The sequence below is a fragment of the Ochrobactrum soli genome (assembly GCF_003664555.1).
In the GTDB taxonomy this organism is placed as follows: Bacteria; Pseudomonadota; Alphaproteobacteria; order Rhizobiales; family Rhizobiaceae; genus Brucella; species Brucella teleogrylli.
This window is the reverse complement of record NZ_RCHH01000019.1, coordinates 1-57437: the sequence shown is the minus strand read 5'-3', so window position 1 is coordinate 57437 and position 57437 is coordinate 1. Positions and strand designations below refer to the sequence as shown.

Below are 57437 nucleotides of genomic sequence, written 5' to 3'. Positions count from 1 at the left end.
ATATCCATCATCGCTTGGGCTTGACTATCGTCTTTGTTACACACGATCAGACTGAAGCTTTGACGATGTCCGATCGCATAGCGATCTTCAATCATGGCAAGATTGAGCAGATCGGCGAACCCTCGGAAATTTACGACCGGCCAAAAACTCAATTCGTTGCCGAGTTTATTGGCGAAACTAACCTAGTGAGCGGCACAGTCGCTTCATCGTCCAATGGCATCGTGGACGTCACTTTGGATGATGGTCAAACAATCAAAGTAGCATCTACCGCAGGCTTGGAACCTCGAAGCACTATCAATGTGTCTGTGCGCCCGGAACGTATAGAGCTCGGACAGCCTGGAGCGGCAAAAAATCAGCTAAAGGTAACGGTAGCGGATATTGTGTATCACGGTGACCATCTTCAGGTACAAGTGGACGCCGGAAACGGATCCTTCGTGGTCAAGGCTACTAGAACCGCGATCACGCCAAAAATAGGGCAAGAGGTCATAGCCTCTTTCGCTCCGGAACAATGCTGGGTCGTTTCATGAACCGTCCATCTCGGCTCCAAAATCAAATCAAGTCGATAGCGCTAATTGCACCACTGGCTCTCTTCCTGGCATTTTTCTTCGTCGCACCACTTGCAACAATGATGAAGTCGGCGGTTTCCGATCCTATCGCGTCAAGAGCACTACCCACCGTATCCGAGTCCCTGCAGGATTGGGACAGAGCAACTGTCGCGTCGGCGGCAGCTCAGCTAGCACTCGCCAACGACATCCGAAATGTCAGCGACGATGAGCTTTTCGGCGACTTGGTCCGTCGATTGAACAGCGCAAAGTCCGGCTTTCGCACTTTGATGACCAAGACACGTACCGCTGTTGCGGAGAACCAGTCAATCTCCGATCTGGTGTCGGTGGACCCGCGATGGAGCGATCCGGTATTCTGGATTGCAATCCAGGAAGCGGCTGGCACCACGATTACCGACAGAAACCTGCTGTCGGCTGTCGATCTACAGCGAGACGCCAACGGCAGTATCATCAATGTGCCCGAAGATAAATCCGCCAATCGGACCACGCTCTTTCGAACGCTGATCATGGCCGGAGTGGTGACGATATGTTGTGTTGCTATAGGACTACCCTTTGCGATGGTTGCCGCATCGACTAATGGTTGGAGACGTCAATTGCTACTGGGAGCTGTGCTTCTTCCTCTCTGGACTTCGCTCCTTGTGCGAACTGCAGCCTGGTACATCATTCTTCAGGACAATGGCCTCATCAATATGACGCTTCAAACCCTTGGTTTGACAAGCGGGCCCGTACCACTCATCTTCAACCGGTTGGGCGTCGTGATTGCAATGACCCACGTCCTTCTACCCTTCATGGTACTGCCGATCTTCAGCGTTCTCATCGGGATTCCGAAAAACCTGATGCCTGCTGCTGCATCGTTAGGCGCGTCACCCTTTCGCGCTTTTTTGTTGGTACTGCTGCCCCTTAGCCTTCGGGGTGTCGTGTCCGGTGGGCTTGTCGTCTTTATGAGTGCACTTGGTTACTACATCACACCAGCACTGATCGGGGGGGCTAAGGATCAGATGATTAGCTCTGTCATCGCCTATTACGCGACTGGGGCGGCCAATTGGGGTATGGCCGGCGCGCTTGGAATTGTGCTTCTGGCTGCAACAATGATCCTCTACGTCGTCTATCTTCGTCTATCTTCGGAGGAAGCGCGCGCATGAGAACGCTCATCGTCAGCAAGGCAATATTCGGGTCTGGGGTTATCATCTTTTTGATGGCTCCGTTATTTGCCATCCTTCCTCTGGCTTTTACAGACAGCATTTTCTTGAATTACCCGATTCCTGGTTATTCTTTTCGTTGGTTTCATGAGTTGTTCATGGCCGACGCTTGGCGTCGATCCATCGTCAATAGTTTAATTATTGGAATTGGAACGACGATCCTTGCGAGCATTCTTGGTACGGTTGCTGCACTCGGATTACGTGGAAAGTCTGTATCTTTGTTATTCAGCTTCTTTCGAACAGTATTTCTGCTGCCAATGGTCGTTCCAGCAGTCGTGCTTGGCGTCGGCATGCAGTTGATGTTCGCACAGTATGGCCTCGCAAATACGTATATGGGTGTTATCCTTGCTCATACGGTCATTGCAATTCCGTTTGTTGTTGTTAACGTGACCGCTGCGCTTCAGGGCATTGACCGCCGCCTGGAAAATGCCGCAGCTAGCCTTGGCGCATCACCTTGGATGGTTTTGCGTCAGGTAACTCTACCATTGGCAACACCGGGCATCGTGACAGGGGCGGTGTTTGCTTTTGCAACGTCCTTGGATGAAGTCGTGCTAACCTTGTTTGTTGCAGGTCCGAACCAACGCACGGTTGCTCGTCAGATGTTCTCGACAATCAGAGAGAATATAAGTCCAGCCATCGCTGCTGCGGCGTTTCTGTTCATTATTGGAACGATCATCATCGCCTCGCTCTTACTGCTTTCAAAGCGAAACCCCCGAGCTAATATATAGCAGGTCGGAAGCAAGCAAATTGGGATGCGCAGTCGTCAGAACTTTGTCCGAACAAAAGTGGCAAAGTGAGGATACTGGTCGGCGAGGGTCAATTTTTATGCAAATCAGTTTTTGACTGGCAATCTGGAGTATACATGGCCCGCTCGGAAGAGCGGGCCATGTCTTCAATAATTAAAAGTCCATACCTGCGCCAGCAGGGGCGGGTTGGATTTCCTTCTTGGGTTTTTCGGCGATCATGGCTTCGGTTGTAACTAGAAGGCCGGCAACGGACGCCGCGTCCTGAAGCGCAGTGCGCACCACTTTGGCGGGATCAATGACGCCCTGGGCGTAGAGATCGCCATATTCGCCCGTCTGTGCGTTCCAGCCGTAAGAGTGGTCAGTCCGCTCGCGAAGCTTCCCAACGACAACAGAGCTTTCCGCCCCGGCATTTTCGGCAATTTGCCGAACCGGCGCTTCGATCGCGCGACGCACGATATCGATACCGACCTTTTGATCTTGATTGGTTGCCGACAGATCATCCAGCGCCTTGACCGCCCGGAGAAGGGCCACTCCGCCGCCCGGCAGAATGCCTTCCTCAACAGCGGCGCGGGTCGCATGCAGCGCGTCGTCGACCCGGTCTTTTTTCTCCTTTACTTCCACTTCTGTCGAGCCGCCGACACGGATCACAGCGACACCGCCGGCAAGCTTGGCGAGGCGCTCCTGCAACTTCTCCCGGTCGTAATCTGACGTGGTTTCTTCGATCTGCGTTCGGATCTGTGCAGCCCGAGCGTCGATTTCGGTTTTAGAGCCTACGCCGTCAATGATTGTTGTACTCTCCTTCTCGATTGCCACTTTCCTAGCTCTGCCAAGCATGTTTAACGTAACGTTCTCGAGCTTGATGCCGAGATCATCCGAGATAACAGAGCCACCAGTCAGTACGGCAATGTCTTCGAGCATGGCCTTGCGTCGATCACCAAAGCCCGGTGCCTTTACGGCTGCAATCTTCAAACCACCGCGCAGCTTGTTAACGACAAGCGTCGCCAGAGCTTCTCCCTCGACGTCCTCAGCGATGATCAGAAGTGGCTTGCCCGACTGGACCACAGCCTCAAGCAGTGGCAGCATAGCCTGCAAATTCGACAGCTTCTTTTCGTGGATCAGAATGTATGGATCTTCGAGTTCGACCCTCATCTTGTCCTGATTGGTAACGAAGTAGGGCGATAGATAGCCTCGGTCGAATTGCATGCCTTCAACGACTTCAAGTTCCGTTTCGGCAGTTTTGGCTTCTTCGACGGTGATGACGCCGTCGTTACCTACCTTCTCCATCGCTTCCGCAAGATAGCGCCCGATCTCTTCGTCGCCATTTGCAGAAATCGTACCGACCTGCGCGATCTCAGAATTGCTGGTAATCTTGCGCGCATTTGCCTTCAATTCCCTGACGACGGCATCGACCGCAAGGTCAATACCGCGCTTTAGGTCCATTGGATTCATACCTGAAGCAACCGCCTTTGCGCCTTCCTTAACAATCGCCTGGGCAAGAACGGTGGCAGTGGTAGTACCGTCACCGGCAAGATCATTGGTCTTCGAAGCCACTTCGCGCAGCATTTGCGCGCCCATGTTTTCGAACTTGTCTTCCAGTTCAATTTCCTTGGCGACAGAAACGCCGTCTTTGGTAATGCGCGGGGCACCGAAGGATTTGTCGATCACGACATTACGTCCCTTTGGGCCAAGGGTTACTTTAACGGCATTGGCAAGTGTGTCGACCCCACGCAGCATGCGTTCCCGGGCGTCAGTGTGAAACTTGACTTCTTTCGCAGCCATTTTTTAACTCCTCAATAGGCAGCTATCTGACTGATGGATTGAATTAATAAATTTTCGCGTTAGGCAGCTTTTTTCTGCTCGGTCGCATGCTCGATAATGCCAAAGACATCGCTTTCCTTCATGATCAAGAGTTCCTCACCATTGATCTTTATTTCCGTGCCCGACCATTTGCCAAACAGGATGCGATCGCCAGCATTAACGTCAAGCGCCTGAATTTGGCCAACCTCGTTTCGGGTGCCGGCGCCTACCGCGACTACTTCGCCTTCTTGGGGCTTTTCCTTCGCCGTGTCAGGAATGATTATCCCACCTTGGGTCTTTTCCTGCGAATTAACCCGGCGGACAAGAATTCGATCATGAAGCGGTCGAAACGACATGTTTTCCTCCGTTGAGCAAAAAAGATGACGTAGCTCCCCGCCCGGACCGGATCACCAGTCCGGGCGGGTGCAAAACCTCCTTGGAGCATCTTGCGCGTGATGATCTGGTTTAGCGATTTCCTGATTTCAAGAGGGAGACGAGAAAAATTAGCATTCATCGCAGAATGCTGCCAACGCACTGGTAACGAACGATAAAATCATTTTTTCTGTTGAATTTTTCAGGAAGCGGAGCAACATTTATTCTCAGTCTTTGGCTATCTTGAAACGGAGATGAATCGTGCGATTTTCATCGGATCTGGAACGTCAGATGCACGGCTATGGCCTCACCACCGCCCACATACTCTATCGAATTCCCGATTTCGAATGCGTTTTGCAATCTTATATCTGGCAAGACTATGATCTGGCGCCGGATTTTCCGGAAATGCACCGCTTTCTGGATTTTTGGCAGGCCAAACTTGATGGCCCGTTACATTCCGTCCGCTACACACATCAGCGACTGATTGGGCCAAACGAATGGCGCCGCGTTGAGGGCGAGTTCAAATTGCACTGAGTAATGAGACTGGATTTCATGGCTTCCGCTTCCCGGGAATACAAAGGTAGCTCAGATGAAAATCAAAGAGATAACCGCTATTTTGGGACCCACCGACGAGGCGCTAGCCGCAGCAATTAACGCGACTGGAGCATCATCAGCAGAGCTTGCCCAAGCTTGGGCGTGGATCAATGCTGACGAAGCACTCGTTAATGACGGACGTTCACTACCGTCGGGAATAATCGCCGATCTCATTGATATTCTGGAGGCGGCTAACGTAGGCGACGACGATTAATGAAAGTACGTTTCTCGCTGTAGTTCTCTGGAGCGTGCATTTAACTCGCCCAATACCCATTTTGCACCGTCACGTCTGGGTTACCAGTCATCCACTGACGGCTAACGGCAAACCAAAACCTTACGGCTAGAAAGGAGAGTACGATGAGAACCGATTTGTTTGAAAAGCCAGTTTCCATTCTTGTTGGCCTTGGCCTTCCGGTCGAGGTTCGCAATGCGACTGAGGCCTACCGGTTTCTTTCAGAACAGCCCGCTTCACTTCGAAACCCAGCCCATAACATTGCACTAAAGGCCTGCGCGGCCGCGCTGCGCGGAGAAATTGACTTCGAAACGGCCCGCGGACTGTTTGTTGCTTTCGCTAAAAGGCATGATTTTCTGGTTTCCGCAGGTATCGACCCCGCGATTTCTCAGCACCGAAACGAAACAGACCGTCACGTGCGTTGAATTGGTTCATCGTCACCAAAACAGATGAGAGATGACCAGCTGTGTCCAGACCAGGGGATTGACTAAGGGTGAAGGACCGCAGTTCATATGCTTCAAATAAAAGCCCCGGCCTGCGGGGGGGCGATAGCCGGGGCTCGCGCAAGTTGGGTTGCCATCGGTCTGGAAAGCCTGCGCAAAGGTGTTTGATAGGGGAACAAGGACAGCGGTCAAGGGTAAAAAATGAACTGCCTGGTATAATCGGCTAGCGCCCCGCGTGCCAAATCATGGCAAGTGCAACCAGTGCCAGCACAGAGGTAAGAACAGCTTCCGCTAAAATGATCCAACTCATTTGCGTCTCCCCAATGCACAACTACGATCCGATGGCTCAATCATGCAGGCGAAGCGTGCCACGTTTTCCTCAGAGCCAAATGCCGCGGTGGTTGTAAAGAAGCCTTAAAAAAGTGTAAACCCCGGCGGCGTTTCTAAACGCCGCTGGGGCCGCGCGCCGCATTCGTACATTCAGATCCACGCTTTGCGCTGGCATCCGAGAAACAGCGTCTCGGATGATGGGGAGGATGAGGTCGGTGAAGATGATTGAAGGGGCATCGAAGTGGTTTCGGATTTTTAGCGCTTCGCGGCGTCGCTCTCGGCAAAAGTCCTCTCCAGAAACTGGGTAGTTGTCGCATCCAGATTGGACCGAAGCCAGTCCGCCATAGCGATTTCCTCTTGCAGGCTCTGCTCACATGCCCTTGCAATTTCTTCCTCATTCAATCGGCGGGCAGCAGCGATGAGGATCGTGTAGGAGGCAATTTCCATATTCTCGAATGCGAAGCTCGCAAGGGAGCCTTTCAAAACCTCGTCGCCCGCGAAAAAGCCACTAAACGACTGACCCATGGCCATCAGTTTACCGCCAGCATCCTTTAAAGTGGATGCATCTTCACCGAGTTGATCCAGACAACGCTCAAGCCGCTCAGCTTGGGTCTTGGTTTCTTCAAGGTGGCCACGGATGCGTTCGGCCAAGTTCGGATAGTTTTCCAGACGCCCAAGGAGTCCGTTCAGCATCGTTTCGGCTTGCTCTTCCATTGCATGAGCATCACGAAGCCATTGAATGAGCCAGTGTCGAGTATCAGACATTTTCCACTCCCTTAATTGTCTTTCCTTTGATTGTCGCGCTGTCTAACCGATCGAAAAGCAGTTTGTTCCCCTTGGGACTACGGAACGAACCCGCCTGTCGGGTGTTAGGCGGTTCACACAAAAAGGATAGGCGCAATGCGAACCGTAAGTGCGTTGTTTTCAAACACACTCCAAGCAAAACTCACTATTGCCGCTTTGGTGGCTTCAGGAATCCATGCCGAAGAAATTGCCATCATATCCAGCGGGAGCGAAGGAGAATTGACGGAGAATGCAGCCGGTGTCGCAGCAGGCACCGGGGCCCTTGTGGGCGGGACCGCAGGATTGCTCACAGGTCTTGGATTGATGGCAATCCCCGGACTTGGGCGGATCGTCGCTGCAGGCTGGCTCGCGAGCACCCTGACGGGTGCTGTTAGTGGGCTGCAATCGGCGGCATCGCCGGGAATGTTTATCGTTCTCTCGTCGAAGCGGGCCTTAGTGAACGGATGCGAACATATACTCAGCCGGGATAGAGCAGGGCGGAACGTTCCTCGCAGTCAGGGTATCCGACGAACAGTACGAGGCTGCGGAGCGGATTCTGGAAAAAGCCCGCAGCTTTACAGAAACGGATATCAACACGCCTCCAGCGCCAGGTTAACACATTTTAAGACAGTGTAGCTCGAACGTCTTGTTAGACAGCAGGTAGCCGGAGTGCTTCTCCTGATTGGCTGTGGCACATCGGCTTTGGCTCTCTTAGGCAAGCGATCACAGACCCGAAACGAGTTTGGGAAAAAACTCTCTCGCTCAGGCAAACGTTCCAAAGAGGTTGTTGGAATTTGCCCGATCCATCTGATGGCGTCTGCTGTATCTAAGATGTGCCAGGTTTGCAGCAAGTTCGCTGATATAACTTTGATCGCGTAGTCCACGTTCGTACAGCAAAATTATGCACGATGCGAGTTCATGAGCCGAATAATTCTGGTCACTTTCTTCGAGAATGATGGCTGCATTAGTATAGCAGCTACGCAAAAAGGTGACTTCGATAGTATTATATACTCGGCTCGCTTCGTTAAAAAACGGCATGTCAGCCTCCTATTTCGGAATATTAACCATACGCTGTCTAGAAATATTAGGTATCGCAATATTATCACTTAATGTTAATGCGCCGGCTGAGCATTAAAACTGAAGCTTAACAATGAATTAGACGGCAGGCGCCATTCGGCCTAGTCCTGTTGGTAGCTTGCCGTTTACAGGACCGGAACTCGGTATTCCACACCAAACAGTCGGTGGCTTGCCTTGTGCGGCTGGGAACTTTGGAGGTTCGGATTGCTTAGGAAGACTTCGTTAAAAAGGAGACTTTCGATGTCAACACGGATTATTCGTCCGAACCGTCGCGGGTTTGTCGGACTTGCAGGGTCGGCTGCGGCTTTCCTAAGGTAACCGGTGTTCCGCTCCCACGTTGTCCTTACGGACCTGATCTGTGATCGCCTATCCATGGACGAGCAACGGGAGTTTCTCCATGGAGAGTACATTGGAGGTTCTCACGACCAGGAAGTCTGGACGTGAGTTTCACCGGCACTGGCCGGATGACGTTAAAGCACAGATCGTTTCGGAAAGTCTTCGGCCCGGAGCGCTGGTAAATGAAGTCGCAGAGCGACATGGCCTGAAGCCGAACCACCTCTCCACCTGGCGAACGATGGCGCGGCAGGGCAAGTTGGTTTTGCCTGCACCTGGGGATGCGGTGGAGTTCGCAGCGGTCATAGTTGCTGCACCTGTTTCGGAACCGCCGATCAAAAAGACCAGCCGTCCCGAGATCATCGTCGGGTCCGTCATCATTCGGCTGGAAGAAGGTGCGTCTGCCGAGCGCATCGCCGCTGTCGCGCGTGCCTGCGCGGTCCCGTCATGATCTTTCCATCGAACCGCGTCCGGATCATGGTGGCGACAAAGCCGGTAGATTTCCGCAAGGGCCATAATGGTCTGGCGGCGCTGGTCAAGAACGAACTGCACAAGGACCCGTTCACAGGGACGGTCTTCGTGTTTCGGTCCCGGAAAGCGGATCGATTGAAGCTGATCTACTGGGATGGCAGCGGTCTGGTGATGGCCTACAAGCGGCTGGAGGAACACACCTTCACCTGGCCGGGTATCAAGGACGGCTTGATGACGCTGGGCCATGCCCAATTCGAAGCGTTGTTTGCAGGCCTTGATTGGCGTCGCGTCCGTTCCGTAGAGGCGAGACCGCCGGACACCATCGAATAGATGCGGCACTATGACTCGGGCGGTAAATTCCAACGGCGAAGCGACGCTGATTTTGATAGACTTCGATCATGTTAGACGCCGCCGATCTTCCCGATGATGTTGCTGCGCTGAAGGCGATGCTGATCGCGGCGCAAGCGCGTGAACTTCGCAAGGATGACCGGATCGAGCGGCTGGAGAAGCTGGTTGCCGCATTCAAGCTGGCCGCCTTCGGCCGCAAATCCGAGAAGGCCAATCCCGAGCAATTCGACCTCGCATTGGAGGACCTGGAAACCGCTATTGCGGCCATCCATGCCGAAGATGAAGCCGATAGCGCCTCTGGGAAGCCGCAGCCTAAACTCCGTGCCGCCAATCGCGGCTCTCTGCCCGCCCATCTTCTTCGCGTTGAGGAGATCATCGAACCGGAAAGCCTGATCTGCGCCTGCGGCGGCGGTCTGCATTGCATCGGCGAGGACGCCTCCGAGCGGCTGGATGTCATCCCGGCGCAGTTCCGCGTCATCGTTACTCGTCGTCCCAAGTATGCGTGCCGTACCTGCACCGACGGCGTTGCCCAGGCTCCAGCGCCTGCAAGATTGATCCACGCCGGGTTGCCAACGGAGGCGACCATCGCGCATGTGCTGGTCTCCAAATATGCCGATCACATGCCGCTTTACCGACAGGCCCAGATCATGAGTCGCCAGGGCGTTGATCTCGACCGCTCCACGCTCGCCGACTGGGTCGGCCGGGCAGCATTCGAGCTTCGCCCGGTCTTCGACGCTCTGATCACCGACCTGAAGCGGTCCACCAAGCTGTTCATGGACGAGACCCGTGCGCCGGTCCTCGATCCCGGCTCTCGCAAAACCAAAACCGGATACTTCTGGGCGCTGGCTCGCGATGACCGACCGTGGGGTGGAGGTGCTCCGCCAGGCGTCGCCTTCACCTATGCTCCGGGTCGCAGTGGCCAGCATGCCGAACGGATATTGCAAGGGTTTACAGGCGTCCTTCAGGTGGATGGTTACGCGGGTTATAACCGCTTGCTCGCACCGGGACGCGCCGGGCCCGACATCCAGCTCGCCTATTGTTGGGCTCACGCACGGCGCAGGCTGGTCGAGATCACCCGCACCGGCTCGGCACCAATTGCCGAGGAAGGCGTGAAGCGGATCGGCGACCTCTATCGCATCGAAGCAGCGTTGCGCGGTCGCGACGCCGACGCCCGCTTGGCCGGAAGGCAGGCACGGTCAGCGCCATTGGTCGCCGACATGCGGACCTGGCTGACGCATCATCGTGCCCGCGTCTCTGGCAAGTCGCCGCTCGGCGAAGCACTCGCTTATATCGCCAAATACTGGGATGGGCTTTGTGTTTTCCTGACCGATGGTCGCGTCGAGATCGACAACAACAGCATCGAGCGAACCATCCGCCCGATAGCTCTGAACCGTAAGAATTCTCTCTTTGCCGGACATGACGCGGGAGCGGAGAACTGGGCGACCATCGCCTCCCTCATCGAGACCTGCAAACTCAATTCGGTTGATCCGTTTGCCTATCTGACTGCTACGCTGACCGCCATCGTCAGCGGCCACAAGCAGAGCCGAATCGATGTGCTGATGCCGTGGAGTTACTCATGACGGAGCAGACCCGAAGCGAGCTGACAGCCGATAAGCTGTCAGCTCACTTTGGAATCAAAAGGCGTAGGACATAGTTGGTTCGATCAGGTCCCACGGGTTGCCGTATAAGTCCTCGAATACGGCAACCTTACCGTAAGCCTCCACTCTTGGCTGTTCGCGGAAAGTGACACCCGCCTCCAAGTAGCGAGCATGATCACGGGCAAAGTCATCCGTTTCCAGGAAAAGGAACACCCTGCCGCCCGCCTGTCGCCCGATAGCGTCGGTCTGTTCGCCAACGGCCTTGGCGAGGAGCAGGGATGCCTGACCGCCTCCAGGGCCGACGACGACCCACCGCTTTTCACTTGATAACCTCGTGTCCTCCAGAAGTCGAAAGCCGAGCTTGCCGACATAGTAGGAGATCGCCTCGTCGTAGTCGCGCACCAGGAGTGACACGAGAGACAAACGTCGAGGCGTGCCCGTCGCTGCCTGGGTCATCGGGTGCGAACCTCGCCGGTGGAGCTTACCTTATCGATAAAGTCGCGCAGCAGTTTAGGCATTGCTTCTGTCGGCAGTGACGGCGGGTCATCGGCTCTCAGGTCCATATATATGGCAATGCATGCCTCTATCGCTCTTTTCACGGAGGCAGCGTCATTCGTGGCCACGGTTGCGGCAAGCATTCCCTGTTCGTCCAATGCCAGCGTCTCGAGGCGTCTGACACCCCGCTGGTTTTTGCCTGCACGGCGGTAAAGTAGCGGACCGAGAACCTGTTCCCGGTAGAATGCAAGCATCCCTATTGCCTCGTAGAGTTCGCCACGGGCAAGCTTGGTGGCCGCATAATGCAGCCATATCCAGGCCCGTGCTTCAAACCAGTCCGATGAATGGTTGGGCCACTCGACCTCTCCGGCTTGAACACGGGCCGCCATCTCGGCCGGCTTCCGGGCGAACAAAATCGCCCGTCGCTCGATTTGGCGGTCGAGATCAGATGCCAGGATAAATTTCAGATCGACATGCAGGAGCGGGGGACCATAGAGGCAGATCAGAAGACGCGGCTCCCCGACATGCTCGCCGGTGAAAGCGCTGACAAGACCAGGAAGGGTCTTCGCGAAAGCCAAGCGCGTGGCCATGACGTCCTCATAATCTTCGTCATTGACGACGATGACGAAGTCCAGGTCGGAATTCTCGTCGAACCCGCCGTGAATGTACGACCCGCCGATCAGAAGTGCGTTAAGCCGTTCGTCGACTGCGACCGCGTCGCAGACCTGATTCAGGAAACTCTCATGTGTTTTAGGAAGGTTGCTGGGCATATGATTCTCCTTGCCAGCACCTCAGGATAAAACAGGCGGCGCGCACACCGCAACCTTTTTTCGGGATAGCGTGACCTGTCTAACCAAGGTGGAGATGTATAGAGAAGCCTGAAGTCCACTATCGGTGCATTGTTGCCACCACGTCCAAGTGGAAAGGCATCGTTACGCCCCACTGCGCTTGGTCAACGTGCGAATAGAACAGCGCTTACTTCCTAAGCTGTGGCTGCGTTTCTGCTTTTGCAGAGCAATCGACCGAAAAAGGCGATCCAATCGCGGGCGACAAAAAATCTCTGAAAAGTCACGCGCTGGAGTTGGGTGCTGATCTCCTGCAGGATGATAGTCCGATCAGCGCGATTAATATGTATCTGAACGGCTTCCATTTTTATGCTGATGATATGGGCAGACAGGTCGAAGCGCATCATTATTGCACGCATATCAACGAGGACTTCTTCCAGTGTGTGATCTACGACGGAAATAAGGCCGGCTCGCGTCTAATCGGAATTGAATATATCGTCTCCGAGCGATTGTTTAAAACCCTGCCGGAAAAAGAGAAGCTGCTATGGCACAGTCATCGCCATGAAACGACTTCAGGCGAACTTATTATGCCCGGTATCCCTGAAACGGTTGAGCATACGGCGATTGCCGGGCTCGTATCTACCTATCGCAAAACATGGCACACATGGCAGATAGATGAAAATTCCTCTATTCCGCTCGGTATTCCGCAATTGATGATGGGTTTTACTGCCGATGGGCAACTTGATGCAGGCATGCTACGTAAACGGGACACGCAACTGGAAACCAACACGGCCTCTTTGAAGCGGACCAGGGTTGACCTTGCTCAAGCAGCACCGCCACCCGATCCATCGGCCGACGGTTGGAAAGACGGCACGTCCTATCGGCTTGCTCTTGAGGAAGTTCCGTTGAAAAACAAGCGGTAAGTTGGCATTAGGGTCTTTTAGCCTATGGCACCACGGATTGCCTGTTACGTTTGGAAAAGCACGTCAGTTTCATCGCTTGGGCTCTTTAATGTTCGATGGCATCGAGCCGAGAAAGCAGATCCGATAGCAAAACCGAATCTTCTACTGACGCCTCGGTCAGGCGGGCCTTAATCGCGTCCACAATAGCTTCAGAAGGATGCAGCGCACGATTTCTCGCGCCACGTTCCTCCAAGGATAACCAGATACTGACTGGCAATCAGATGGCTACGCCGTCCTTTAGTAAAAACATGACTTTTTTTGTGCACGTGGTTGAACCGGATACTGCATACTCGGCTAAGCCGGATTGCTAAGACTGAAATACGGCTACAATTCCAATTGTAAAAGACAAACAAGTTTTGCGTAGGCGCGAAACCTTGTAACCAGCCTTTCCATAATTGAAGCCCGTTGGCGAAAGTCATGACGTGGGTCTTAAGGCCATGATCGGCATCGTTGTTCCTATCGGCTAAGCATAGTGGCCATAGAGGTTCCATACTCCGACTCTCCCACAAATTAATTCGCGTTGTTCCATATATATTTTAAGATAACCGAGACGTGGTTTTGCTATCAACTCACGGGTTTGGCTGGTCGCAGCGTAGATCTATGAATGATTTATCAAAATGCTAGCGTACACGAACAATCCGTGGCGGTTCAGTAGGAAACAAGTTCAAAAACGTCTGTCCGGTCCGACCAAGCCGTCATGTTTGCAAACCGATAAATTACTGTCACATCAAATCGTGTTGCGGTTGTTTACACAATCTTCTCTCACACTGGTAACAGCGGAAAACTGGCTGGCCTATCTCGGTGTCTATGATCAGAGCGCATGTTTTATGCCGATGGGTAATAGGCACTCAACTGATCTGCTCCGAAAATTGGCTCGCCATCTTGACGAAACCGTTAATTCCGTGTTCGATATTGATATTCAAGACTGCTTATCGAAAATCGAGAAAAAGGGAACGACGATGGCAGAACTAAACCAAGTGAACACCTATGTCGGGTTTTCTGGAATATCGAAAACTTATGATGGGAAAAATTTCGTTGTTAAAAACCTGGATTTATCGATCAGGAAGGGCGAATTTCTGACCCTCCTCGGACCTTCCGGTTCAGGAAAAACGACCACGCTCATGATGCTGGCGGGCTTTGAATTTCCGACCACAGGAGAGATTGCGGTGGATGGACGTCCGATCCAAACCATGGCTCCCGAGAAACGCAACATCGGCATGGTTTTCCAAAACTATGCGCTTTTTCCTCATATGACCGTCGCAGAGAACGTGGGGTACTCACTCAAGGTGAGAGGTGTGGCCAAAACTGAAATTGTGCGTCGCGTATTCGAGGCGCTGTCGATGGTGCGTCTTTCGGAATACGCAGATAGGAGGCCCACGGCTCTGTCAGGTGGTCAGCAGCAGCGCGTGGCGCTTGCCCGTGCGCTCGTGTTTGAGCCAAGCTTGGTCCTTATGGATGAGCCGTTAGGCGCATTGGACAAAAAACTGCGCGAAGACCTGCAGCTTGAAATTCGCCAAATAGCTGACCGGCTTGGTTTGACGGTTGTTTATGTCACACACGACCAATATGAAGCGCTTACGATGTCCGACCGGATCGCCATCTTTAACGATGGGAGAATCCAGCAGATAGGCTGCGCGGAGGAGATATACTCTCGACCAAACAATCGGTTTGTCGCGGAATTTGTCGGAGACAACAACTGTCTCGACGCAACGATCACCGAGATCGAGGGAGGAACAGCTGTTGCAACACTGGCGGGAGGGCACACTGTTAGAGCACGGTCCACCTCCCACGCTCGACCTGGCGCGCAATGCACCATCGCCATCCGTCCAGAAAGTATTTCTCTACAGTTGGAGCCCACCCCAAACCACGTGCTGGGGACCATAGCTGACATCATCTACTGCGGTGATCAGTTGCGAATCCACATCGAACTGGATGGGGGATCGCGCCTTATCGTGAAGAGCAATGCGCCACAAACATCGCATCGGGTGGCGGTGGGAAATGAGGTCTACCTTTATTGGGAACCGGAGTGCGCTTGGGCGCTCGACGGCCGGAGTGTGAATTGACTTTTCAACATCAATAAAAGGGGAATTCCATGAAAACGCACGTATTTGCCGGTCTTATCGTTCTTGGAGTAGCGTCGCCAGCCTTGGGCCAAGAATTGACCATCGTTTCTTGGGGAGGAGCACTGCAAGAAGCGCAGACAAAAGCATTTATCGAGCCGTTTGCGAAAGACAAGGGTGTTTCCGTCACACAGGATAGTTGGAGTGGCGAACTGGCGAAGCTGCGAGCTATGGTCGACGGCCAGAGTGTCGTTTGGGACGTGATTGACATGGATCCGGTGACCGCCGCGACCGCATGCGAATCCGGCTTGTTGGAGCGTATCGGGGACGAGGAGGCGTTCAAGAACGCTGGTCTGGTTCCGGGTGGTGTGAGCGACTGCGCAGTGGCGACGAGCATATATGCGACGGTGCTGGCTTATGACAAGAAAGCTTTCAGCACGCCGCCCAAAAGCACCGTGGACATTTTTGATCTCAAAAAATTCCCCGGCAAACGCGCTGTTCGAAAGAGCCCTGTCGACGTTCTCGAAATTGCTCTCCTCGCTGATGGGGTGCCGGCCGCGGATGTTTACCCAACGCTCTCGACGCCGGAAGGGATCGACCGCGCGTTCAAGAAACTGGACACTATCAAATCGGAAATCATTTGGTGGGATGCAGGTGCCCAGCCCGCACAGATGCTCAAATCCGGCGAAGTCAAGCTCGCGCTCGCATGGAACGGCCGAATTGCCGATGCGAACGCAAAAGAAAAGGCGGATCTCGGCATCGCTTGGGCGGATCAGTTGCGCGGATTCGATATGTGGACCATTCCAGCCGGGGCCAAGAATGCAGACCTCGCGCGTGAGTTCATTTCCTTCAGTGTGAAGCCGGAAACAAACGCCGAAATTAGCAAGTACATAGCCTACGGTCCTTCCGTTGAAGCGGCAAACGATAAGGTCCCAGCGCAGACGGCGGCCAACTTGCCGTCCGCCCCCGAAAACAGCGCTGGAGCGCTCGCTCAAGACGGCTCATTCTGGGGCGCGAACAGTGAGACGCTGAACGCACGCTTTTCCAGCTGGGTTTCGCAATAATATCTCCATGCTTGAAAGAGTAAAAAACATGACCGGCAGCGGCACCTTGGCCAAGATTGATGCTAACGTCTCTCAATCAGGAGTGGGCGGCGTTAGCTTGCCTAACACCAAGACGAAAGAACGTTTTCAGAAATTAAAGGCCACGTTGCCGGTCTCGCCGCTTCTCCTCTTTATGGTGCTTTTCCTGCTTATGCCGATGCTTTTCATCGTTCGGACGGCCATTTCAGATGGAGAAATTTCAAGATCCCTCCCGGGCACCCTTTTCATGCTATCAAACGAGAAGGAGTTCCCGCCATCTGATGAAGTCTACAAAACCCTTGGGCAGGAGCTAAAAGCGGCGGTCAAATCGGGCGAACTGAGGCCATTGGGACGACGCATCGGTTATGAATTGCCACGCGGCCTCAACATCTTGCTTGATGCGTCCCGGTCGGTCAGTAAACTCACTGACGCCGTTCCTGCAAGTGATTGGAAAGCCGCGATCGTGGCTTCCAACGACGCTTGGGCGAAGGTTGGTGTTTGGTCAGTGATTGCTGCGCGTGGGGCGTCTTACAGCACATTCTATCTAGAATGGGCTCTGGGCTTTGATGTTGTCCGTGACGTCAATGGCGATGCGGCTGTTGACCAAGGTTATGATTTCCGCTCGATCTATGCTCGCACAATCATCATTGCGTTAGTTGTGACCGTCTTAACCGTGCTGATCGGTTATCCACTCGCCTATGTTATCTCGATGTCCACCGGACGCATGGCGGGTTTTCTTCTCTTCCTGATCCTGCTTCCATTCTGGACGTCTCTTTTGGTCAGGACCATGTCATGGATCGTGATGCTTCAGACAAACGGGGTATTGAACAATGCCCTCTTTGGGATGGGTTTGACCGCTGAGCCGCTGAAGCTTCTTTACACGCGTGCAGCCACGGTCCTCGCCATGATCCAAATCCAGTTACCCTTTACTGTTCTTCCAATGATTAGTGTCATGAAGGCCATTCCACCGAGCCATGTCAGGGCGGCGCGCAGTCTCGGGGCGGGGCCAATTCGTGCTCACGTTTCAGTCTTCATGCCGCAAGCGGCGCCGGGCGTCGCTGCGGGTGGCCTCCTTACTTTCGTTTTGTGCCTAGGTTTCTACCTGACCCCAGCTTTGGTTGGCGGACCTGCAGATCAAATGGTGAGTTTCTTTATCGCCCGGTTCACGAACGACGAACTGAACTGGGGATTGGCTTCAGCGCTAAGCCTCGTCCTGGTCGTTGGCGCAAGTCTGATCGCATTTCCACTTGCTCGCCATGTAGCAACGCACGCCTCGGATCGGATTTGAACATGAAGCAGCGACAATATTCTGACCTTCCCCCGTCAATTCGCGTGCCGCTATACCTGTTTACAGCCGCGATACTGGCCCTTCTCATTGTTCCGCTCGCGGCGGCATTGCCGATTTCGCTGAATTCAGATCCGTGGTTTTCCTATCCTTTGGGAGGCGTTTCGCTTCGGTGGTTTGACCAGCTTGCGTCCTCGCCAATTTGGCGAACTGCAATTATAAACAGCATACTAATCGCCGTTGTTACGACATTGCTTGCCACATCCTTGGGAACATTGGCTGCGATAGGTTTGGTCAATCCACGATTTCCAGCAAGAAATCTGGTAATGGCCATTGCTATTTCTCCTATGGTCGTTCCGGTGGTCGTTCTTGGCCTTGGCCTGTTTATCTTTTTCACTGCACTTGGATTGAATTACACCTTTGCTGGGCTGGTTATTGCACACACTTTGATTGCAATGCCTTTTGTGGTCATAACCGTGACGGCCACGCTCACGCGCTTTGACTTTCGCCTGATGCGTGCGGCGGCGAGCCTCGGAGCCGGCCGAATTACGGCTTTTCGCACCGTCATGCTTCCCATCATCGCGCCGGGGGTCGCGGCGGGAGCAGTGTTTGCATTCGCCGCATCCTTTGACGAGGTGGTGATGGTTCTGTTTGTAGCTGGACCGCAGCAGCGAACCCTCCCGAAACAGATGTTTACGGGTCTCAGAGAACAGTTGGATCCAACGATCATCGCGGCGGCGGTGCTCATGATTGTGCTTACAGCGCTTCTCATGTTGGCGACGCGTCGTCTCAATAAAAGATAGGAACGACATGACGTATCAACGCGTGACCTCAATGACGACGCGAGGCAGTGAAATTTTCGCGAAAGACTTTCGTGAACAGCCCTATTGGTGGAGGGCCGCTACGCCGATCTCGGACGTCTTTTCAGGCAGAGTTCCTGAGAAAGCTGAGGTCGTGATCGTCGGCGGCGGGATTACCGGTTTGGTGGCGGCGCTCGACCTTCAGCGGGGTGGAGCGGAGGTTATCATCGTTGATTCACAAAACATTGGGGAAGGCGCGGCCAGGCGAAACGCGGGTTTCTTGGGGCGTACGCTCAAACGATCGGTTGAGTGGATCGCTGGTCGCGAAGGTCAGAAACAAGCCATAAAGGTTTATCGAGAGCTGGACTCGGCATTGCACTGCGTGCGCACGGTTGTTTTAGAAGAAAATATCGATTGCTATCACAATATTTGCGGGCGTTTGGTTTCCGCAAATTCACCCGAGCATCTTCGTGGACTGGTCCATGATCTTGAATCCATGAAACGCCATCTCGGCTTTGACTATTCCGTTCTTAATAAGCATGAGATGAGCAAGGAGATCGCATCAGACCGGTTTTATGGTGCGGCGGTTTTGCCGGACCTTGGCTCAATTCATCCCGGGTTATACCACGCCGGTTTGATGACAAAGGTCATCGACGCAGGCGTCCGGCTTTTTAACAATACCGCTGTCACGGGCATCGAAACATCCAACCGGGGAAAAGTGGTCAGGACAACCAGAGGCGACATAAAAGCGGCTCACGTTGTTGTCGCCACGAACGGCTACACCAGTAAGGATCTTTCGTGGCATGCGAGGCGGGTCATTCCATTTAAAGGATTTGTCATTGCGACAGACCTTTTGCCGAGTGAACTGATTGACAGGGTGCTTCCGAACAAGCGCACCTATCTGGATACAAAAATGAATATCGACTTCATCCGGCCCGCTCCCGACAGTAACCGGATCTTGTTTGGCGGCATGACCGGTACGAATTGCGAAACCGGAACTGAAATGGCGGCGAGCCTTTATGACAGAATGATTTCAATACTTCCCGATCTCAAGGGTGTGAAACTGAGCCACGCGTGGACCGGAAACTGCGCTGGAACCTTTGATTTCATGCCACACCTTGGCTTGAACGATGGGGTGCACTATGCCTTGGGCTACAATTTTGCGGGTATTCCGCTGGGAACTCGCTTCGGGAAGATCGTGGCTTCCCGCATTCTGGGCCGTGGCGAACAAGGTTCTGTGTTTGACGTGGCGAAGTTTCCGTCCATTCCCCTTTACAGAGGGTCTCCATGGTTCGTGCCGCTCGCAATGAAATATTTCGACTGGCATGATAAGAGAATCGCAAATCATCGATGAGAAATGAATGGCAATGGAAAAAATGGTAACCAAGGCCACCGAGAAGCCTCTTGAGCGGTACGTTCGCATATTGGAAATCATCGCGGGCTTTCCCAAGGGGGTGTCGCCCACCACTGTGTCAGATATGCTTGGACTTCCCAAGGCGACTGCCTACCGGCTCATTCGTAGCCTCGCCGATGTTCAACTGGTGGAGTTATCCGCTCCACCCTCCGCGGAGTGCCGTATCGGTGGTCGTCTCGAACGTTTGCTATTCACTAACGCTGATGACGATTGGTTTAAGGTGGTGTCACGACCAGTTCTGCAGGATCTTGCACAACGCGTTGGGAAAGCTTGTTTTGTTGCTCGTTTCCAGGGAAACACCGTGCGCAGTCTCGACATGGTTGCTCCAGACAACCTGTTGCGAGCCTATATCATCCCTGGACAGGCCATACCTCTGCATGCTGGCGCATCTTCTAAAGCAATTTTGGCCTTCCAAGATCCCGAATTGGTTCGAATGCTCCTGCGTGCGCCACTTCAACGCTACACGGAATTGACCAAGACCAATCCCGCGGACGTCATGGTGGAACTGCAGGAGATTAGGGAAACGCAGATCGCCTATTGTGTCGGGGAGGACGTGGATGGCTTCGCTGGCCTTGCTGCGCCCGTGATCGTTGAGGGTTACCCCGTGCAGCATAGCGTGTGCATTACGGGCACGGCTACGAGCATTTTGGACACTAACCGAGAAGAGAACGTCGCGGCCGTCAGGAGCGCTGCGCGTCAGCTCGCGGACTTGTTACGCGAGAAGTTTCGAGGATCGTTTCAGCACGCGAGTTGAGCGCGACTGCATTCTTTTGACAAGGCACCGTGCGAATAGCGCGGCGCCTTGACGTGCCTTTATGTAAGTAATTGTTTTAATAGGATAATTTTCTTCCGAGTGATCGTTTTGTCATTGACAAACTTGTCGAGCCATATTTGACTGATATCACTATTCGGTACTTATTATCGATAAACGAGAAAGGTCTTCAGATGACGGTCCAACCAAACTGGCGGGCGATGGCCGCTACTCTTTCTTTCAAAAACAAGTCCTACATTGATGGGAAGTTTGTCAGCGCACTAGACGGCAGGGAGTTCGATGCCATCAATCCCGCGACCGGCGAGGTTATTGCATCTGTCGCATCATGCGATTCCAACGACGTAGATATAGCGGTGCGCTCAGCGCGGAAAGCATTTGAATCAGGTGTTTGGTCGCGCCGGTCCCCCGCGGAACGGAAGAAGGTTCTCCAGCGTTTTGCCGAACTGATGCATCAGCATGGGGATGAATTGGCGCTTCTGGAAACCCTTAACATGGGTAAGCCGATTGGTGATGCGCGATCAGTTGATGTTCCCGCCTCGGCGAATACGATTGCCTGGTATGCGGAAGCGGCTGACAAAATCTATGACGAGATTGCTCCGACTGATGCATCCGCGCTTGGAATGATCACCAGAGAGCCTATCGGTGTGGTCGCCGCTGTTGTTCCTTGGAACTTCCCGCTCCTGATGGCATGCTGGAAGCTTGGTCCAGCGCTCGCGACCGGAAACTCGGTGATCCTGAAGCCTGCTGAGCAATCTCCGCTCTCAGCGCTTCGACTTGCTGAGTTGGCGTCCGAGGCGGGCGTCCCGGATGGCGTGTTCAACGTCGTGACCGGCCTGGGTGAGACCGCCGGTCAGGCGCTCGGTCTGCATATGGACGTCGATAGTGTGACGTTCACAGGTTCGACCGAAGTTGGCAAACTTTTCATGAGTTACTCTGGTCAGTCAAACCTGAAGCGGATCGCCTTGGAGTGTGGTGGTAAGACCCCACATATTATCATGGGCGATTGCAGCAACCTTGACGAAGCCGCCACTGCGGCGGCCTTTGGGATTTTCTTCAATCAGGGCGAAGTCTGCAATGCCGGTTCCCGCCTGCTCGTCGACCGCAAAATCAAAGACGAGTTTATTGAAAAGGTCATTCGCGTAGGTCAAACCTTGAAGCCCGGTGATCCGCTTGACCCCACTACGAAAATGGGAGCAATCGTCAGCAGGACGCAGATGGACCGTGTTCTCGATTACATCGATATCGGTCAAAAGGAAGGAGCCAGGCTTCTGTCCGGAGGTAAGCAAGCGCTAGGAGAGACTGGTGGCTACTTTGTCGAGCCGACCGTTTTCGACAATGTCTCGAATTCCATGCGCATCGCTCAGGAAGAAATCTTTGGGCCCGTATTGTCGACCATTACATTTGCTGACGCCGAAGAAGCGGTCCGAATTGCAAACGACACGATCTATGGCCTCGCGGCAGCCGTTTGGAGCGATAATATCAATACGGCTCTCAATACGGCGCGCCGGCTCCGTGCGGGCTCGGTTTGGGTCAACAACTTCGATGAAAGCAATATCACAGTACCCTTCGGTGGCTATAAACAGTCCGGCTTCGGTCGTGATAAGTCCCTCCATGCGCTTGATAAATACACCGAGCTGAAGACCACTTGGGTCAAACTAACGGCTTAATGGTCCTCATTTTGCACAGGCTTTAAAGAGCATCCAAAGGAAACTCGACAATGCGCGATCCGCGTTTTGACATCTTATTTGAGCGCGTCCAGATCGGACCGCACATTGCTCGAAATCGTTTCTATCAAACTCCGCATTGTAACGGCATGGGGAATCTAAGGCCCCAGGCCCACGCCGCCATGCGGGGCGTAAAGGCAGAGGGTGGATGGGCGGTGGTCAACACGGAGCACTGTTCCGTTCATCCATCGGGCGACCTGATGCCTGAGGTGCTCCAGATGCTCTGGGACGATGGCGACATCCCTCCGCTGGCGCTTATGGTGGACGCGGTTCATGAGCATGGGTCTCTGGCCGGAGTGCAGCTTGCTTATCCGGCCTATTACAACGCAAACCGGTTGACGCGCGAGGCTCCTCTCGGGCCAATGGATCGGCCAGTCAGTGGCCATCACCCGATCCAGGTGAGGGCGATGGACAAGCAAGATATTCGCAATCTCCGGGGTTGGTGGAAGGATGCGGCGGTTCGCGCTCGCAAAGCGGGTTTTGATATACTCAATGTCGACGGAAACTTCTCCACCATAGCCTTTCAGTTTCTTTCCCCCAGGAACCAGCGGACGGACGAGTATGGTGGACCGCTCAAGAACAGAATTCGCCTTTTGAAGGAGCTGATCGAGGTCACACGTGAGGGTGGCGGAGACCAATGTGCGGTCAGCGTTCGTCTGATAGTCGACGAATTGTTCGGAGAACTCGGACTACGCGCGGCTGATGAAGGTATAGAGGCTATTGGCCTTTTGGCCGAGCTTCCTGATTTGTGGGACTTGGTGATCGGTACGTGGGCTGATGATTCCCCAACCTCCAGATTTGCACCTGAAAACGACCATGAGCCATTTATGGTCGGTATCAAAGCTGTCACGACAAAGCCTGTGGTGGGTGTCGGCCGTTTCACCTCGCCCGATACCATGGCCAGCCTCATCCGTCGCGGCGTTCTGGATATGATCGGGGCTGCTCGCCCGTCGATTGCCGATCCTTTCTTGCCCAGAAAGATCGAGGAAGGACGTTACGAAGATATTCGTGAATGCATCGGTTGCAACATCTGTGTTTCCAGTCATTTTGCAATGACCAATTTACGCTGCACCCAGAACCCAACCATGGGTGAGGAATGGCGGCGCGGCTGGCATCCCGAGCGAATAGCTGCAAAAACGAGTGACAAATCCGTTCTTATCGTGGGCGGAGGTCCTTCGGGCCTGGAGTGCGCCCGAGCTCTTGGAGAACGTGGTTACAGTGTAACTCTTGCCGAACGAGACACCAGGCTTGGAGGCAGAATTACTCTGGAAGGAGAATTACCAGGTCTTCGCGAATGGCTTCGGGTTCGGGATTGGCGTGTTACTCAACTAAACAAGCTTGCCAACGTTGATATTTATCTCGATAGTGAGTTAACCCTGCCTGACATCATCGATTTCGGCGCGGATCACATTGTGTTCGCCACAGGCTCCCATTGGCGCGCGGACGGCGTCGGACGAGCCACCCATTTGCCAGTCCCAATAGATCCGGACTTACCGCTATTCACCCCCGATCACCTCATGGTGGGAAAGACACTGTCCGGCAAAGTCGTCGTATATGATGACGATCATTATTACATGGGTGCGGTCATTGCCGAGAAGTTGGCGTTGGAAGGCTGTGATGTCACATTGATCACACCGGCGTCCGACATATCGTCCTTCACCGTGAATACCCTCGAAAACGTTCGAGTTGCGCGGCGACTGGCAGAACGAAATGTGAAAATGATCACGCATTCGGTGCTTTTTGAAGGGAAAAAGGATCGCCTGATTGTGGCGGACACGCGCACGGGCGCAAGAGCCGAGTTTTCCGCCGACGCACTCGTCCTTGTTACGGCCAGGGTCCCCAATAACAACCTTTTCTACGCCGCGGACGAGCATTATCGCGCTTCTGGCGCGGACAATGGCGTCTCCCGGATCGGTGACTGTAACGCGCCTGCGGCGATCTACGCCGCCGTTTATTCGGGGCACCGTTTCGCTGCGGAGTTTGATACCGCAAATCCTCTTTTGCGACGTGAACGGATCGATCTCATTAATTCAGGTTCCGTCGAAGATTTGGCCTTTGTCACGACGGGCCGAGGTTTTCGGTATCTGGAGAACGTTTAACAATTTCAATCGGCAGGAACATCATGACCACTACCGCTAATTCAGCCGCCCTTTATGAACGCGCGAAAAACGTCATGCCCGGTGGCAATACACGAACAACAGTTTTTCGTACTCCACACCAAATCTACGCGCAACGGGGGCACGGATGCCGCATTGTGGACGTGGACGGCAATACACGAATAGACGCCCTGGGCAATTTTACCGCGCTTATTCACGGTTATGGCAATGAGCGTATACTGTCGGCCGCTCGTAGCCAACTTGAACTGGGCTTCTGCTTTGGCATGTCAACTGAAGGCGAAATCCGGCTTTCCGAACTTCTTTCGGAGCGCCTGCCATCCGTTGAACAGTTGCGATACACAAACTCCGGCACCGAAGCGGTGATGAACGCGATCAAGGGAGCCCGAGCGTATACAGGGCGGACGAAGATTGCAAAATGCGAAGGCGCCTATCATGGGACATACGATCCCGCCGAGGTCAGCCAGGACGCCAATGCTTCAAACTGGGGAAACGTCGCTCACCCCACCTCGGTCGCGACGGCAAAAGGCACGCCGCAAGGCGTTTTGGATGATATCGTTGTCATTCCATTCAACAACACGGAACTTGCTGAAGCGATTCTCCGCGCGGAGGGACCCCGGCTCGCTGCTGTCCTTGTCGACGTCATGCCAAATCGGGCGGGCTTGGTCCCGGCAAATCATGATTTCTTGAGGATGCTTCGCCGAGTGACCCGCGACCTGGGCGCGCTCCTGATTTTGGACGAAGTCATCACATTTCGATTGGGATTTAACGGAGCGCAAGGTCGGTTCGATGTCGATCCTGACTTCACTACCCTGGGCAAGGTCATTGGCGGTGGATTTGCAATCGGTGCGATTGGTGGAAAAACCGAGGTGATGGCCGTCTTTGATCCCAGCAAGGGCGCGCCAGCGGTTCCGCACGGAGGCACCTTCAGCGCTAACCCGATGTCGATGCTTTGCGGAGTGGCGGCGGTGGAAGAATTGACCACGGAGCGATTTGAACAACTTGAGGACCTCGGACAGCGCTTTGAACGGGGTGTCCGCCAATTGTTCCAGGTCCATGGTGTTGACGGCCAGGTCACGGGGCTAGGTTCTCTTCGGCGTGTGCATATGACCAATTCCCCCCTTAGCGATTATCGTTCCACGGTTCAGGCCGCGGACGGGGCGAAGAGGGTGTCCGCGCTTGCTAAACAATTATTGGATGAAGGCGTACTGATTGCTGGTAACGGATTGATCGCCTTTTCCACGCCGATGACAAATAGCGATATCGACGAAATTCTTTCCAGTTTTGAACGCGCTTTGAAAAAGACATCTCAGCAACAGTGAGGACATCATGCAGAAGCAAAAGGTGGAAGTCACCAATCAATGGGGCGCGACAATCGGTTACTCGCGCGCCGTGCGAGTGGGAAATTTTATCATTGTGTCTGGGACGGCTGCTTCCGGCCCGGACGGTGCGCTTCACCGTGGGGATGCTCAAAAGCAGACGGAAATCGTCTTTGAACGCATAGGCGAGGCGCTTGCGGAAGTTGGAGCGGAGCTTTCCGATGTTATTGAGACCCGCATATTCCTGCGCAACATATCGGATTGGGAACCGGTTGGTCGGGTGCACGGTCAAATATTCGGTGACGTGCGGCCCGCCACAACGATGGTGCAGGCGGGTGCGCTGATCTCTGACGACCTGCTGGTCGAAATCGCAGTGACTGCTGTTAAGGATTAAGGTGTTACGGTCGGGTAAACGTTCCGGTTAAACTCTGAAGGGCAAGTATTCCAATACAGTTAGTAATTTTGCTAGGCGCAAAAAAGTGCCTTGAGTAGCTGCCCGTTCTTAACTTCGTTTGCTTGCAGTATTTCCCGAAGCCTCTGCGGACTTAGAAGAAGCTTTATCTCAGCTTTAAAACACGCTGGGGAATGTCACAACCATGTAGAAAGCCATATCCTTTGGCTAAGATCAAAAGAAGCGGAGCCAACCGTGCGAGTGTTGACAGACCAGACTTGATGTTGCCCTCTTACGCGACGAGAGCTGATTTTTTGGGGCGTATAAGCTACGCGATGTCGAAGGAAGACGTGCTGTTTACAATTTCGATGGTTTGACATTGGCATCGGTACCCACATAGTTTGTAATTAGCTTCATCATAACATTTGCCTATCTACTGCCATTCTTAAATTCTGACTGGCAATCTGGAAATGCATGCAAGGGCAGATGCTTTTGGCAAATTGAATGACTTTTTGTTCTTGTCTCAAGTGGGAATGCGTAGTTCGATGTTAGCATCAATTCGAGATCCCTTTGCATTGAGTTCGAGTTCTGGTATGAATTGTTCACACCTGATATGATGCATTGCTAAAGAGAAGAAGAATGGCCAACATCGAAAAACGCACGATTAGCCTTCCTAGTGAGCAGGCAGCCTTCATCGAATCCAAAGTCAAGAACGGTGATTACGCTTCAGTCAGTGAGGTTGTTCGTGCTGGTATTCGAGCATTAAGAGAGCGGGATGAAGTGATTGAACGGTGGTTAAATAATGCGGTTTCTGCATCTTACGATGCGATGAAATCAGATCCATCCCGTGCGGTGACCGTTGATTCTGCCTTTGCCTCAGTTCGTAATCGACATGCTGAACGCGTGAAAGTTCGCAAGTGATCTGCAGATCCGTAGTCTTGTCCCCGGAAGCGGAAACGGATCTGGTGGCTCTTTATGATTGGATAGCCGAAAGAGCATCGCCTGATACCGCACTTGGATACATTGATAGGCTCGAGAGCTATATACGCGGCTTCGACTACGCTTCTGAACGTGGCACTTTGCTGAACGATATACGCGAAGGGCTGCGAACCGTTGGGTTTGAACGCGGAGTAACGATCGCGTTCAATGTCACTGCGCAAGAAGTTGTTGTGCTTGGCTTATTCTATGGTGGCCAAAATTGGCAGGAAGCCTTATCTGAGCACTGAAACCGTGATCGTCGTTCTTGACTTTTACTCGGCATAAGAGGGGCTGGTGTTGTCACGTTAACTGGGCTGCAGTTGCCTGCCTGACGGTTTGGGCGTAAATTTTGGCGATGCAGACATCAGATATCATCTTCAAGCGTCACCGTTTTCCGCCACAGATCGTTGCTCATGCGGTGTGGCTTTATCTGCGGTTCAACCTTAGTCTGCGTGAAGTTGAAGAAATGCTGCTTGAGCGTGGAATCGACGTATCATACGAGACAGTTCGTCGTTGGATCGCCAAGTTCGGCCCCCAGATCACACGCAACTTGCGGCGGCGTCAGGCGCGCCCCGGCGATGTTTGGTATTTGGACGAAGTGGTCGTCAAATGCGCTGGAGAAAAATTCTGGCTTTGGCGTGCGGTGGATCAACATGGCTCCGTTCTCGAAGAAATCTTGCAGAAGCGGCGTGATAAAAGGGCGGCAAAGCGATTGCTTGTGGCGTTAATGAAGCGCTATGGCTTTGCTCCCAAACGGATCATCACCGATAAGCTCCGCTCCTACGGTGCAGCAAAGGCAGAAGTGGCACCCGGCCTTGACCATTGGTCGCACAAGGGCCTTCAATAATCGGGCCGAAAATAGCCATCTGCCGTTTAGGAAACGGGAGCGAACCATGCAAGGTCATCGGTCACCTGGAGCGTTGCAACGGTTCGTCTCCATGCACTCAGCGACCCGCAATTGTTTCTCTGTTCCATCTCGTCGCCGAGCCGCACACACAATTCGCTACCATCGCCTCGAAGCTTTCGATGCATGGAAAATTGCGGCCTGTTTCGCCTGAATATCTACGAGCCCCTGGCCTTTCCGGCCAGAGAAACTTAACGTGACAACACCGAGGGGCTTGATGCGGATACTTATGATCTTGACTTTGAATCAGAAACATAAATTTGCCACTCAATTTGCTCCGCTTACGAAATTCGGGACATATCCGCAAAAACGCTCTGCCGATCCGGAATTGCGTTTAGAAGGCCTCGAAGTTTGAATTGAAGGCGTCACATCGCTTGCCAAAAAGAATACCACGGCGGTCAATGCGTGAAATGTCGAAGTCAGCTTGTGAACAGATTATTGCACTGCCGTTGCTGGGGACGAGGGGCGGGGAGGCTCGGTATTCCATGGGCCGCTCTCGCATCGGCATGATCACGACGAGCCATAAGGCGTGATTTTCGTCTCGGTGACGCTAGACTGAAGGCGTTTGAAAGCTAAGGGAGGAATTCCGATGCCGAGATTTCTGGCTGTTTATACGATTAATTCTGAAGACCTCGCATCCTTTCGACGCCTGTCAAAAGCGGAGCAGGATGCGGTCGATGCGAAGGGAATAGCACAGTGGAGGGCATGGGAAGAACGGCACGCTGCGGTCATCCTGGATCGCGGCGGCATGGTGGGGAAGACGACGCGTGTGACGAAGCAGGGGATCGCTGAAGCCAAGAATCCGTTTTGCGGTTATCTTGTGGTGGAAGCTGAAACGGCGGACGCTGCGGCCAAGCTATTTCTGGATCATCCGCATATTACGGTGTTTCCAGGTGATGGCATTGATATCATGCCTTTTGTAACCTGATTTTCTAATTGTCCATCGCTGCCGAACCGGGCCGAGCAAGCGGGGCGTTCGGTCAAGGCAGCGCTTATCCTGGATTAACGCCAGAGAAGGGATGAAGCGGACACTCGAAATGCTATAACCTTCGTGACTTAAATGACCCATCTCCACGACCGACATTGTCCTCGCGCCATTGGCTTGGGGTGACGCCTTCCCATTCGCGGAAGGCGCGATAGAATGAGCTGGTGTCCTGATAACCGAGCAGATAAGCGATTTCCTCAGTGCCATTGACACCACTGGCCAGCATGTCACGACCCAGTTCCTGCCGCGAGGCTTCCAGCAGGTGCCGGAATGAAGTGCCAGCCTCGGCAATGCGCCTTTGGAGAGTTCGCTCGCTGAACCCCAACGCGTCCGCCACATCGGCCAGTTCCGGCTTGCCGCTGGCCAGCCTACGCTTGAGCACGATCTTGACCTGTTCGGGCAAGGAGCTTTGCGCGTCGATCTCCTTTAACGCACTGGATAATGCCGGTGTCAGAATGGCCAGTAGCTCGGGATTGTGCCCCGCAAAGGGCCGGTCGAGATCGGCAGCGTCGAGGACCAGGACATTGCGCGATGAGTTGAAGATGACCGGGGCGGCGAAATAGTCCCGATGAGCTTGGCTCAGCGGCCCGGGGCGGCTCATCTCCACCCGGATCGGCACGATATGCCGGCCGGTGCCGCGTCGTCCCAGCTCCAGTATGGCGGCAAAGGTCACATCGGCTGCGGCATCAGGCTCCAACTCGACGGCGTGGACCCAGTCCACTACAATCTGCGCTTCGCGGCCTTTTTCGACAAGGGTGAGTTCCTCGGGCGTGCAGAGCCGCTTGTACCGGGCCAGACGCACCAGCCCATCGCGAAAATCCCTGGCGAAGAAGGCCGACATAGTGGCTGGCGGATGCACGGATGTGTCGGTCTCGATGGTCAGAGTCAGGCCGATCGCTGGATCACCGGTCAGCTCTTCAAGGGCACGCCAGAGCGCAAAGTATTGTGCCGTCGTCACCCAAGCGTCGTCTGAGACGTGCAATGTCACCGGCAGCTTTGCCTGTCGGAGCAATGCGGCGGGCGGGATGCGGGCGCGCTCGACAGCGCGCCAGAAGGCCTGGGGAAGCTTGCACTTGTCGACAGGGAACCTGGACATGGTAACCTCCGCTTTTCTCTTACATCTGGCTCTTGATCATACGGTCGAAAATGCGGTCACCGAGCCATTTGCGGATCCAGATCATCGGCTTGGCATAAGCGCCGACCAGATAGCGGGTCTTCGGCCGCGATGATGCTATGGCCTTCGAGACAGTTTCTGCGATGACGTCCGGGTTGGTGCCGCGATTGTGGCCGTAGCTGGACTGCATCGACTTGACCACGCCGTTAGCGATCTTTTCATAGGGGCCGTTCTTGGAGCGCTCGGCAATACCCTGCTGTCCGGCATCGCCAAAGCCGGTTTCGATCAGGCCGGGCTCGATGATGACAACGCGGATACCGAATGGCTCGACCTCAAGGCGCAGGCTGTCCGACCAGCCTTCCAGCGCATGTTTTGTTGCATGATACCAAGCCCCGAGCACGGTGTAGATCTTGCCGCCCATGGACGTTATGTTGACGATGGTACCGGCTTTCTTCTCGCGCATGGCGGGCAGAAGCAGCTGCGTCAGGCGCGCGGCGCCGAACATGTTGACCTCGAACTGGTAACGAGCTTCATCGAGCGGGATTTCTTCCACCGGTCCATAAAGGCCGAACCCGGCATTGTTGACGAGAACATCGACGCCGCCGGTCTGGGCCAGAATGGTTTCGACGCCCGCCACGATCTCTTCGTCCTTCGAGACGTCGATGCGCAGTGGCTGAGCACCGAGGTCGGCGAGGTCCGCCATTTTGTCGACACTGCGCGCCGAAACATAAACCTGATAGCCATCGTTGATCAGGCGCTTTGCAATAGACTTGCCCATGCCCGACGATGCGCCGGTGACCAGAGCCGTCTTCTTTCCTTTGGTGAACATCTCAGCCTCGCTGTGTTTCGATGACCAAGAGGTAGGCTGTGTTGCGCGACAATACATTATCGTAGTACGCCAGCACGATAGCAAATTACGCCAAAATGTTCGCAATCTCCTCAAATACCAATGTATCGGCCAGGCAAATCCGGGTTGCTCATTTAACGGTAATAAACGCCTGTCCTGTTTTCTGGCGGTAATTCCAAGTGCGTCCACCGAAACCTGAGCGACCGCTTTGGTCCTCTTAGCTGTCTGTCGGTAATGCGCCCTCATGTCGGACGTTCGAGTTGTCGGAAAGTTTGCTGAAAGCGGTCGTTTCTCTTTTAATATTAGTAGCGACCGCGAAGGGCGGGAAAGCGGATAGTTTGCTCATTAGCAGCCTATGCGAGCAGCGGACGTCGCTTCGCGCTCGCCGTAGTTTAAAGGCATTGCTGCAGTCGGTTGTGGGGGGCGCCGCAAATCACATTCCAGCCGACAGCCTTGTGCCCAATAGTTGCCGGACTGTAACGGGCGTAAAGCTCTTCGATTAAGCGGATCCGATTAATACCAAATGCAGACCTTCTGTTTTGATTGAATTCATCCGAGGTAAGTTGGAATGCGCAGCAGAAGCGCTCATCCATGAACGGAAATAGAAATTGGAACGAACGGGTTCTTTGGCCCTGTTAACATCGCGGGTTGTCAAGGTGATTGCTATGTCCTTTACGCTTAAAAGGGTTTGGTATTTTCAAATAACCCTTCGAAAACTTAGCCGTCGCTTCGCTGAGAATGCGAGATCTGCGAATATCGGAAAATCACACAGAATGTTTGGTGTTGTTTGTTAAATAACGACATTAGATATATTGCAGAAACGATTGAAATTACATTTCATTTTGCAGATTTTAATTTGAACTATACCTTTATTGAATGGGGTTGATAAAAAGTATTCCAATATACGATGAATAATGAGAATATAAATTCTGACAATTAACGTACTTAAGTCCGCTGATAACAATAGCTGCCAATGGCTTATAGCTTTTGGATGGAGAAAAACCGCTGACTCCATGACAGTCGGCGGCCTTTCATTTCAAGAACCCAAAGTGGCTTTTAAAGTCGATTATTTGTAAGCGGAAACCACGATTTCAATCAGCGTGTCGCTGCCCAGATCGGCAACGCCAACGGTTGCACGGGTTGGCAGCTGCGAAGGATCGATCCATTCCTTCCAGACCTTATCCATTTCAGGCTTCTTGCTGAGGTCTGTTACGAAGATGGTGGCTGCCAGAAGCTTGGTCTTGTCCGTGCCTGCCTGTGCCAGATAGCTGTCGAGCTTGGCGAGGATTTCGCGGGTCTGACCAGCCATATCCAGGCTTTCGTCATCACAGGTGGTTCCACCGACATAGACAATACCGTTGTGTTCGACGACGCGATGCATGATCGGCGTCTGAATGAAACGCTCAGCCATAGTTTAATCCTTTCAGATGGTTAGGGAACTTTCCGGCTGCTCGCCGGTAACGGCGAAGACAGCATCGGGGGTTTGGGGTAGGGCTGCGATTTCACCGAGCGGCACCGGTTTCACCGGCGCGCGCAGACGATAGAAGCCGACATTTTCCGGCGCGCGGTTTTGCACCTCGGCCAGAATTTCTGTGACGGTGGAACTGCACAGGCGCCCCTGACAAGGCCCCATGCCACAGCGGAACATCGTTTTCAGCTGGTTCGGGCCGGCGATGTTACAGGCCGCCGCGTCGCGGATTGCGCCTACGGTCACTTCCTCGCAACGGCAGACAATCGTGTGTCTGTTCGTCGGTGCGCGAAATGCCGGTGCAGGCTGGTAAAGCGCATCGATAAAGGATCGACCACGTTCGAAACGTCGCGCCAGCGCTTTCAGCTTTACGATTTTTGATGCCAACGATGTTGCCAGTGCCGGAAAGATATCCTGACAGGCCGCGAGCGCAGCGAGACGCCCGCTGGGCTCGGCAACCAATGCACCGCCAATGCCGCTACCGTCACCAGCGATGTAGATGACCGGTATGGACGAACGCCCGCTACCGTCGAGTTGCGGTTGAAAACATTTCTGACCGTCGTTCCAAACCAGAGCGCAGCCGGAAGCATTGGCGAGAATGTTGTTGGGGATCACCCCCTGATGCAGGAACACGCTATCGACAGCAAGTCTGTGAGTCTTGCCTTTGGCCGAAAAGCGGATCGCTTCGGCTTCGTCTTTTCCTTCAATGGCTATTTCGGTGACACCGGAGTAAACCGGCACCGACTTGCGCACCTTCAAAAGCAGGGAAAGCCCCTTCAAGGCATAGGGCGAGAAAAGGAATGAAAGCAGGTTCGGTGCAGCTTTCGCGTAATTTGCGCCGGGTGTCGTATCGAGCAGAGCAGCAACCTTGCCGCCCGCCTGCAACAACTGCGCGGCGAACATGTAGAGGAGCGGACCGGTTCCTGCCAGAACCACACGTCCGTTGGGCAGGAGGCCGGAAGTCTTCAGCGCAATCTGTGCCGCGCCAACGGTCATTACACCCGGCAACGTCCAGCCCCTGACAGGCATCGGACGCTCCATTGCGCCGGTCGCGAAGATCACCCGGCGCGCGGAGACAATCCCGCTCTTGCCGCCCACTGACACACGCAGTTCGACGCTGTTGCTGTCGTCGCCATCCCGTGGCTCCACACTCCAGACGAGAGCCTGTGGCACATAGGTGGCATTGCTGGCGATAAATGCTTGCAGGACTTCTTTGCCCCGCCAGTAGTCGGTGCCGAGAAACGGTTTGCGGGCAGTCGTATTGTGTTCAATGCCACGGTAAATCTGGCCGCCGGCGGCAGGGTTCTCGTCAAACAGGACCACTTTGGCGCCAGCGATACTGGCTTCCGCCGCTGCCGACATGCCTGCCGGTCCCGCGCCGATAATGGCAAGGTCGTAAAACGCGTCGAGCGCATAAATATCAGAAATTCTCTTGAGCATGGTGATCATGGTTCCACCCGACGTGCGCCGGTCTGCGAAGAAATGACCATTCCATCGACAACGGGCGTCATACAGGCTTGGCGGTTCTGAACACTATCAATGGTGACTAGACACTCGAAACAGATACCCATCAGGCAGTAGGGCGCTCGCGGCTGATCACCAACGACGCTATCTCTGAGCCGGATGATACCCTCTCCAAGCAGTGCTGCAGCGACAGTTACATTGGCAGGCACCGTCAAAGTGCGCGCATCGAATGTGATCGTCACGGTTTCCTCTGGTGTCTCAGTTTTCAGGAACATTTTAGGAGACATGAAACCTCCGGCCGGAGAACGCATCACCAGCAAGTTGTTTGGCATCGGCTGCTATTTCCTGCGCCACGATCAGGGCGTGGTTGGCTGCAAGCGTGACGCCGGAATGGCACATGACGACATACGCGCCCTTGTGGCTTTCGGATTGTTCGTAGACAGGCAAGCCGTCCGGTGTCTTGACCCGAAATCCGGCCCAACTGCGAATGACATTGACATCGGCCAGATGGGGGAACGTCCGCACCGCTCTGTTGGCCAGAACTGCGCTGATATCCTGATTGGTGGCGATCTGATCCGTATGGGTTTCCTGACTGTCGCCGATCATGACACCACCCTCATCCGCCTGCCGCAGCGTCGCCGCTGTATAGGGGAAGAAGGGCGCGCATTTCTCCGTTACAAGAATTTGACCTTTGCTGCGCACAACCGGCGCATCGAGACCGACACTCTTTGCAAGCTCTGCATTGCCGTTGCCCGCAGCCAGAATGACGCGTTCCGTGAAGACTTCACCCCATGTGCCACTCAGGAGAAAGCCGCCGTTTTGCGGGGTGATGGACGAGACTTCACAATGCGGTTCGTAGGAAGCACCGAGGTTGATCATGCCCGTATGCAATGCGCGAAACAGGCGCAGTGAATTCACGTCGCCGTCCATCGGCGAATAGATCGAACCGATCACATCCCGGCAGATGGAGGGGACCATTTTAGCAGTTTCCTGGTGGTCGAGTACAACGTGTTCCGGGGCGTCATTGCCAAGCTCTCGTGCTACTGTCGCGACGTCTCCGGCAAACATTTGAAGCTCGCGCTCGTCGAGGCAGAAGGTAAAGGCACCGGTCTGTTTCAACGCCACATCAAGCCCGGTGACATCCCGCAATTCATCTGCGAAAGCGGGCCACAGGCGCGCAGATTGCATTGTCCAACGGGCATAGTGTGGTGCCCCTACGCCTTTGCCCTGTACCCAGATGAGCGCGAAATTGGCACGGGATGCGCGCAGGGACAGGTCTTCCCCATCGAGAAGCATTGGACGCAGACCAGATCGGGCGAGACCCCAGGCGATGGCAGAGCCAACCAGTCCCGCTCCGATAATGATTATGTTTTGGTCCGGCAATCTGCGCATTCGTAAATTCAATCTGTTGTCACAGCGTCGTCAGTGTTGGGCCTGACGAGAGCCAGGCCCGATTGTGTTGGCTCAGTTTTGCGGGCTTACGTCCACCTTGAACCACTTCTCGGACAGCTTCTTCACCGTGCCGTCGGCAATCGCGGCCTGAATGGCAGTATCGAAGCGACCCTTCAGGGCGGTATCTTCTTTGCGCAGACCGACACCGATCATGCCGAAGACCTTGCCCGAAAACAGCGGGCCAGCCAGCTTTGCGCGCTTCATGTCGTCCTTTTCCAGCGCAGCCGCAAGAACTGTGGCATTGGCGACAACCGCATCCACACGACCGCTGGTCAGGTCGAAATTGTGTTCTTCGGCGGTCTTGTACTCACGCACATCCGCGCCATCCTTGAAATATTGCTCCATGAAGGCCGAAGCGGTTGTGGAACCCTGAACGCCGACGGTCTTGCCGTTGATTTTCTTGGCGATTTCTTCGAGAATCGGCTTTGCTGCATCGGAATCGACATTCAGCGGCTTGCCGCCTTCCGGCAGATCGGCGAGGTCGCTGTCTTCCATGACTGCGAAGGAGTTGATGGCCGCCGCATAAGGTGACGAAAACGCAATCACTTCCTCACGCTTCGGTGTGATGCTCATGCCCGCCATGATGGCGTCATACTTGCCCGCGGTCAGCGATGGAATGATGCCGTCCCAGTTCTGGGCGGTGATTTCGCATTTCGCTTTCAGGCGCTCGCAAAGGTCTTTGGCGAGATCAATCTCGAAGCCCTCCAGCACACCGTTCGGGCCGGAGAAATTCCACGGCGCATAAGCACCTTCGGTAGCGATGCGCACAACATCTTCGGCATGCGCGGTCGGGGCAACGGCGAGAACGCCGAGGATGGAAAGGACGCATTTCAGTTTCATATGTTCACCTCTGTTAGAAAACCGATTGATCGGTTCATGCGTTTTGTTTGGAAATGAATTGCCGGAACCGTTCGCTTTTGGGGTTGCCGAAAACCTCGTCGGGCGCGCCTTCTTCTTCAATCACGCCCTGACGCAGAAACACGACACGGCTGGAAACATCGCGGGCGAAGCCCATCTCGTGGGTCACGACCAGCATGGTGCGCCCATCTGCCGCCAGATCGCGCATGACCTTCAACACCTCGGCCACCAGTTCGGGGTCAAGCGCGGAGGTTGGTTCATCGAACAGCATGATCTTCGGACGCATCGCTAACGCGCGGGCAATTGCGGCGCGTTGCTGCTGGCCACCAGAAAGATGCGCGGGATAGAAGTTGCGCTTATCAGCAATGCCGACCCGCTCCAGCAGTGCTTCAGCCTCGGCAATGCACTCCGACCGGTTTCGCTTCTGCACATGGATAGGCGCTTCGATCAGATTTTCGAGGATAGTCAGGTGCGACCACAGATTGAACGACTGAAACACCATCGTCGCCTGACCGCGCAGCCGCTGAACCTGTTTCGCATCGGCTGGACGCGCTGCGCGCCCGGGCTGTTGGTCGAGCTTGTATGCCTCGCCGTGAATAGCCACACTGCCTGCATCCGGCACTTCAAGCATATTGATGCAGCGCAGCAGAGTGGATTTGCCTGAACCTGACGCACCCAGAATGGAGATGACTTCACCCTGGTGGGCCTGCAAGGAAACTGTATGCAGAACCTTGTGCGCACCGTAACATTTCTCGAGGTTCTTGATCTCGACCGCAGGCGTTTCGAAACGTTGCATTATGAGTTCCCTCCGGCGGCATGCACGATGACAGGCTGACGCTGGGCCGCCGACGAGCGATATTCCAGCAGTTTGAAAATTCTGGTGACTACGAAGTTCAGGAGGAGATAAATCGCGCCTGCACAGATGAAGACTTCGACAGGGCGATAGGTGGCGGAAATCAACTTGGCCGCCAGCCCCGTTACCTCCATCATGGTGATGGTTGATGCCAGTGCGGTGGACTTCACCATCAAGATGACTTCGTTCGAATAGGCGGGCAGCATCTGTCGCAACGCTTGTGGGGCCAGAATGCGGCGGACGAGGGTGAAGCCGCTCATGCCATAAGCGCGCGCCGCTTCGATCTGCCCGGTCGCAACCGACAGAACACCGCCTCGAATGATTTCGGCGCTATAGGCAGCCGTATTGAGTGCAAGAGCCAGTACTGCGCACCAATAGGGTTCCCGCAAAAACGGCCAGAGAAAGCTCCGGCGCAGTTCTGGAAACTGGCTGAGGCCGTAATAGATGATGTAGAGCTGCACGAGCAGCGGGGTGCCGCGCAGCACAAAGATATAACCTCGCGCAATGAGGTCCAGTATCAGATTGCCCGACAGACGCATCGTAGCCAGTATGGTGGCCAGCACGGCGCCACTGATAACCGACAGCGCCATCAGTTGCAGCGTCAGCGGAATACCCCGGCACAGCTGAACGAAACTGTCGAACATGAACGGCAGGTCGACAAAGCTCATACTACCCTCCGGATGCCGCGCATGACGCGCTTTTCGGCGTTATTGAACAGCAAGCCCGATATGAATGTGATGACGAGATAAAGCAGCCCGGCGGTCAGAAAGAAGGTGAAAGGCTTGCGGGTTGATCCAGCGCCGATTTGCGCCTGACGCATCAGCTCAACCAGTCCTACGACCGAAATCAGTGCCGACTCTTTCAAGACAAGCTGCCAGACATTGCCAATGCCCGGAATGGCAAAGCGTGCCGCCTGCGGAACCATAATGCGGCGAAACAGCAGACGCGGTGGCATGCCATAGGCCTTGGCAGCTTCGATCTCACCTTTGGGCAGTGCCAGCACTGCGCCGCGATAGACTTCAGCTTGGTAAGCGCCAGAAACCACGCCGATGGCCAGTGCACCGGTGATGAAGATTGGCGCACTGACGAAGCCTTGCCCGCCGAACAACGCGCCGATCTGGCTTAACACAGCGCTACTGCCGAAATAGAACAGGTAAATGACCAGAAGGTCGGGGATGCCGCGAAGCACTGTCGAATAGCCGTCAGCCGCAATTCTGAGAATGCGCTGCGATGAAAATGAAGCGGCAGCGGCAATCATACCGAACACCGCACCTGCCGCAAAGCCGCAAAAGGCTACCGCGAGTGTCATGCCGGTGGCCCGGAGCATATCGTAGCCCCAGCCGTCTTCAGCAAAACCCATCAAATCCAAATATGCGCTGACCGCACCCAACTGCCTAGTTCCCTTTTTATGTCCGTTCCTTTTGCTGCGCCGGTACGTTTATGGGAGTGGTTTGACAGCGGGGATCAATACAGTCAAATTCGAAATGAAGCCTCAAGCATAACCAAATATTATGGTGAAACATGAACCTGCGTCAGGTCGAAGCGTTCCGAACCGTCATGCTGACCGGAAAAATGACGGCTGCGGCGGAACTGATGTCGATCACCCAGCCCGCCGTGAGCCGCCTTATCCGTGACTTTGAGATCGACACGAAACTCAAGCTCTTCAACCGTCGCGGAAACCAGTTGGTCCCAACACAGGCGGCCATGACGCTGTTGCAGGAGGTGGAGCGGGCTTATGTCGGGCTCAATCGCATCCGGAGTTTCGCCGACGAGATCAGCCGTCAGAATGCGGGCATGCTGCGGATTGCGGCTATGCCTGCGCTTGCAAACGGGATCATGCCGCGCTTTCTCGCCCGTTTTCTCAAGGCGCGACCCAATATCCATGCCTCTCTCAACGGTATTCCTTCCGCGATGGTTGTTGAGGCCGTCGCATCTGGTCAGGTCGATCTCGGTTTTGCCGACGGTCCGCTCGACAGACCCGGTTTCAATATTGAAACCCGGGCGATACCGGCGGTTGTCGCTGTCCCGCTGGGGCATCGTCTTGCAGACTATCCGGAGGTTTCACCGGATGATCTCGCCGATGAACGTATGATCACGCTGGAGCCGGGGTCGCTGTTTGCCATGCGCGTGGAAGTTGCCCTAGCGCGCATTCCACGGTCGGCCACCATTGAGACACGCCTGTCGCACACAGCGCTGACGCTTGTGGCTGAAGGTGTCGGCATAACGATCATCGATCCGTCGTCGGCAACCGATTTTCGCGGACGTGGTGTGGCGATCCGGCCTTTCACAAGCTTCGTTGACGCCGGATTTTTGGTCATTCGCCGCAGTAATGGTCCTCATAACAGTCTCGCTCAACGGTTCATAGACGAGTTCTGGGCCTATCATGAAACGCTACTTGCACAGCCATGAAGATAGGGCTTCGGGGCTCAATCCTGGTAGATGCGCTCCTCAAGGGGCGTTGATGCAATAATAGATTTCAGTCCGGCCAGCATGGCCTTTTCCGCCTTGTTGAGGTTGGCTTCAGGATTGTGGATCAGGAAAACATCGATGGCAGGCGGGTTGTCGTATGGCGGCAGACGCCAGAGAAGGCCGTCATCGATCTCGCGTCGCGCGACGTGTAATGGAAGTGGGCCGATGCCAAGCCCGGTGATGATCATCCGACGCACTTCCTCAAGGCTCGACGAGGTGCCGACAACATCAGGTGAGAGTCGCGCCTCACTGCGCAACAGGGCTACGGGTCGTAGCGCGTCTGCAATATGATCGGTCTGGAACGAAACCGATGGTTCTCCCTTCAGATCGGCAAGGGTCAGTCCGGACTGGCCAAACATCCGGTGCCGGGGGCCGCAGAAAAACCCGAAGAACTCACGATAGACCATGGTGTAGTCCAGCGCGGGGTCGCGATTACTCACCAGACCAAGGCCGAAGGAAGCGCGTTTCTCGCGCACAAGCCGCGCGACCTCTGTACTTGCGGATACGTTGATCGTCAGTGTCGCATTGGGATGCTGTTCATGAAACCGCGCAAGCGCCTGATCGAAGATCGGCGATATGATGTGGCTGGCGACAGAGATGGTGACATGGCCAGTCACATTGTCACCGACCCCGCGCACCAGTTGCGGCAACTGTGAAATGGCGCCAAACACCTCGATACTTTGCTCGTAGAGCAGTTTGCCAACGTCCGTCAACTCAAAATGGGTTGCGTCGCGCTCCACCAGCCGCTGGCCGATGCGGTCTTCCAATCGGCGCAACGCATTGCTTACGCTTGGTTGTTTGAGGTTGAGACGCTCTGCCGCGCGGGTGATGCTTTTCACCTCCGCGATTACCACAAAACTGCGCAGAAGGTTCCAGTCCAGATCCCAGACAAGGCGTTCGGGGCGATGTAGCGACATGGCATCATCCATTCATGAAATCTATGTAATCTATTCCCATTATCTATTTGCTAAATGCATTCATAAAAGCAATCATGAATATTGGAAGGCATCAAAAAGCCTCAAGAAAAACAAACAAAGGGAACAGCATGTTTAACAAATTCACGGGTTTCATTGCCGCGGCCGCGATTGCCACCGCCGCAGTTTTTGCGGTTGCGCCTGCACAGGCGGATGATCTTGAAAAGATCAAGGCAGCGGGCGAGTTGAAGATCGCCATGAGCGGCCAGTACCCGCCGTTCAATTTCGTCAATGAGAAGAACGAAGTCGTGGGCTTCGACGCTTCCATCGGTTCGGCGATTGCCGAGCGTATGCAGCTTAAGCCACAGCTTATCACCACCGCATGGGATGGTATCGTCGCCGGCCTTCGGGCAGGCAAGTTCGACACGGTGGTCGGCTCCATGACGATTACGCCGGAACGCGAGAAGGCCGTGGATTTCGTAGGACCTTACTATCACGCGGGCCGCGCGGTTTTCGTGAAGGAAGACTCTACAGTTCAAAAGCTCGACGATCTCAAGGGCAAGACACTGGGCGTCACACTTGGTGAAACCCATGAAAAATGGGCGCGCGAACAGGGCGGCTGGACCATTCGCACCTATAAGGGGCTGCCGGAACTGATGCTCGAACTGAATGCCGGTCGCGTCGACGCTATCGTCGTCGACAACATCCCGGTCATGGTGGCGATCAAGGAAACCGGCCAGAAGGTCCGTAGGCTCGATACGCCTGATATCGAAGGCGGCAGCGTCGCCATCGGCATCGCCATCCGCAAGAACAATCCCGAGCTGAAGGCTACGATGCAGAAGGCTCTCGACGAGATCATGGCCGACGGCACCTATGAGAAGATCTCGATGCAATGGGTCGGCAGCGATATTCGCTGATACGTCATCCCGGCCCGGCATATGTCCGGGCCGGTTGAGAACCGATTGACCGGAGTTTTCCGATGGATTTTGCGTTGATGCAGCGCGTCCTCCCGTTTTTTCTGGAGGCGGCATGGGTGACTGTCCAAATTTCTGCTCTGGCCCTGGTGTTGGGTCTGGCCGTCGCAGCGGTCCTCGTTAACGGCCGTCTGTCCCGCTCGGTCATCCTGCGATGGCTTGCGGCAGCCTATGTGAGCGTCTTTCGCGGAACACCTTGCCTTGTACAGCTCTTCATTCTCTATTTCGGCGGTCCACAGATTGGCATTAATCTGGAGCCGTTTGCCGCTGGTGTTATCGGACTGGGGCTGAATATCGGCGCATACATGTCGGAATCGATCCGCGGCGCAATTCAGAGCGTTGATCGCGGCCAGACGGAAGCCGCCCGTTCCATCGGCTTTGGGCGAGGGCAGACGATGCGGTTCGTCGTGCTGCCCCAGGCCGCCCGGCTGATGATCCGCCCTCTCGGTGTCAATACGATTGCGCTCCTGAAGGGCTCTGCGCTGGTTTCCACCATTTCAGTGGTTGAGCTGACCTATACGGCGCAGCGTTTCATCGGTTCAACCTACAAACCGTTCGAGATTTTCGGCGTTGCAGCCGTTCTCTACATGATCATCATCTATATCGTGGCGCGCGGGGTCGATCTTCTAGACGAGCGCTTCGCGGCGCAGTGAGGGAGGACTGGATGCAAGCTCTCGATTTGGGCATCGTCGCACCCTATACGGATCTACTTTTGACAGGGCTGTGGTGGACGCTGGTTCTGACCGTAGCGTCGGCTTTCCTCAGCTTCGTGCTCGGTATCGTATTTGCGCTGGTGGTGCTTTACGCGCCTAAGATTCTAGCATGGCCGGTGCGGTTCTTCATGTGGCTGTTCATGGGAACACCGCTTCTGTTGCAGCTGTTCCTGATCTATTTCGGGCTAGTTCAGATCGGTATCGATATTCCGGCACTTGGCGCGGGCATCATCGGTCTTAGCCTGCACTTTGCCGTCTATAATGCCGATATCATCCGCGCGGGTATCGTGGCGGTCGATCCGGGTCAGATGGAAGGCGCGCGTTCCATCGGCTTCAGCCATGGTCAGGCTTTGCGCTACATCGTCATCCCGCAGGCGGTGCGCAATACGATCCCGCCCATCGGCAACAATATGATCGTTCTTTTGAAGGATACGTCACTGGTTTCGATCATCGGCATTGCCGAACTGGTGCACAGCGCGCAGCTTGCCATCAGCGAAACCTTCAGCCCGTTCGAATTCTACATCACCATCGCCGCCATCTACTACGTGGTCAATCTGATTCTGGAAGCCAGCCTGCGGCGCATTGAAAGAAAAGTGGAGGTCACGCGATGAGCAGCCCCAAAATCGCAAAACCGATGGTCGAAGTGAAGGGTGCTCGCAAAGCCTATGGCGAGCTGGAAGTGTTGAAAGATATCGACCTTTCCGTGGCGCGTGGCCAGATCGTCGCCATCATCGGCCCCAGCGGCTCCGGCAAGAGCACGCTTCTGCGCTCGATCAATCATCTTGAAACGCTGAATGGCGGTGAAGTCTGGCTCGATGGCGTGCAGGTCAATCAACCTCTCACCGGGCAGGCTTTCGAGAAGCACATCAATGCCGTGCGCCAGCAGATGGGCATGGTGTTTCAGCACTTCAACCTGTTTCCACATTTGACAGTGCTGGAAAACATCACGCTCGGCCCCATCAAACTCAAGGGCATGATGAAGGACGCTGCTCGTACTCTAGCACTGGAGCTTTTGAAAAAGGTCGGGCTTGCCGACAAGGTCGATGTCTATCCCTCGCGGCTGTCCGGCGGTCAGAAGCAGCGTGTGGCCATTGCCCGTGCGCTCGCCATGCAGCCGAAAGTGATGCTGTTCGACGAAGCGACGTCGGCGCTCGATCCCGAGCTGGTGGACGAGGTCAATGCCGTCATGAAGCAGCTCGCCGCTGAACATATGACGATGCTGATCGTCACGCATGAGATGCGATTTGCGGGCGAAGTGGCAGATCGTATCCTATTCATGGATGGCGGTGTGGTGGTGGAAGAGGGGCGGCCGGATCAGATTTTGAGCAATCCGGTGCAGGAGCGTACCCGCTCCTTCCTCAAGAAATATCTGGCTGCGTGAGGTGATGGCATGAACGAGAGAAACGGCAATGAGTTTGCCGATCTTAGGGAATTTCCCGATTTCGGGCTGACCCCGGCGCAGCGACGCGAAGCCGTGCTTGGGCATTATTATGAATATCCCGGCATGGACGGGCCGCGTGGCGAAATCTGGTGCTACACCGATGCCTATTCTTATCTGCCTGGCACAACGGTTCATTTGCAGGTGAGTGCGACCGCGTCGCGTTTCGATATCGAAATCGTGCGGGATGGGGCGGTTGAAACGCCTGTCTTCTCAAAGCGCGGGATAGACTGCAAATGGCAGGAAACGCCTGCCCAATGTTCCGTTGTGGGCTGCGGCTGGGAGACGACATTTTCGTTCAAGACGGATGAGAACTGGCCTTCCGGTGCTTATCGCATCACGCTGAAAGCCGAAGGCAATGACGGTCAGCTGATCCATTGCCACCATCTTTTCATCCTGCGGCCTGTGGCAGGCCGTAAGCCCGGTCGTATCCTGCAGGTTGCAGCGACCGGCACGTGGACGGCCTATAATACCTGGGGCGGTTCCAACCACTATCAGGGCATTACCGGGCCGAATGGCGATCAATACGCGACGACGGTGAGCATCGAGCGTCCGTTCTGCCGTGGCTTTGCGCTGCTGCCGTCCGATGCGCCTCGCGTGCCGCTGGAGTTTGTAACGCCGCCTGCTGCCCCTCCACGCTATCCGCATATGGAATGGGCCTTTGCCAATGGCTATTCCAAGAAATATGCCTCATCCGGCTGGGCCAGCTATGACAGCCTGTTTTTCCGCTGGGCTGAACGGAAAGGCTTTGCGATTGATCTCGCCAGCCAGCATGAGTTGCACTTCTCGCCGGAAATCCTCGACGGTTATGATTGCGTGGCCTTTGTCGGTCACGACGAATACTGGACATGGGAAATGCGCGATGCCGTTGATCATTATGTCGATGACGGCGGCCGTGCGGCCCGTTTTGCAGGCAATTTCATGTGGCAGACGCGGCTTGAGAATGATGGCAAGCGCCAGACTTGCTACAAATATCGCGCCCGCGCTGAAGACCCGGTCTATCGCTCCGCCGATCCACGCCGCACCAGCGGTTGCTGGGAAGCGACGGAAGCCGGACGGCCAGCTGCCGAAACCTTCGGCCTCAATGCGCTGCGCGGGCTTTATGTCGGCTGGGGTGGCTGCGCCCCGCGTGGCGTGCGCGGTTTTCCGGTCTATCGCCCGGAACATTGGGCCTTTGCGGGAACCGGCATCTATTACGGTGATCTCTTGGGCGCTGACGGTCACGCCTTCGGCTATGAGGTCGACGGGCTCGACTATGTGATCCGGGGCGGTCTGCCTGAACCAGAGGAGGGCAGCGGCGCACCTGATGGATTGCAAATTCTGGCGCTCGGCATGTCGTCTCTCAAGGAAGAGAGCGCGGATATTCCAGCCGACGACCAGTTCCTCTCCGATGCCGATGCCAAATTCGTGGCCGATACGCTGATCGGCGACAATGGCGATGCAGCCGTCGAACGTATCAAGCGCGGCTGCGGCATGATCGTCAATTTCCCGCGCGGCAAGGGCGAGGTTTTCCACGCAGGAAGCTGCGAGTGGGTCGCGGCTCTCAAACGTAGCGACCGCATGGTCGAGCGTGTGACCGCCAATGTTCTCAACCAATATCTCAAGCGCTGACAGAGTAACGCCATGCTCAACACAAAAGCACAGAACGAACGCCCGGCATCGCATCTTTTCTACCAGTCGCGCCTGCGCAGGCCGCTGGTGGATCGTGCCGAAGGTATCTACATCTGGGATCAGGACGGACGCCGGGTCATCGACGGCTCTAGCGGCGCAATGGTGGTCAATATCGGCCACGGCAATCGCAACGTGCTCGACGCCATGAAAGAGCAGATGGATCGCGTCACCTTCGCTTATCGTCTGCACTTCGAAAATGAACCGGCGGAAGATCTGGCGCGCATGGCCGCCGAGCGTATGCCGGAAGGTCTGGACAAGATATTCTTTGTTTCCGGTGGTTCGGAAGCGGTGGAATCCTGTATCAAGCTTGCCCGCCAATGGGCGGTTGCAACCGGGCAGGGCACGCGCTGGAAAGTAATTTCGCGTTTTCCATCTTATCACGGCGGCACGCTTGGCGCTCTGGCTGTCACCGGCTATGCGGCCTTAAGCGAGCCTTTCGCACCCATCATGCGCGAAATGCCGAAAGTCCTGGCACCGACCGCCTATCTCGACCGTGACAATCTCACGATGGAACAGCGCGGCCAGAAATATGCTGACATGCTGGAGGAGAAGATTCAGGAAGAAGGTCCTGAAAGCGTGCTCGCCTTCATCATGGAGCCGATCGGCGGAGCGTCGACCGGCGCGCTGGTCGCGCCCGACAGTTACTATCCGCGTATCCGTGAAATCTGCGACCGCTATGGCATCCTGCTGATCCATGACGAGGTGATGAGCGGCGCCGGACGCACCGGCAAGTTTCTGGGCGGCGACCACTGGAACTGCAAGCCTGATCTCATCGCGCTTTCGAAGGGTTTCGCCTCGGGTTATTGCCCGCTTGGCGCAATGGCGGCGCCCGGACGCATCGTGCAGCCGGTTCTGGATGCTGGCGGTTTCCTGCACGGCTTCACGTATGCAGGCAATCCGCTGGCTTGCACGGCAGGCAAGGCGGTGCTTCAGGAGATTGATCGTCTCGATCTGGTCGGCAATGCCGCCCGTATGGGCGATGCGCTGAAGGGCGAGCTGGAAGGATTGGCGAAGCGCTTCCCGTTCGTCGGTGATGTGCGCGGCAAGGGGTTATTGCTGGCAGCCGAATTCGTGTCCGATCCCGAGACCATGAAGCCGTTGCCGAAGGAACTGAATGCCCATCAGCGCATGGTGGATCTTGCGTATGAGCGCGGGCTCATCATCTATTCGCGCCGCACGCGCGGCGGTGTTGAAGGCGATCATTTCCTCGTTTGTCCGCCGATGGTCGTAAGTCAAGAACAAGTTGGCGAGATCACCGCGATCCTTGGCGATACGCTTGAGGTTCTGTCGCGTGAACTCAAGCTGCCCGTGAACGCTTAAGGAAACCGGATCATGACCGACAAAAAGAAAACACAGCGCAAGGTGATCATCACCTGCGCAGTGACGGGCTCCGTGCACACTCCAACCATGTCGCCGCATTTGCCGGTTACGCCGGAGGAGATCGCCAGTGAAGCCATCGCGGCGGCGGAAGCGGGCGCATCTATTCTGCACCTCCATGCTCGCGATCCCCATGACGGCAGACCATCCGCCAATCCGGATCTGTTCATGCAGTTCCTGCCGCGCATCAAGCAGTCGACCGCGGCGGTGGTGAATATTTCCACCGGCGGCTCGTCATTGATGACGCTGGATGATCGTCTGGCCGCGCCGCTCAAGGCGCAACCGGAAATGTGCTCTCTCAATATGGGCTCGATGAATTTCGCGCTGTTTCCAGCCCTCGACAAGCCACGCGAGTGGAAGCACGCCTGGGAACCCGAGCTATTGGAGGCGACGCGTCATTCGATCTTCAAGAACACCTTCGCGGATATGGAAGGCATTCTGACCAGTCTCGGTCAGGGCTGCGGTACACGCTTCGAGTTCGAATGCTATGATGTCGGGCATCTCTATTCACTGGCTTATTTTCGCGACCGTGGGCTGGTTACCGGTCATCTGTTCATCCAGTTCGTCTTCGGTATTCTGGGCGGCATCGGCGCAGACCCGGAAAACCTCATGCATATGAAACGCATCGCCGACAAGCTTTTCGGGGACGACTATTCCTTCTCGGTTCTGGCAGCAGGCAGGCACCAGATTCCAATGATCACAATGGCGGCGGCCATGGGCGGCAATGTGCGTGTCGGCCTGGAAGACAGCCTCTACGACGGACGGGGAAAGCTGGCCAGCAGCAATGCCGATCAGGTTCGGCGCATCCGCAGCATCCTTGACGGCCTGTCGCTGGAAGTTGCCACGCCCGACGAGGCGCGCGACTATTTGGGGCTGAAGGGTGGAGACAGGGTGGCGTTCTGATGCCAAAGATTGAATTGGGTGGCAAAGCGGGCGTTGTGATCCGGCTTGCCGAACCTTCCGATGCCGAACGAATTCACGAGGCAATCCGCGCAATGGGTGCGGGGCTGGGTGCTGCGGGCAAAGTCTCCAGCACGGTGGAAGATTTTCGCCGCCATGGCTTCGGTCCCAACGCGGCTTTTACCAGCCTGATCGCCGAGGTGGACGAGGCATTTGCGGGGCTGGCGCTTTTCTTCCCGATCTTCTCGACATGGCTCGGAAAGCCCGGTGTCTTTGTGCAGGACCTCTATGTCGATCAGGCGTTTCGCGGTCGGGGTGTGGGCGAGGTTCTTCTGCGCCATGTCGCTTCCTGGTCGACAGCACGCGGCGGCGTCTATCTGCGGCTGGCGGTGGATCGGGACAATGTTGCCGCGCAGCGCTTTTACCAACGGCTGGGTATCGGCTGGATCGAAGCCGATCTCGATCATGGCGCTTATGGCGAGGATTTCGCCCGTCTGGCGCGTATCAATGCAAATTAGGGAGCAGTCATGAAAGCCTTCTACGCTGTTGAGCAAACGCGTCACGATCCGAAAGCCTTTCTTTCCAGCGGCGCGCCGAAGCCTAACCCCGAGCAGCCGGAGCGCGTCGAACGTCTGCTCTTTGGCGCAAAGGCTGCGGGCTGCGAGATTATCCGTCCGCAAAATCATGGTCTTGGCCCGATCGCTGCCGTGCACACACCGGAATATCTGGAGTTCCTGCAGCATATCTATCCGCGTTGGCGGCGCATCGAGGAAGCTTCGGAAGAAGTCATCCCGAACATTCATCCGTTGGCGCGTGACGGTCGTTATCCGGCATCTGCCGTCGGGCAGGTCGGCTATCACATGGCCGATACCGCTTGCCCGATAGCTGAACACACATGGGAAAGCGTGTGCTGGAGTGCCTGGAGCGCGATTGACGCCGCCAATGCATTGCTTGCGGGCGAGGTCGCGGCCTATGCGCTCTGCCGCCCACCGGGGCATCATGCCTTTGCCGATGTTGCAGGCGGCTTTTGCTTCGTCAACAATTCGGCGGTTGCCGCTCAGCATCTACGCTCGAAGACCGAACGCGTGGCAATCCTCGATGTCGATCTGCATCATGGCAATGGAACGCAAGGCATCTTCTACGCTCGTCCCGATGTGTTGACAGTTTCGATCCACGCCGATCCGCTGCGCTTCTATCCGTTCTTCTGGGGCCATGCCGATGAACGCGGTGAAGGCGCTGGGCTCGGGTACAATCTCAATCTGCCCCTACCGCGCAAATCCGGCGATGCCGAGTTCCTTGCATCACTCGATACGGCTTTCCGCCGTATCGAAGCTTTCGCGCCAGATGCGCTGGTGGTGGCGCTTGGTCTTGATCCGTTCGAAGGCGATCCTTTCGGCGGATTGTCGGTCACCACCGGTGGCTTTGGACGCATTGCGGAAGCAATCGCAAAGCTTCGTCTGCCAACTGTAATCGTGCAGGAAGGCGGTTATCTTTGCGATGCTCTGGGTGATAATCTCACCGCTTTTCTGGGTGGCTATCAGTCGGTGGCGCGATGAGCGGTCTTGTGACTTTTATAGGCGTCGTACATCCGTGGATGTGCGACGTCATGGGACATATGAATGTTCGGCATTATGCCGGGATGTTCGATGATGCGAGCTTTCAGCTCTTGGGCCACATTGCCGGGAAAATTCCGGATGAGAGTTTCGGTTGGGCGGATGTGCGCTCGACAACGGACTATAAAAAGGAAATGCCAGCCGGAGACTTGCTGACGATCCGCTCACAGGTGTTGAAGGTCGGACGTTCATCAATCACGTTTCGCCAGACAATGGCTGGTTCGCTTGATGGAGAACTGCGCGCCATCAATGAGACAACGTCCGTCTGTTTCGACAAGATTGCGCGACACTCACTTGAACTTGAGCCAGCAATGCGAATGCGGGCGGAAAGGCTCATGTAGGGCCACAATCTGATCGGCTAGCCGCAGGCCTGATCTGCTGCCGAATGTTAGCTAATTCCGCTCATAACGTATAAGCGTCCGGTCAGCGTCCGGCCCCATTCCGGTCGTTAGAATCTGATGCCCGTTGTTTGACAATCAGCAAATCGCCCAATGACATGTGCCAGCGGTTCATATCCCTTCAAGCTATTTAGAGTTTTAGGTTTTGCCGGATAAAGCCATCAGCCGGGCTCCCGTAGTCGGCCCCGTTCTAGTCATCAGAATCTGGGTCAGGCTGGGGATGAGATCCTTTCTATGCGAAGAAATTACCCTTCATCGAAGTGTCGGGCGCTTCTGGCGCGGCGTGGGCATAAGAACAGCAGATCGCTGAACTGCGGCCGCCGTGCTCTGCGTTGTCCTATTGGAGAAGTTGACCACATCGACAAATAGGTCAGTCAAACCAATTCTGTCGAGGCTACTTCATTAAAATGCCATTTCGGACCAACACTCTTGGATTCATCGAGTAATTTATCGACAACAGGGCAAAACTCTGTGATCAAGTATATCCATCTTTCGATTGGGTCCATTATCGCCCTGGTTATCTGCTTGACTTTCGAACTTTAATCGATCAAATAATCGGTTATCGATTAAATAATCGAGTAAAAGAGCCGGGAGGGCTCTAGGGAGGTTTCCATGTTTCGAAGCATGATCTGCGCAATAGTTGTGTCGGCATCCGCCCTGTATGCGCCGTTCACGGCACACGCTCAGGCGCTCAACGGCAAGAAAATTGGCATTGCGGCGCGCGAGATTACCAACGATTACAACCGCGACATCATCGCGGGTGCACAATCACTGTTGGAAAAGGACGGCGCTCAAGTCGTCGTGACTGACGGCGGAGCTGACCCGCGCAAGCACAATGAAAACATTGAAAGCCTCATCAATTCAGGTGTTTCGGGGATTATAGTCCAACTGGGCGACGCTCAGCAGTTGGCGCCAATCGTAAAGAAGGCGAATGCTACGGGTATTCCAGTCGTAACAACCTCAATCGGCTCGAAGGTCGAAGGCTCAGTCGCCGATGTCGGCGGTGACGATCCTCTGATGTCTGCAATTATGAGCCGGGCGCTGCTCTCAAGTATCCACTATAAAGGCGATATCTATGTTTTCTGGGTGCCAGGCGCCCCATTGCTCGAAACACGCAAGCGTATCCTCCAGGCGATTGTCGCCGACTATCCGCAGGTTAAGCTGCATGAAGTGCCGACCGAGCATAGCGTCGCGCGAGTTCAGGCGCAGATGGAAGATATTCTGACCGCCAATCCCGAGCCGGGCAGCATCGCCGCCGTGTGGGGCGCTTATGATTTGCTGGTTTCTGGCGCGGTGGAGTCCATCCGACGCAATGGCCGCAATGAAATCAAGGTCGCTTCAATTGACGGAGATCGCGTTGGCTTTCAGATGTTGCTCGACGTCGACAGCCCGTTTATTGCGACAGTCGTACAGGACGTTCCGCGTATTGGCGCTCTTGCCGCCGAGATTCTGACCCAAAAGCTGGGGGGGAAGGAAGAGTTTCCCGATACGCTATTTACCGATGCATGGCTTGCCACTCGCGCAAATGGGGTTGCAGCGGCTGAAAAGCGCTGGGGCTCCAATGTTTGGGGCGATCTTGCCATCGCGCGTTCTGATGTCGAAAGCCGCTGGAAGCAGGACGGTGAGCTTCAGGTTGTCCATCCCGTTTTGCCCTGACGGAACTATGGTCGGGGCGCGGGTACGCTCGCGCCCTTACATGTGAAATAAAGCAAGAGGATCTGTCATGGTTCCGCACCAAACGGGCAAGCCTGCGGGGAGCGCGTCCGCGCCTGCGCTGGAATGCCGTTCAATCCGCAAGATCTTTCCTGGTGTGACTGCGCTCAGTGATGTGTCGCTTTCGATCCGTAAGGGAGAAATACATGCTCTTCTGGGCCAGAATGGAGCGGGCAAGTCAACGCTCGTAAAAGTTTTAACCGGTGTTTATCAGACCGATGGCGGCGAGATATTCGTTGACGGTAATCCCGTCCGCATGCGCAGTGCGGTGGACGCTGAAGCCAACGGCATCGCTATTGTTCATCAAGACCAACAGCTAGTTGCGCAATTCGATGTCACACAGAATATCTTTCTGGGACATGAAAAATTGTCCGGAGGCTTTCTGGATAAGAGGGCCATGGCCGCCGTCGCCGAGACGGCTCTTGAGCGTGTAGGCGCGGCATTTACTCCCGACACTCTAGTGCGAGATTTGAGCGTCGCGCAACGTGAACAAGTGTCTATTGCCGCGGCCCTGTTGCGCGATCCCAAGATTCTCATCCTGGATGAACCAACAGCATCGTTAAGCGAGAAAGAAGCCGAGCTTCTTTTCACCATGATCCGCTCGTTGCGAGATCAAGGTGTAACAATCATCTATATCTCACATTATCTCGATGAAGTGCTGGATCTGGTCGACCGCATCACCATCTTACGTGACGGACGTCTTGTCGAAACACGTGATGCGCCGGGCACGAGCCGCTCGGACATTGTGCAACTGATGGTCGGACGAGAGATTTCCCAACTTTATCCGAAAGAAGCCCTCCCACTGGGGGAGGTACTGATTGAAGTAAGGGGGCTCCAACAGGGGCAAGCTGTTCGGGGAGTGGATTTTTCCGTCAGAAGGGGTGAAATTTTTGGCATTGCCGGTTTAATGGGGGCAGGTCGTTCGGAATTGGCGCTGGCTCTGATTGGAGCCTTGCCGCGGAGTGCAGGTGAAGTCATCTTGCGGGGACAGGCTTCCGCTCCTGCCAATCCAGGCGCTGCAAGACGTGAAGGCTTCGCAATCATTCCCGAGGACCGGCGGCATGAGGGCCTCCTCACTGGCATGACGATGCGCGAAAATCTAACCTTGCCTAATATCGGCCTCTGGTCGCGCGGCGGGCTGATCGATCTGCGGCGAGAAAAGGCGGATGCAGCCACTATAGTGCGGAACTTGAACATTCAGCCCCCTGTTCTCAACCAGCTTGCGCGCAATCTTTCAGGTGGCAACCAGCAGAAGGTCGTTATCGGTAGGTGGCTTCCGGGCGATTCCGATGTTTTCCTATTCGATGAGCCGACGACCGGCGTCGATGTCGGATCAAAGGTAGAAATCTACCGACAGATGATCGAGTTGGCGAGGCGTGGTGCAGCGGTCATTTTCATCTCTTCCGATTTCGAGGAAGTCGCCGGCATGTGCGATCGCGTCGCGGTTTTGCACAAGGGACGGATAAACGCTGTTCTTGAAGGTCAGAACAGCAATCCCGAGACCATGCTGTACTGGGCTTCCGGCAGCAACGAAAAAGAACAGCACACGCCCGCTACCCCTGCCGCACAGCACGGACATATGCGACCGGAAACGCAGGAACCCACGAAAACGACGGTGACCCGCTGGTCAACCCTCGGCGGAATGGCGCTGGTGCTGGCGGTCATTACACTTCTCGCCCCCAATTTTCTTTCGATAGGAAATGTTTTCGATGTGCTGAAACAGGGCAGCGTTCTGGCGTTTATCGCTCTTGGCTTGACCATTGTGCTCGTTGCTGGTGGTTTTGACATGTCGGCTGGCGCTGCAAGTCAGTTGACCACCAATATCGCGTCCGGCCTTCTTATCGGAGGTACAGGCATGATCGGCGCGATCGGCATGGGTTTGGCTACGGGCGCCGCAATTGGCGTGGTCAATGCGATGCTCGTACTTTTCTTCGGCATGCCGGCTTTTGTCGCCTCACTTGGCACCATGTTCGTTACCATGGGCGCGACATTGCTCTATAATGGCGGCCAGGCGTTAACGCTGTCAAATGAGCCTGCCTTCTTCTTCATCGGTCAGGGGTATGTTGGCCCCGTGCCGTTTGTATTCATCCTGCTGCTTGTCGTGGCGGTGCTTCTGCACTTTTTATTGCGCCATACCAGACTGGGCTTGCGGATGTATGCGGTCGGGCAAAATCTTGAAGCCGCCGAATTGCGCGGCGTGGCTCGCTCGCCCTATGCTTTTGCATCTTTTGTGATTGGCGGATTGGTTCTGGGTCTGGCGGGCGTCGTTCTTGCTTCCTACAGTTACGGCGCATCTGCTTTGGCGACCGGCATAGATTATCTGATCAGCGCGCTGGCGGCGGCCTTTCTGGGCAGCGCGCTGTCGCGGGCCGGTGACCTTAGTGTCACAGGAACGGTGATTACGGCGCTCTTCCTTGCTTCCTTGTCGAATGGCCTTGTCCTGATCGGCGTTTCAAGTCAGTTGCTTCCGGCCATCCAGGGGCTCGTTCTCATTCTCTCTATCGCGCTGGGTGTGTTTCGGCGACGGGAGATTGGGCAGGTACTGATTTTTTGAGGGCTTCGCGATGAACACCATGGTCACTTCCTCTGTATCCATCCGCAGTGCAGTGGATTTTCTGCGCAATTATGGCGCGATAATCGGCATGCTGCTCGTACTTGTGTTGTTCTATCTGCTCAAGCCGGCTTTTCTCAGTCCTGCGAACATCGCAAATGTCCTGCGCCAGAGCACCGTCCTTATCATTCTTGCGATTGGATTGACTGTCGTTATGTCGATGCGCGGGGTGGATCTTTCCGTGGCGCAGGTTGCTGATGCCGCCGGACTGATCGCTGCATTACTGATTATCCATCACTATCCAGTGTGGACGGCCTATCTTTTGCCGCTTTGTTTTGGACTGTGCATCGGTCTGATCAATGCCGTGCTCATGGGCTATATCGGAGTGCCAGCAATTATCGGAACACTGGGGATGATGTTTATTATCCGTTCCGGCGAATTGATGATGACAAACGGTGCGGAGCCCCAGATGCTCTTCACGCTGCCGCGCGGCATGACGAAGCCCTTCCTGTTTCTCGGTCAGGGGATGATTGGTCCATTCTCAGCATTGATCGTTATGACAATCATCGTCTTAATAGTTACATTCGTGCTGATGCGTTATACTCCCTTTGCTCGTCAAGCCAAGGCGGTGGGGCTGAACGTTCGGGCCGCGTTCCTCGCTGGAATTGATGTCCGGCGCATCTTTGGAGCTGGCTTTGTGGTCGCGAGTCTGCTTGCCGCAATCGCAGGCGTTGCTCTCGTCTCTAGGACCGGTATCGCGGTGCCACGTGGAGCAGAACCGTATCTGCTTGATGCTTTCGCGGCAGCGTATTTGGGGACGCTCGCTTCCAGACGTGGCGAAATGAACATACTCGGCACAATACTTGGCGCTTTGTTCATTGCTTTCCTCGGTAACGGACTGACGCTGCTCGGTCTTGGAGCGCCTTACCGTCTCGCGCTGAACGGAGCCTTCATTCTGCTCGCCATGGCTGTCGGCGGACTGAAACGTCAACATTGAAACAATCGAGGAGAGAACGGATGATTATCGATGCGCACAACCATCTTGGAGTCCGCGCTGGTGCAGTTCAGACAGGGGCGGACCTGATCGCAAGGATCGACGCGGTAGGTGTGGATAAGGCTGTGATGTTTCCCTTTGTGGAAGGGAATTTCACCAATGAACCCATTAAGGAAGCATTCGATCAGTTTCCCGACCGCCTTATCCCTTTTTGTGCTGTCAATGCATGGGAGGCAGGTGCCGCCGATGAGGTGCGCCGATGTGTGGTGGATTGGGGATTCAAAGGGTTGAAGCTGCATCCCACCATAAATGGCTATCATCTTTCCGATCCACACCTAGTCGATCCACTATTCAAGGTCGCGGATGAGCTCGGCATTCCAGTGATCGTGCATGGCGCTAGCGATCTTTATAACAGTCCCCCTGAGTTCGCACTCATGGCTGCGCGCTTTCCCAATGTGCCGCTTCTGATGGCGCATATGGGCTTTTTTTGGTCCGTGGATCAGGCGATCAGCTTCGCACGAGAATTCCCGAACCTCTATCTGGAAACATCACGGGCACCGATATTCGAGATTCAGACCGCCGTTCGTGCGCTCGGTCCGGATAAGGTAATCTGGGGAACAGATTCGCCGTTCGTTGATTACGAATGGGAGTTCAGAAAGATGGAAAGAGCGACGGACGATTCCGAAGGCTACTCAAAAATCGTAGGTGGTAACATCGCCCGCCTGTTGAAGCTGTAAAAAGGGTAGCTTACGCCGATGAGCAAACGATCCACAAACAGAGGGGCGGGGCAATGAGCAGTCATGGGGATAAGGGTGAAGTCAACGGCGACAGGCGTCTTGACCTTGCTGCCCGTGCGGCATGGCTCTATTACGAAAAGAGCAAAACACAAGATCAGATCGCAGCAGAACTCGGAGTTTCGCGACAAGTCGTGCAGCGTTTGATTGCGCTTGCGCAAAGTGAACGTCTTATTCGTTTTCAGCTCGTTCATCCCATGAGCGAATGCATCGAACTAGCGGAACGGCTCATGGATCGCTTTTCGTTGCAGTATTGTGACGTTGCTATGAACGAATTCGGTAATATCGAGGATATACCCGCAGTCGGTCTGCATGCGGCATTGTATCTCGAGACGGTCTTGCAGCAGAAAGCGCCACTGACTATTGCTATCGGGAATGGCAAGGCGATGCGCGAAGTGTCCCGGCGTTTGCAGCCCATCAATCGCCCGCAGCACAAATGTGTATCGTTAATGGGCAATTTGACCCGGGACGGGCGAGCGAGCCATTACGACGTGGTGACCTGGCTTTCCGAACGGATCGGCGCCCAATGTTTTCCCCTACCAATGCCCGTCGTTACACATTCCATCGAGGAGCGTGAGGTATTACAGGCTCAACCTGGATATCGCAACCTTAAGGCTCTGGTCGGGGAGGCAAGCCTTCTTATGATGGGAATTGGTTATTGGGGGCCGGAGGCATCGCTTTACATGGACGGGTTCATCACGGCAGCAGAAACCGGGCAAGCGATGGAATGTGGAGCAATCGGAGAGCTACTAGGAACTGCTATTGATGCGAATGGGAGTGTTGTCGATGCTGATTATCATCCGCGACTGACGTCCTTTGCGCTAACTTCTCCAGCCGAGCGACCAACGGTGATTGTTGGTTCCGGGACAAATCGTGCAGCCGCTATCACGGCGGCACTCGCGGCTAAACTTGCTAATGGTCTTATCACCGATGAGAATACAGCACGCCGGATATTAGACGGGGTGTAATTCGCGCGCTTTCATATATTGGCACCCCCCGACAGCCAACCCTTGAACCAGACGACACTCCATGCATGCGACGGTTCCTCGGACCCAGAAATGCCGCGACCATCAAAGTCCAGTTCGTACACGATTGAATAGAGGATATCGTCATGACCAAGCTATCGCGCGCAACGCTTCAAAGCTTCGATAAGGTGCACAAGCCCGGTTACGATCCTGCCGGGTTGAAGCCGGGTATCGTGCATTTCGGCGTCGGCAATTTTCACCGCGCCCATCAGGCTGTCTATCTGGACGATCTCTTTGCGACCGGCGAGGGGCACGACTGGGCGCTGGTGGGTGCCGGTGTGCGTGGTAGCGACGACGCCATGCGTGATACGCTCAAAGTCCAGGACTGGCTGACGACTGTTGTGGAACAGGAGGCCGATCATGCAGGCGCGCGCATCACTGCATCGATGGTCGATTATGTGACCATTTCAACCGAGGAAGGGCGCAAGGCCCTGATGGCCTATCTGACATCGGCCGATACGCGCATTGTTTCGATGACGATCACCGAGGGCGGCTATTATATCGACCCGGCAAGCCAGACCTTCGACCCCGCCCATCCGGATATCGTGGCGGACGCCGCGCATCCAGACCATCCGAAAACCGTGTTCGGCCTGATCGTTCAGGCACTGAAACTGCGCAAGGCGGCGGGTGTCCAGCCTTTCACGGTCATGTCCTGTGATAACATTCCGGGCAACGGGCATGTGACGGAAGATGCCGTGACTGGGCTTGCCAAGCTGAGCGACCCGGCCTTTGCCGACTGGATTTCCGCCAATGTCGCTTTCCCGAATTCGATGGTGGATCGCATCACTCCCGCCACCGGCGCGCGCGAACGCGAGATTGCCGCGAAGGATTTCGGTGTCGATGACGGCTGGCCGGTCTTCTGCGAAGTTTTCAAGCAATGG

The 57437-nt window shown here is 55.0% G+C and carries 57 protein-coding genes and 1 pseudogene (1 of these 58 running past the window's edge); 41 read left to right on the top strand and 17 right to left on the bottom strand.

The window, feature by feature from the left end:
• The 3 genes in view from D8666_RS21090 to D8666_RS21080 are tightly spaced (each overlapping or abutting the next) and all read left to right on the top strand, a layout consistent with a single transcriptional unit that may run on beyond the window.
• A protein-coding gene (locus tag D8666_RS21090; RefSeq protein ID WP_167836145.1) for an ABC transporter ATP-binding protein crosses the window boundary here: on the top strand, positions 1-527 show its final stretch. The gene continues 538 nt to the left of window position 1, outside the view; the window shows 527 of its 1065 coding nt (coding positions 539-1065); its start codon lies beyond the left edge, outside the window; it ends in the stop codon at positions 525-527.
• Positions 524-1705 (top strand): ABC transporter permease, encoded by a 1182-nt coding sequence (locus D8666_RS21085; RefSeq protein ID WP_121539293.1) that lies wholly within the window; start codon positions 524-526, stop codon positions 1703-1705. The genes D8666_RS21090 and D8666_RS21085 overlap by 4 nt, the downstream gene beginning before the upstream one ends.
• The gene (locus D8666_RS21080) at positions 1702-2490 is read left to right on the top strand and encodes an ABC transporter permease (RefSeq protein ID WP_121539292.1); all 789 of its coding nucleotides are present in this window, start codon (positions 1702-1704) and stop codon (positions 2488-2490) included. Before D8666_RS21085 ends, D8666_RS21080 begins: the two co-directional genes overlap by 4 nt.
• Before the next feature lie 171 nt (positions 2491-2661).
• Here the strand turns inward: D8666_RS21080 and groL are convergent, their stop codons facing one another.
• Together groL and D8666_RS21070 are read right to left on the bottom strand one after the other, a co-directional pair.
• On the bottom strand, positions 2662-4287 hold the full coding sequence (groL, locus tag D8666_RS21075; protein WP_121539291.1) for a chaperonin GroEL: 1626 nt from the start codon (positions 4285-4287) through the stop codon (positions 2662-2664).
• 59 nt (positions 4288-4346) lie between these two features.
• A complete protein-coding gene (locus D8666_RS21070; RefSeq protein WP_121539290.1) occupies positions 4347-4661 on the bottom strand; it encodes a co-chaperone GroES in 315 nt (104 codons plus the stop codon).
• Between the two features lie 277 nt (positions 4662-4938).
• Here D8666_RS21070 and D8666_RS21065 point away from each other — a divergent pair, with 277 nt between their 5' ends.
• The 3 genes from D8666_RS21065 to D8666_RS21055 all read left to right on the top strand — a co-directional run bounded on the left by D8666_RS21065 (position 4939) and on the right by D8666_RS21055 (position 5928).
• Complete coding sequence (locus D8666_RS21065; RefSeq protein WP_121539289.1) at positions 4939-5211, top strand: usg protein; 273 nt, start codon at positions 4939-4941, stop codon at positions 5209-5211.
• 55 nt (positions 5212-5266) lie between these two features.
• The gene (locus D8666_RS21060) at positions 5267-5485 is read left to right on the top strand and encodes a hypothetical protein (protein WP_121539288.1); all 219 of its coding nucleotides are present in this window, start codon (positions 5267-5269) and stop codon (positions 5483-5485) included.
• Between the two features lie 143 nt (positions 5486-5628).
• Positions 5629-5928, top strand: a complete 300-nt coding sequence (locus D8666_RS21055; RefSeq protein ID WP_121539287.1) for a DUF982 domain-containing protein — start codon at positions 5629-5631, stop codon at positions 5926-5928.
• Between the two features lie 603 nt (positions 5929-6531).
• On the opposite strand, the gene D8666_RS21050 is transcribed toward D8666_RS21055, so the two are convergent.
• A complete protein-coding gene (locus tag D8666_RS21050; RefSeq protein WP_121539286.1) occupies positions 6532-7041 on the bottom strand; it encodes a ferritin-like domain-containing protein in 510 nt (169 codons plus the stop codon).
• 780 nt (positions 7042-7821) lie between these two features.
• Positions 7822-8097 carry a hypothetical protein gene (locus D8666_RS21045; RefSeq protein WP_121539285.1) on the bottom strand — a complete coding sequence of 92 codons (276 nt, stop codon included), beginning with the start codon at positions 8095-8097 and terminating at the stop codon, positions 7822-7824.
• A 436-nt stretch (positions 8098-8533) separates the two neighbouring features.
• Here D8666_RS21045 and tnpA point away from each other — a divergent pair, with 436 nt between their 5' ends.
• The 3 genes from tnpA (at position 8534) to tnpC (ending at position 10868) form a co-directional block, all read left to right on the top strand.
• The gene (tnpA, locus tag D8666_RS24045; RefSeq protein ID WP_147438022.1) at positions 8534-8920 is read left to right on the top strand and encodes an IS66-like element accessory protein TnpA; all 387 of its coding nucleotides are present in this window, start codon (positions 8534-8536) and stop codon (positions 8918-8920) included.
• The gene (tnpB, locus tag D8666_RS24040; protein ID WP_147438021.1) at positions 8917-9270 is read left to right on the top strand and encodes an IS66 family insertion sequence element accessory protein TnpB; all 354 of its coding nucleotides are present in this window, start codon (positions 8917-8919) and stop codon (positions 9268-9270) included. Before tnpA ends, tnpB begins: the two co-directional genes overlap by 4 nt.
• Before the next feature lie 68 nt (positions 9271-9338).
• Complete coding sequence (gene tnpC, locus D8666_RS21035; RefSeq protein ID WP_121539284.1) at positions 9339-10868, top strand: IS66 family transposase; 1530 nt, start codon at positions 9339-9341, stop codon at positions 10866-10868.
• Between the two features lie 54 nt (positions 10869-10922).
• Here the strand turns inward: tnpC and D8666_RS21030 are convergent, their stop codons facing one another.
• A complete protein-coding gene (locus D8666_RS21030) occupies positions 10923-11342 on the bottom strand; it encodes a VOC family protein (protein WP_121539283.1) in 420 nt (139 codons plus the stop codon).
• On the bottom strand, positions 11339-12151 hold the full coding sequence (locus tag D8666_RS21025; RefSeq protein ID WP_121539282.1) for a nucleotidyltransferase domain-containing protein: 813 nt from the start codon (positions 12149-12151) through the stop codon (positions 11339-11341). The genes D8666_RS21030 and D8666_RS21025 overlap by 4 nt, the downstream gene beginning before the upstream one ends.
• A 311-nt stretch (positions 12152-12462) precedes the next feature.
• On the opposite strand from D8666_RS21025, the gene D8666_RS21020 reads away from it, so the two are divergent.
• The 15 genes and pseudogenes from D8666_RS21020 to D8666_RS20950 all read left to right on the top strand — a co-directional run bounded on the left by D8666_RS21020 (position 12463) and on the right by D8666_RS20950 (position 28899).
• The gene (locus tag D8666_RS21020; RefSeq protein WP_209446005.1) at positions 12463-13089 is read left to right on the top strand and encodes an OBAP family protein; all 627 of its coding nucleotides are present in this window, start codon (positions 12463-12465) and stop codon (positions 13087-13089) included.
• A gap of 998 nt (positions 13090-14087) precedes the next feature.
• Positions 14088-15191, top strand: a complete 1104-nt coding sequence (locus D8666_RS21015; RefSeq protein WP_121539303.1) for an ABC transporter ATP-binding protein — start codon at positions 14088-14090, stop codon at positions 15189-15191.
• A gap of 29 nt (positions 15192-15220) precedes the next feature.
• Positions 15221-16252: an ABC transporter substrate-binding protein gene (locus tag D8666_RS21010; RefSeq protein ID WP_121539280.1), complete on the top strand. Its 1032-nt coding sequence runs from the start codon at positions 15221-15223 to the stop codon at positions 16250-16252.
• 28 nt (positions 16253-16280) lie between these two features.
• Positions 16281-17558: an ABC transporter permease gene (locus D8666_RS21005; RefSeq protein WP_121539279.1), complete on the top strand. Its 1278-nt coding sequence runs from the start codon at positions 16281-16283 to the stop codon at positions 17556-17558.
• A 2-nt stretch (positions 17559-17560) separates the two neighbouring features.
• Positions 17561-18358: an ABC transporter permease gene (locus tag D8666_RS21000; protein WP_121539278.1), complete on the top strand. Its 798-nt coding sequence runs from the start codon at positions 17561-17563 to the stop codon at positions 18356-18358.
• A gap of 7 nt (positions 18359-18365) precedes the next feature.
• On the top strand, positions 18366-19709 hold the full coding sequence (locus D8666_RS20995; RefSeq protein WP_121539277.1) for an NAD(P)/FAD-dependent oxidoreductase: 1344 nt from the start codon (positions 18366-18368) through the stop codon (positions 19707-19709).
• 7 nt (positions 19710-19716) lie between these two features.
• Positions 19717-20523 carry an IclR family transcriptional regulator gene (locus tag D8666_RS20990; protein ID WP_235859034.1) on the top strand — a complete coding sequence of 269 codons (807 nt, stop codon included), beginning with the start codon at positions 19717-19719 and terminating at the stop codon, positions 20521-20523.
• 191 nt (positions 20524-20714) lie between these two features.
• Positions 20715-22208, top strand: coding sequence for an aldehyde dehydrogenase (locus D8666_RS20985; RefSeq protein WP_121539276.1), 1494 nt, complete (start codon positions 20715-20717; stop codon positions 22206-22208).
• 50 nt (positions 22209-22258) lie between these two features.
• Complete coding sequence (locus D8666_RS20980; RefSeq protein ID WP_121539275.1) at positions 22259-24364, top strand: oxidoreductase; 2106 nt, start codon at positions 22259-22261, stop codon at positions 24362-24364.
• A 23-nt stretch (positions 24365-24387) separates the two neighbouring features.
• Positions 24388-25701, top strand: coding sequence for an aspartate aminotransferase family protein (locus D8666_RS20975; RefSeq protein WP_121539274.1), 1314 nt, complete (start codon positions 24388-24390; stop codon positions 25699-25701).
• 7 nt (positions 25702-25708) lie between these two features.
• Positions 25709-26092, top strand: a complete 384-nt coding sequence (locus D8666_RS20970) for a RidA family protein (RefSeq protein ID WP_121539273.1) — start codon at positions 25709-25711, stop codon at positions 26090-26092.
• 636 nt (positions 26093-26728) lie between these two features.
• Positions 26729-27010 (top strand): type II toxin-antitoxin system ParD family antitoxin, encoded by a 282-nt coding sequence (locus D8666_RS20965; RefSeq protein ID WP_109365726.1) that lies wholly within the window; start codon positions 26729-26731, stop codon positions 27008-27010.
• The gene (locus D8666_RS20960) at positions 27007-27315 is read left to right on the top strand and encodes a type II toxin-antitoxin system RelE/ParE family toxin (protein WP_121539272.1); all 309 of its coding nucleotides are present in this window, start codon (positions 27007-27009) and stop codon (positions 27313-27315) included. Before D8666_RS20965 ends, D8666_RS20960 begins: the two co-directional genes overlap by 4 nt.
• Positions 27316-27422: 107 nt before the next feature.
• Positions 27423-28125: pseudogene (locus D8666_RS20955) on the top strand (IS6 family transposase).
• A gap of 435 nt (positions 28126-28560) precedes the next feature.
• Positions 28561-28899, top strand: coding sequence for a hypothetical protein (locus D8666_RS20950; RefSeq protein ID WP_121539271.1), 339 nt, complete (start codon positions 28561-28563; stop codon positions 28897-28899).
• A gap of 112 nt (positions 28900-29011) precedes the next feature.
• Here D8666_RS20950 and D8666_RS20945 read toward each other — a convergent pair whose 3' ends face one another.
• The 10 genes from D8666_RS20945 to D8666_RS20900 all read right to left on the bottom strand — a co-directional run bounded on the left by D8666_RS20945 (position 29012) and on the right by D8666_RS20900 (position 38372).
• Positions 29012-30052 carry an AraC family transcriptional regulator gene (locus D8666_RS20945; RefSeq protein WP_121539270.1) on the bottom strand — a complete coding sequence of 347 codons (1041 nt, stop codon included), beginning with the start codon at positions 30050-30052 and terminating at the stop codon, positions 29012-29014.
• A gap of 19 nt (positions 30053-30071) precedes the next feature.
• Positions 30072-30899 (bottom strand): oxidoreductase, encoded by an 828-nt coding sequence (locus tag D8666_RS20940; protein WP_121539269.1) that lies wholly within the window; start codon positions 30897-30899, stop codon positions 30072-30074.
• Positions 30900-31983: 1084 nt separating this feature from the next.
• Positions 31984-32328 carry a RidA family protein gene (locus D8666_RS20935; RefSeq protein ID WP_109365731.1) on the bottom strand — a complete coding sequence of 115 codons (345 nt, stop codon included), beginning with the start codon at positions 32326-32328 and terminating at the stop codon, positions 31984-31986.
• A gap of 12 nt (positions 32329-32340) precedes the next feature.
• On the bottom strand, positions 32341-33834 hold the full coding sequence (locus D8666_RS20930; protein WP_121539268.1) for an FAD/NAD(P)-dependent oxidoreductase: 1494 nt from the start codon (positions 33832-33834) through the stop codon (positions 32341-32343).
• The gene (locus tag D8666_RS20925) at positions 33831-34124 is read right to left on the bottom strand and encodes a (2Fe-2S)-binding protein (protein ID WP_109365733.1); all 294 of its coding nucleotides are present in this window, start codon (positions 34122-34124) and stop codon (positions 33831-33833) included. Before D8666_RS20925 ends, D8666_RS20930 begins: the two co-directional genes overlap by 4 nt.
• A gap of 1 nt (position 34125) precedes the next feature.
• Positions 34126-35241: an NAD(P)/FAD-dependent oxidoreductase gene (locus D8666_RS20920; protein WP_121539267.1), complete on the bottom strand. Its 1116-nt coding sequence runs from the start codon at positions 35239-35241 to the stop codon at positions 34126-34128.
• A 72-nt stretch (positions 35242-35313) separates the two neighbouring features.
• Positions 35314-36141, bottom strand: coding sequence for a lysine/arginine/ornithine ABC transporter substrate-binding protein (locus D8666_RS20915; RefSeq protein WP_121539266.1), 828 nt, complete (start codon positions 36139-36141; stop codon positions 35314-35316).
• 34 nt (positions 36142-36175) lie between these two features.
• Positions 36176-36955 (bottom strand): ABC transporter ATP-binding protein, encoded by a 780-nt coding sequence (locus D8666_RS20910; RefSeq protein ID WP_109365736.1) that lies wholly within the window; start codon positions 36953-36955, stop codon positions 36176-36178.
• Positions 36955-37680: an ABC transporter permease gene (locus D8666_RS20905; RefSeq protein WP_109365737.1), complete on the bottom strand. Its 726-nt coding sequence runs from the start codon at positions 37678-37680 to the stop codon at positions 36955-36957. Before D8666_RS20905 ends, D8666_RS20910 begins: the two co-directional genes overlap by 1 nt.
• On the bottom strand, positions 37677-38372 hold the full coding sequence (locus D8666_RS20900; RefSeq protein WP_121539301.1) for an ABC transporter permease: 696 nt from the start codon (positions 38370-38372) through the stop codon (positions 37677-37679). Before D8666_RS20900 ends, D8666_RS20905 begins: the two co-directional genes overlap by 4 nt.
• A gap of 161 nt (positions 38373-38533) precedes the next feature.
• Here D8666_RS20900 and D8666_RS20895 point away from each other — a divergent pair, with 161 nt between their 5' ends.
• The gene (locus D8666_RS20895) at positions 38534-39421 is read left to right on the top strand and encodes a LysR substrate-binding domain-containing protein (protein ID WP_121539265.1); all 888 of its coding nucleotides are present in this window, start codon (positions 38534-38536) and stop codon (positions 39419-39421) included.
• Positions 39422-39438: 17 nt separating this feature from the next.
• On the opposite strand, the gene D8666_RS20890 is transcribed toward D8666_RS20895, so the two are convergent.
• Entirely contained in the window at positions 39439-40398 is a 960-nt protein-coding gene (locus tag D8666_RS20890) for a LysR family transcriptional regulator (protein WP_109366392.1), read from the bottom strand.
• Positions 40399-40526: 128 nt separating this feature from the next.
• Between D8666_RS20890 and D8666_RS20885 the strand changes: the two genes are divergently transcribed.
• The 16 genes from D8666_RS20885 to D8666_RS20810 form a co-directional block, all read left to right on the top strand.
• Entirely contained in the window at positions 40527-41312 is a 786-nt protein-coding gene (locus tag D8666_RS20885) for an ABC transporter substrate-binding protein (RefSeq protein ID WP_109366391.1), read from the top strand.
• Positions 41313-41374: 62 nt separating this feature from the next.
• On the top strand, positions 41375-42022 hold the full coding sequence (locus D8666_RS20880; RefSeq protein ID WP_121539264.1) for an amino acid ABC transporter permease: 648 nt from the start codon (positions 41375-41377) through the stop codon (positions 42020-42022).
• An 11-nt stretch (positions 42023-42033) separates the two neighbouring features.
• Positions 42034-42693, top strand: a complete 660-nt coding sequence (locus tag D8666_RS20875; protein WP_121539263.1) for an amino acid ABC transporter permease — start codon at positions 42034-42036, stop codon at positions 42691-42693.
• A gap of 23 nt (positions 42694-42716) precedes the next feature.
• Positions 42717-43463, top strand: a complete 747-nt coding sequence (locus tag D8666_RS20870; RefSeq protein WP_167836143.1) for an amino acid ABC transporter ATP-binding protein — start codon at positions 42717-42719, stop codon at positions 43461-43463.
• Positions 43464-43472: 9 nt separating this feature from the next.
• Positions 43473-45131 carry a N,N-dimethylformamidase beta subunit family domain-containing protein gene (locus D8666_RS20865; RefSeq protein WP_121539262.1) on the top strand — a complete coding sequence of 553 codons (1659 nt, stop codon included), beginning with the start codon at positions 43473-43475 and terminating at the stop codon, positions 45129-45131.
• A gap of 12 nt (positions 45132-45143) precedes the next feature.
• Positions 45144-46511: an aminotransferase family protein gene (locus tag D8666_RS20860; RefSeq protein ID WP_109365743.1), complete on the top strand. Its 1368-nt coding sequence runs from the start codon at positions 45144-45146 to the stop codon at positions 46509-46511.
• A gap of 12 nt (positions 46512-46523) precedes the next feature.
• Positions 46524-47471, top strand: coding sequence for a 3,5-dioxohexanoate:acetyl-CoA acetone transferase (gene kce / locus D8666_RS20855; protein WP_121539261.1), 948 nt, complete (start codon positions 46524-46526; stop codon positions 47469-47471).
• Positions 47471-47986, top strand: coding sequence for a GNAT family N-acetyltransferase (locus tag D8666_RS20850; protein WP_109365745.1), 516 nt, complete (start codon positions 47471-47473; stop codon positions 47984-47986). The genes kce and D8666_RS20850 overlap by 1 nt, the downstream gene beginning before the upstream one ends.
• A gap of 9 nt (positions 47987-47995) precedes the next feature.
• Positions 47996-49024, top strand: coding sequence for a histone deacetylase family protein (locus D8666_RS20845; RefSeq protein ID WP_121539260.1), 1029 nt, complete (start codon positions 47996-47998; stop codon positions 49022-49024).
• Positions 49021-49422, top strand: coding sequence for an acyl-CoA thioesterase (locus D8666_RS20840; RefSeq protein WP_109365747.1), 402 nt, complete (start codon positions 49021-49023; stop codon positions 49420-49422). The genes D8666_RS20845 and D8666_RS20840 overlap by 4 nt, the downstream gene beginning before the upstream one ends.
• A gap of 669 nt (positions 49423-50091) precedes the next feature.
• Positions 50092-51135, top strand: coding sequence for a substrate-binding domain-containing protein (locus D8666_RS20835; RefSeq protein WP_121539259.1), 1044 nt, complete (start codon positions 50092-50094; stop codon positions 51133-51135).
• A gap of 67 nt (positions 51136-51202) precedes the next feature.
• On the top strand, positions 51203-53746 hold the full coding sequence (locus tag D8666_RS20830) for an ATP-binding cassette domain-containing protein (protein ID WP_121539258.1): 2544 nt from the start codon (positions 51203-51205) through the stop codon (positions 53744-53746).
• A 10-nt stretch (positions 53747-53756) separates the two neighbouring features.
• On the top strand, positions 53757-54740 hold the full coding sequence (locus D8666_RS20825; protein WP_121539257.1) for an ABC transporter permease: 984 nt from the start codon (positions 53757-53759) through the stop codon (positions 54738-54740).
• Between the two features lie 20 nt (positions 54741-54760).
• On the top strand, positions 54761-55474 hold the full coding sequence (locus D8666_RS20820; protein ID WP_121539256.1) for an amidohydrolase family protein: 714 nt from the start codon (positions 54761-54763) through the stop codon (positions 55472-55474).
• Between the two features lie 53 nt (positions 55475-55527).
• Positions 55528-56499 carry a sugar-binding transcriptional regulator gene (locus D8666_RS20815; protein ID WP_121539255.1) on the top strand — a complete coding sequence of 324 codons (972 nt, stop codon included), beginning with the start codon at positions 55528-55530 and terminating at the stop codon, positions 56497-56499.
• A 143-nt stretch (positions 56500-56642) separates the two neighbouring features.
• The coding region (locus D8666_RS20810; protein WP_147438020.1) for a mannitol dehydrogenase family protein at positions 56643-57437 on the top strand (795 nt) is incomplete at its 3' end.

Coding starts and splice junctions, on each gene's coding strand:
- D8666_RS20950 (WP_121539271.1), top strand. CDS start 28,561: ATGCCGAGATTTCTGGCTGTTTATACGATTAATTCTGAAGACCTCGCA.
- D8666_RS21015 (WP_121539303.1), top strand. CDS start 14,088: ATGGCAGAACTAAACCAAGTGAACACCTATGTCGGGTTTTCTGGAATA.
- D8666_RS20985 (WP_121539276.1), top strand. CDS start 20,715: ATGACGGTCCAACCAAACTGGCGGGCGATGGCCGCTACTCTTTCTTTC.
- D8666_RS20825 (WP_121539257.1), top strand. CDS start 53,757: ATGAACACCATGGTCACTTCCTCTGTATCCATCCGCAGTGCAGTGGAT.
- D8666_RS20995 (WP_121539277.1), top strand. CDS start 18,366: ATGACGTATCAACGCGTGACCTCAATGACGACGCGAGGCAGTGAAATT.
- D8666_RS21030 (WP_121539283.1), bottom strand. CDS start 11,342: ATGACCCAGGCAGCGACGGGCACGCCTCGACGTTTGTCTCTCGTGTCA.
- D8666_RS21025 (WP_121539282.1), bottom strand. CDS start 12,151: ATGCCCAGCAACCTTCCTAAAACACATGAGAGTTTCCTGAATCAGGTC.
- D8666_RS20915 (WP_121539266.1), bottom strand. CDS start 36,141: ATGAAACTGAAATGCGTCCTTTCCATCCTCGGCGTTCTCGCCGTTGCC.
- D8666_RS20940 (WP_121539269.1), bottom strand. CDS start 30,899: ATGTTCACCAAAGGAAAGAAGACGGCTCTGGTCACCGGCGCATCGTCG.
- D8666_RS21050 (WP_121539286.1), bottom strand. CDS start 7,041: ATGTCTGATACTCGACACTGGCTCATTCAATGGCTTCGTGATGCTCAT.
- D8666_RS20930 (WP_121539268.1), bottom strand. CDS start 33,834: ATGATCACCATGCTCAAGAGAATTTCTGATATTTATGCGCTCGACGCG.
- tnpC (WP_121539284.1), top strand. CDS start 9,339: ATGTTAGACGCCGCCGATCTTCCCGATGATGTTGCTGCGCTGAAGGCG.
- D8666_RS21005 (WP_121539279.1), top strand. CDS start 16,281: ATGACCGGCAGCGGCACCTTGGCCAAGATTGATGCTAACGTCTCTCAA.
- D8666_RS20835 (WP_121539259.1), top strand. CDS start 50,092: ATGTTTCGAAGCATGATCTGCGCAATAGTTGTGTCGGCATCCGCCCTG.
- D8666_RS20905 (WP_109365737.1), bottom strand. CDS start 37,680: ATGAGCTTTGTCGACCTGCCGTTCATGTTCGACAGTTTCGTTCAGCTG.
- D8666_RS20945 (WP_121539270.1), bottom strand. CDS start 30,052: ATGTCCAGGTTCCCTGTCGACAAGTGCAAGCTTCCCCAGGCCTTCTGG.
- tnpB (WP_147438021.1), top strand. CDS start 8,917: ATGATCTTTCCATCGAACCGCGTCCGGATCATGGTGGCGACAAAGCCG.
- D8666_RS21080 (WP_121539292.1), top strand. CDS start 1,702: ATGAGAACGCTCATCGTCAGCAAGGCAATATTCGGGTCTGGGGTTATC.
- D8666_RS20870 (WP_167836143.1), top strand. CDS start 42,717: ATGGTCGAAGTGAAGGGTGCTCGCAAAGCCTATGGCGAGCTGGAAGTG.
- D8666_RS20990 (WP_235859034.1), top strand. CDS start 19,717: ATGGCAATGGAAAAAATGGTAACCAAGGCCACCGAGAAGCCTCTTGAG.
- kce (WP_121539261.1), top strand. CDS start 46,524: ATGACCGACAAAAAGAAAACACAGCGCAAGGTGATCATCACCTGCGCA.
- D8666_RS20820 (WP_121539256.1), top strand. CDS start 54,761: ATGATTATCGATGCGCACAACCATCTTGGAGTCCGCGCTGGTGCAGTT.
- D8666_RS21070 (WP_121539290.1), bottom strand. CDS start 4,661: ATGTCGTTTCGACCGCTTCATGATCGAATTCTTGTCCGCCGGGTTAAT.
- D8666_RS21060 (WP_121539288.1), top strand. CDS start 5,267: ATGAAAATCAAAGAGATAACCGCTATTTTGGGACCCACCGACGAGGCG.
- D8666_RS20910 (WP_109365736.1), bottom strand. CDS start 36,955: ATGCAACGTTTCGAAACGCCTGCGGTCGAGATCAAGAACCTCGAGAAA.
- D8666_RS21000 (WP_121539278.1), top strand. CDS start 17,561: ATGAAGCAGCGACAATATTCTGACCTTCCCCCGTCAATTCGCGTGCCG.
- D8666_RS20850 (WP_109365745.1), top strand. CDS start 47,471: ATGCCAAAGATTGAATTGGGTGGCAAAGCGGGCGTTGTGATCCGGCTT.
- D8666_RS20845 (WP_121539260.1), top strand. CDS start 47,996: ATGAAAGCCTTCTACGCTGTTGAGCAAACGCGTCACGATCCGAAAGCC.
- D8666_RS21045 (WP_121539285.1), bottom strand. CDS start 8,097: ATGCCGTTTTTTAACGAAGCGAGCCGAGTATATAATACTATCGAAGTC.
- D8666_RS21010 (WP_121539280.1), top strand. CDS start 15,221: ATGAAAACGCACGTATTTGCCGGTCTTATCGTTCTTGGAGTAGCGTCG.
- D8666_RS21085 (WP_121539293.1), top strand. CDS start 524: ATGAACCGTCCATCTCGGCTCCAAAATCAAATCAAGTCGATAGCGCTA.
- D8666_RS20935 (WP_109365731.1), bottom strand. CDS start 32,328: ATGGCTGAGCGTTTCATTCAGACGCCGATCATGCATCGCGTCGTCGAA.
- D8666_RS20890 (WP_109366392.1), bottom strand. CDS start 40,398: ATGTCGCTACATCGCCCCGAACGCCTTGTCTGGGATCTGGACTGGAAC.
- D8666_RS20875 (WP_121539263.1), top strand. CDS start 42,034: ATGCAAGCTCTCGATTTGGGCATCGTCGCACCCTATACGGATCTACTT.
- tnpA (WP_147438022.1), top strand. CDS start 8,534: ATGGAGAGTACATTGGAGGTTCTCACGACCAGGAAGTCTGGACGTGAG.
- D8666_RS20880 (WP_121539264.1), top strand. CDS start 41,375: ATGGATTTTGCGTTGATGCAGCGCGTCCTCCCGTTTTTTCTGGAGGCG.
- D8666_RS20860 (WP_109365743.1), top strand. CDS start 45,144: ATGCTCAACACAAAAGCACAGAACGAACGCCCGGCATCGCATCTTTTC.
- D8666_RS20920 (WP_121539267.1), bottom strand. CDS start 35,241: ATGCGCAGATTGCCGGACCAAAACATAATCATTATCGGAGCGGGACTG.
- D8666_RS20975 (WP_121539274.1), top strand. CDS start 24,388: ATGACCACTACCGCTAATTCAGCCGCCCTTTATGAACGCGCGAAAAAC.
- D8666_RS20965 (WP_109365726.1), top strand. CDS start 26,729: ATGGCCAACATCGAAAAACGCACGATTAGCCTTCCTAGTGAGCAGGCA.
- D8666_RS20885 (WP_109366391.1), top strand. CDS start 40,527: ATGTTTAACAAATTCACGGGTTTCATTGCCGCGGCCGCGATTGCCACC.
- D8666_RS21055 (WP_121539287.1), top strand. CDS start 5,629: ATGAGAACCGATTTGTTTGAAAAGCCAGTTTCCATTCTTGTTGGCCTT.
- D8666_RS20815 (WP_121539255.1), top strand. CDS start 55,528: ATGAGCAGTCATGGGGATAAGGGTGAAGTCAACGGCGACAGGCGTCTT.
- D8666_RS20830 (WP_121539258.1), top strand. CDS start 51,203: ATGGTTCCGCACCAAACGGGCAAGCCTGCGGGGAGCGCGTCCGCGCCT.
- D8666_RS20895 (WP_121539265.1), top strand. CDS start 38,534: ATGAACCTGCGTCAGGTCGAAGCGTTCCGAACCGTCATGCTGACCGGA.
- D8666_RS20980 (WP_121539275.1), top strand. CDS start 22,259: ATGCGCGATCCGCGTTTTGACATCTTATTTGAGCGCGTCCAGATCGGA.
- groL (WP_121539291.1), bottom strand. CDS start 4,287: ATGGCTGCGAAAGAAGTCAAGTTTCACACTGACGCCCGGGAACGCATG.
- D8666_RS20840 (WP_109365747.1), top strand. CDS start 49,021: ATGAGCGGTCTTGTGACTTTTATAGGCGTCGTACATCCGTGGATGTGC.
- D8666_RS20865 (WP_121539262.1), top strand. CDS start 43,473: ATGAACGAGAGAAACGGCAATGAGTTTGCCGATCTTAGGGAATTTCCC.
- D8666_RS20900 (WP_121539301.1), bottom strand. CDS start 38,372: ATGGGTTTTGCTGAAGACGGCTGGGGCTACGATATGCTCCGGGCCACC.
- D8666_RS20925 (WP_109365733.1), bottom strand. CDS start 34,124: ATGTTCCTGAAAACTGAGACACCAGAGGAAACCGTGACGATCACATTC.
- D8666_RS20970 (WP_121539273.1), top strand. CDS start 25,709: ATGCAGAAGCAAAAGGTGGAAGTCACCAATCAATGGGGCGCGACAATC.